50 protein-coding genes and 2 pseudogenes (1 of these 52 running past the window's edge) are annotated in these 57,671 nt (G+C 60.2%); 22 read left to right on the top strand and 30 right to left on the bottom strand.

Features of this window, described 5'->3' with window-relative positions:
* Positions 1-828 precede the first annotated feature (828 nt).
* Positions 829-1,254 (bottom strand): annotated as a pseudogene (locus EOA19_RS36020) (BA14K family protein); the annotation flags it as partial.
* Positions 1,255-2,694: 1,440 nt separating this feature from the next.
* Here EOA19_RS36020 and EOA19_RS23895 point away from each other — a divergent pair.
* The 3 genes from EOA19_RS23895 to EOA19_RS23905 all read left to right on the top strand — a co-directional run bounded on the left by EOA19_RS23895 (position 2,695) and on the right by EOA19_RS23905 (position 5,070).
* A complete protein-coding gene (locus tag EOA19_RS23895) occupies positions 2,695-2,991 on the top strand; it encodes a hypothetical protein (protein WP_128304970.1) in 297 nt (98 codons plus the stop codon).
* Positions 2,957-4,042, top strand: coding sequence for a hemopexin repeat-containing protein (locus tag EOA19_RS23900; RefSeq protein WP_128304971.1), 1,086 nt, complete (start codon positions 2,957-2,959; stop codon positions 4,040-4,042). Before EOA19_RS23895 ends, EOA19_RS23900 begins: the two co-directional genes overlap by 35 nt.
* 728 nt (positions 4,043-4,770) lie before the next feature.
* Positions 4,771-5,070: a hypothetical protein gene (locus EOA19_RS23905; protein ID WP_128304972.1), complete on the top strand. Its 300-nt coding sequence runs from the start codon at positions 4,771-4,773 to the stop codon at positions 5,068-5,070.
* Between the two features lie 95 nt (positions 5,071-5,165).
* Here the strand turns inward: EOA19_RS23905 and EOA19_RS23910 are convergent, their stop codons facing one another.
* Positions 5,166-5,516 carry a response regulator gene (locus EOA19_RS23910; RefSeq protein WP_245273111.1) on the bottom strand — a complete coding sequence of 117 codons (351 nt, stop codon included), beginning with the start codon at positions 5,514-5,516 and terminating at the stop codon, positions 5,166-5,168.
* 491 nt (positions 5,517-6,007) lie between these two features.
* Here EOA19_RS23910 and EOA19_RS23915 point away from each other — a divergent pair, with 491 nt between their 5' ends.
* Positions 6,008-6,754: a Crp/Fnr family transcriptional regulator gene (locus tag EOA19_RS23915; protein WP_023809607.1), complete on the top strand. Its 747-nt coding sequence runs from the start codon at positions 6,008-6,010 to the stop codon at positions 6,752-6,754.
* 460 nt (positions 6,755-7,214) lie between these two features.
* Here the strand turns inward: EOA19_RS23915 and EOA19_RS23925 are convergent, their stop codons facing one another.
* The 3 genes from EOA19_RS23925 to EOA19_RS23935 all read right to left on the bottom strand — a co-directional run bounded on the left by EOA19_RS23925 (position 7,215) and on the right by EOA19_RS23935 (position 8,275).
* Positions 7,215-7,457 carry a DUF982 domain-containing protein gene (locus EOA19_RS23925; RefSeq protein ID WP_128304973.1) on the bottom strand — a complete coding sequence of 81 codons (243 nt, stop codon included), beginning with the start codon at positions 7,455-7,457 and terminating at the stop codon, positions 7,215-7,217.
* The gene (locus EOA19_RS23930; protein ID WP_128304974.1) at positions 7,457-7,687 is read right to left on the bottom strand and encodes a hypothetical protein; all 231 of its coding nucleotides are present in this window, start codon (positions 7,685-7,687) and stop codon (positions 7,457-7,459) included. The genes EOA19_RS23925 and EOA19_RS23930 overlap by 1 nt, the downstream gene beginning before the upstream one ends.
* A 270-nt stretch (positions 7,688-7,957) precedes the next feature.
* Entirely contained in the window at positions 7,958-8,275 is a 318-nt protein-coding gene (locus tag EOA19_RS23935) for a hypothetical protein (protein WP_128304975.1), read from the bottom strand.
* 673 nt (positions 8,276-8,948) lie between these two features.
* On the opposite strand from EOA19_RS23935, the gene EOA19_RS23945 reads away from it, so the two are divergent.
* Positions 8,949-9,404 carry a MucR family transcriptional regulator gene (locus EOA19_RS23945; protein WP_128304977.1) on the top strand — a complete coding sequence of 152 codons (456 nt, stop codon included), beginning with the start codon at positions 8,949-8,951 and terminating at the stop codon, positions 9,402-9,404.
* A 231-nt stretch (positions 9,405-9,635) separates the two neighbouring features.
* Here EOA19_RS23945 and EOA19_RS23950 read toward each other — a convergent pair whose 3' ends face one another.
* The 5 genes from EOA19_RS23950 to EOA19_RS23990 form a co-directional block, all read right to left on the bottom strand.
* Entirely contained in the window at positions 9,636-10,529 is an 894-nt protein-coding gene (locus EOA19_RS23950; RefSeq protein ID WP_128304978.1) for a GGDEF domain-containing protein, read from the bottom strand.
* 176 nt (positions 10,530-10,705) lie between these two features.
* Complete coding sequence (locus EOA19_RS23955) at positions 10,706-11,623, bottom strand: NADP-dependent oxidoreductase (RefSeq protein ID WP_128304979.1); 918 nt, start codon at positions 11,621-11,623, stop codon at positions 10,706-10,708.
* A gap of 505 nt (positions 11,624-12,128) precedes the next feature.
* On the bottom strand, positions 12,129-12,491 hold the full coding sequence (locus EOA19_RS23965) for a nuclear transport factor 2 family protein (protein WP_128304980.1): 363 nt from the start codon (positions 12,489-12,491) through the stop codon (positions 12,129-12,131).
* A 1,243-nt stretch (positions 12,492-13,734) separates the two neighbouring features.
* Positions 13,735-13,944 (bottom strand): hypothetical protein, encoded by a 210-nt coding sequence (locus EOA19_RS23985; protein WP_164893017.1) that lies wholly within the window; start codon positions 13,942-13,944, stop codon positions 13,735-13,737.
* Between the two features lie 538 nt (positions 13,945-14,482).
* The gene (locus tag EOA19_RS23990) at positions 14,483-15,217 is read right to left on the bottom strand and encodes a Crp/Fnr family transcriptional regulator (RefSeq protein WP_128304984.1); all 735 of its coding nucleotides are present in this window, start codon (positions 15,215-15,217) and stop codon (positions 14,483-14,485) included.
* Between the two features lie 1,776 nt (positions 15,218-16,993).
* Here EOA19_RS23990 and EOA19_RS23995 point away from each other — a divergent pair.
* Both EOA19_RS23995 and EOA19_RS24000 read left to right on the top strand, forming a co-directional pair.
* On the top strand, positions 16,994-17,296 hold the full coding sequence (locus EOA19_RS23995) for a hypothetical protein (protein WP_127297248.1): 303 nt from the start codon (positions 16,994-16,996) through the stop codon (positions 17,294-17,296).
* A gap of 61 nt (positions 17,297-17,357) precedes the next feature.
* Positions 17,358-18,368 (top strand): sensor histidine kinase, encoded by a 1,011-nt coding sequence (locus EOA19_RS24000; protein ID WP_127297249.1) that lies wholly within the window; start codon positions 17,358-17,360, stop codon positions 18,366-18,368.
* 180 nt (positions 18,369-18,548) lie between these two features.
* On the opposite strand, the pseudogene EOA19_RS36550 reads toward EOA19_RS24000, so the two are convergent.
* Positions 18,549-18,780, bottom strand: a pseudogene (locus tag EOA19_RS36550) (hypothetical protein); the annotation flags it as partial.
* Between the two features lie 390 nt (positions 18,781-19,170).
* On the opposite strand from EOA19_RS36550, the gene EOA19_RS24015 reads away from it, so the two are divergent.
* From EOA19_RS24015 to EOA19_RS24025, 3 genes are read left to right on the top strand one after another with little or no spacing between them, the layout of a single operon-like run.
* Positions 19,171-19,830, top strand: coding sequence for an amino acid ABC transporter permease (locus tag EOA19_RS24015; RefSeq protein WP_128304985.1), 660 nt, complete (start codon positions 19,171-19,173; stop codon positions 19,828-19,830).
* Positions 19,820-20,479, top strand: a complete 660-nt coding sequence (locus EOA19_RS24020) for an amino acid ABC transporter permease (protein WP_128304986.1) — start codon at positions 19,820-19,822, stop codon at positions 20,477-20,479. Before EOA19_RS24015 ends, EOA19_RS24020 begins: the two co-directional genes overlap by 11 nt.
* Entirely contained in the window at positions 20,479-21,255 is a 777-nt protein-coding gene (locus EOA19_RS24025) for an amino acid ABC transporter ATP-binding protein (protein ID WP_128304987.1), read from the top strand. The genes EOA19_RS24020 and EOA19_RS24025 overlap by 1 nt, the downstream gene beginning before the upstream one ends.
* 74 nt (positions 21,256-21,329) lie before the next feature.
* On the opposite strand, the gene EOA19_RS24030 is transcribed toward EOA19_RS24025, so the two are convergent.
* From EOA19_RS24030 to EOA19_RS24045, 4 genes are all read right to left on the bottom strand, one after another.
* Complete coding sequence (locus EOA19_RS24030) at positions 21,330-22,028, bottom strand: response regulator transcription factor (RefSeq protein ID WP_128304988.1); 699 nt, start codon at positions 22,026-22,028, stop codon at positions 21,330-21,332.
* Positions 22,029-22,146: 118 nt separating this feature from the next.
* Positions 22,147-22,761, bottom strand: coding sequence for an acyl-homoserine-lactone synthase (locus tag EOA19_RS24035; protein ID WP_128304989.1), 615 nt, complete (start codon positions 22,759-22,761; stop codon positions 22,147-22,149).
* Positions 22,762-22,827: 66 nt separating this feature from the next.
* A complete protein-coding gene (locus EOA19_RS24040; RefSeq protein ID WP_128304990.1) occupies positions 22,828-23,556 on the bottom strand; it encodes a LuxR family transcriptional regulator in 729 nt (242 codons plus the stop codon).
* A 168-nt stretch (positions 23,557-23,724) separates the two neighbouring features.
* Positions 23,725-23,991: a helix-turn-helix transcriptional regulator gene (locus EOA19_RS24045; protein ID WP_127297274.1), complete on the bottom strand. Its 267-nt coding sequence runs from the start codon at positions 23,989-23,991 to the stop codon at positions 23,725-23,727.
* A gap of 126 nt (positions 23,992-24,117) precedes the next feature.
* Here EOA19_RS24045 and EOA19_RS24050 point away from each other — a divergent pair, with 126 nt between their 5' ends.
* Positions 24,118-25,437: a threonine synthase gene (locus EOA19_RS24050; protein WP_245486273.1), complete on the top strand. Its 1,320-nt coding sequence runs from the start codon at positions 24,118-24,120 to the stop codon at positions 25,435-25,437.
* On the opposite strand, the gene EOA19_RS24055 is transcribed toward EOA19_RS24050, so the two are convergent.
* From EOA19_RS24055 to EOA19_RS24065, 3 genes are all read right to left on the bottom strand, one after another.
* On the bottom strand, positions 25,432-26,505 hold the full coding sequence (locus EOA19_RS24055; RefSeq protein WP_127297275.1) for a PLP-dependent cysteine synthase family protein: 1,074 nt from the start codon (positions 26,503-26,505) through the stop codon (positions 25,432-25,434). The two genes, EOA19_RS24050 and EOA19_RS24055, sit on opposite strands and share 6 nt — an antisense overlap.
* Positions 26,499-27,437, bottom strand: coding sequence for a kinase (locus EOA19_RS24060; RefSeq protein ID WP_245486274.1), 939 nt, complete (start codon positions 27,435-27,437; stop codon positions 26,499-26,501). The genes EOA19_RS24055 and EOA19_RS24060 overlap by 7 nt, the downstream gene beginning before the upstream one ends.
* Positions 27,438-27,564: 127 nt before the next feature.
* A complete protein-coding gene (locus EOA19_RS24065; protein WP_128304992.1) occupies positions 27,565-29,946 on the bottom strand; it encodes a transketolase in 2,382 nt (793 codons plus the stop codon).
* 126 nt (positions 29,947-30,072) lie between these two features.
* Here EOA19_RS24065 and EOA19_RS24070 point away from each other — a divergent pair, with 126 nt between their 5' ends.
* Positions 30,073-30,540, top strand: a complete 468-nt coding sequence (locus EOA19_RS24070; RefSeq protein ID WP_127297925.1) for an Lrp/AsnC family transcriptional regulator — start codon at positions 30,073-30,075, stop codon at positions 30,538-30,540.
* 252 nt (positions 30,541-30,792) lie between these two features.
* Entirely contained in the window at positions 30,793-31,665 is an 873-nt protein-coding gene (gene ehuB, locus EOA19_RS24075) for an ectoine/hydroxyectoine ABC transporter substrate-binding protein EhuB (RefSeq protein ID WP_128304993.1), read from the top strand.
* A gap of 414 nt (positions 31,666-32,079) precedes the next feature.
* Here the strand turns inward: ehuB and EOA19_RS24085 are convergent, their stop codons facing one another.
* The 4 genes from EOA19_RS24085 to EOA19_RS24100 all read right to left on the bottom strand — a co-directional run bounded on the left by EOA19_RS24085 (position 32,080) and on the right by EOA19_RS24100 (position 37,512).
* The gene (locus tag EOA19_RS24085) at positions 32,080-32,841 is read right to left on the bottom strand and encodes a glutamine amidotransferase (protein ID WP_128304994.1); all 762 of its coding nucleotides are present in this window, start codon (positions 32,839-32,841) and stop codon (positions 32,080-32,082) included.
* Between the two features lie 77 nt (positions 32,842-32,918).
* Complete coding sequence (locus EOA19_RS24090) at positions 32,919-33,920, bottom strand: rhamnose ABC transporter substrate-binding protein (protein WP_128304995.1); 1,002 nt, start codon at positions 33,918-33,920, stop codon at positions 32,919-32,921.
* A gap of 47 nt (positions 33,921-33,967) precedes the next feature.
* On the bottom strand, positions 33,968-34,957 hold the full coding sequence (locus tag EOA19_RS24095) for an ABC transporter permease (RefSeq protein ID WP_128304996.1): 990 nt from the start codon (positions 34,955-34,957) through the stop codon (positions 33,968-33,970).
* A complete protein-coding gene (locus EOA19_RS24100) occupies positions 34,954-37,512 on the bottom strand; it encodes an ATP-binding cassette domain-containing protein (protein ID WP_245486275.1) in 2,559 nt (852 codons plus the stop codon). The genes EOA19_RS24095 and EOA19_RS24100 overlap by 4 nt, the downstream gene beginning before the upstream one ends.
* A 262-nt stretch (positions 37,513-37,774) precedes the next feature.
* Here EOA19_RS24100 and EOA19_RS24105 point away from each other — a divergent pair, with 262 nt between their 5' ends.
* Together EOA19_RS24105 and xth are read left to right on the top strand one after the other, a co-directional pair.
* Positions 37,775-39,007, top strand: a complete 1,233-nt coding sequence (locus EOA19_RS24105; RefSeq protein WP_245486277.1) for an ROK family transcriptional regulator — start codon at positions 37,775-37,777, stop codon at positions 39,005-39,007.
* A 764-nt stretch (positions 39,008-39,771) separates the two neighbouring features.
* Positions 39,772-40,557 (top strand): exodeoxyribonuclease III, encoded by a 786-nt coding sequence (gene xth / locus EOA19_RS24115; RefSeq protein ID WP_128304997.1) that lies wholly within the window; start codon positions 39,772-39,774, stop codon positions 40,555-40,557.
* A gap of 94 nt (positions 40,558-40,651) precedes the next feature.
* Here the strand turns inward: xth and ligD are convergent, their stop codons facing one another.
* Positions 40,652-42,424, bottom strand: a complete 1,773-nt coding sequence (gene ligD, locus EOA19_RS24120) for a DNA ligase D (RefSeq protein ID WP_128304998.1) — start codon at positions 42,422-42,424, stop codon at positions 40,652-40,654.
* Between the two features lie 363 nt (positions 42,425-42,787).
* Here ligD and dapF point away from each other — a divergent pair, with 363 nt between their 5' ends.
* On the top strand, positions 42,788-43,690 hold the full coding sequence (gene dapF / locus EOA19_RS24125; protein WP_128304999.1) for a diaminopimelate epimerase: 903 nt from the start codon (positions 42,788-42,790) through the stop codon (positions 43,688-43,690).
* Positions 43,691-43,715: 25 nt separating this feature from the next.
* On the opposite strand, the gene EOA19_RS24130 is transcribed toward dapF, so the two are convergent.
* The 7 genes from EOA19_RS24130 to EOA19_RS24160 all read right to left on the bottom strand — a co-directional run bounded on the left by EOA19_RS24130 (position 43,716) and on the right by EOA19_RS24160 (position 51,452).
* The gene (locus EOA19_RS24130; protein WP_128305000.1) at positions 43,716-44,867 is read right to left on the bottom strand and encodes an ABC transporter ATP-binding protein; all 1,152 of its coding nucleotides are present in this window, start codon (positions 44,865-44,867) and stop codon (positions 43,716-43,718) included.
* 4 nt (positions 44,868-44,871) lie between these two features.
* Entirely contained in the window at positions 44,872-46,017 is a 1,146-nt protein-coding gene (locus EOA19_RS24135) for an ABC transporter substrate-binding protein (protein ID WP_245486278.1), read from the bottom strand.
* Positions 46,014-46,853 carry an ABC transporter permease gene (locus EOA19_RS24140; protein ID WP_128305001.1) on the bottom strand — a complete coding sequence of 280 codons (840 nt, stop codon included), beginning with the start codon at positions 46,851-46,853 and terminating at the stop codon, positions 46,014-46,016. Before EOA19_RS24140 ends, EOA19_RS24135 begins: the two co-directional genes overlap by 4 nt.
* Positions 46,850-47,728 carry an ABC transporter permease gene (locus tag EOA19_RS24145; protein ID WP_127297664.1) on the bottom strand — a complete coding sequence of 293 codons (879 nt, stop codon included), beginning with the start codon at positions 47,726-47,728 and terminating at the stop codon, positions 46,850-46,852. The genes EOA19_RS24140 and EOA19_RS24145 overlap by 4 nt, the downstream gene beginning before the upstream one ends.
* Positions 47,729-48,353: 625 nt before the next feature.
* Entirely contained in the window at positions 48,354-49,187 is an 834-nt protein-coding gene (locus tag EOA19_RS24150; protein WP_127297663.1) for a DeoR/GlpR family DNA-binding transcription regulator, read from the bottom strand.
* Between the two features lie 51 nt (positions 49,188-49,238).
* Positions 49,239-50,012: an SDR family oxidoreductase gene (locus EOA19_RS24155; RefSeq protein WP_127297662.1), complete on the bottom strand. Its 774-nt coding sequence runs from the start codon at positions 50,010-50,012 to the stop codon at positions 49,239-49,241.
* Between the two features lie 12 nt (positions 50,013-50,024).
* Positions 50,025-51,452, bottom strand: a complete 1,428-nt coding sequence (locus EOA19_RS24160) for an ADP-dependent glucokinase/phosphofructokinase (protein ID WP_245486280.1) — start codon at positions 51,450-51,452, stop codon at positions 50,025-50,027.
* Between the two features lie 239 nt (positions 51,453-51,691).
* Here EOA19_RS24160 and EOA19_RS24165 point away from each other — a divergent pair, with 239 nt between their 5' ends.
* The 6 genes from EOA19_RS24165 to EOA19_RS24190 all read left to right on the top strand — a co-directional run.
* On the top strand, positions 51,692-52,708 hold the full coding sequence (locus EOA19_RS24165) for a hypothetical protein (protein WP_127297661.1): 1,017 nt from the start codon (positions 51,692-51,694) through the stop codon (positions 52,706-52,708).
* 127 nt (positions 52,709-52,835) lie between these two features.
* Positions 52,836-54,122, top strand: a complete 1,287-nt coding sequence (locus EOA19_RS24170; protein ID WP_127297660.1) for an extracellular solute-binding protein — start codon at positions 52,836-52,838, stop codon at positions 54,120-54,122.
* Positions 54,123-54,187: 65 nt separating this feature from the next.
* Positions 54,188-55,129 (top strand): sugar ABC transporter permease, encoded by a 942-nt coding sequence (locus EOA19_RS24175; protein ID WP_127297659.1) that lies wholly within the window; start codon positions 54,188-54,190, stop codon positions 55,127-55,129.
* On the top strand, positions 55,126-55,962 hold the full coding sequence (locus EOA19_RS24180) for a carbohydrate ABC transporter permease (protein WP_245486282.1): 837 nt from the start codon (positions 55,126-55,128) through the stop codon (positions 55,960-55,962). The genes EOA19_RS24175 and EOA19_RS24180 overlap by 4 nt, the downstream gene beginning before the upstream one ends.
* A gap of 4 nt (positions 55,963-55,966) precedes the next feature.
* Entirely contained in the window at positions 55,967-57,070 is a 1,104-nt protein-coding gene (gene ugpC, locus EOA19_RS24185) for a sn-glycerol-3-phosphate ABC transporter ATP-binding protein UgpC (RefSeq protein ID WP_128305002.1), read from the top strand.
* Between the two features lie 33 nt (positions 57,071-57,103).
* Positions 57,104-57,671, top strand: partial view of an SDR family oxidoreductase gene (locus EOA19_RS24190; RefSeq protein ID WP_127297657.1) — the 5' portion only. The gene runs 161 nt beyond the window's last position; 568 of the gene's 729 nt are visible here — the first part of the coding sequence; it begins with the start codon at positions 57,104-57,106; its stop codon lies beyond the right edge, outside the window.

The raw sequence follows: 57,671 nt of genomic DNA on the forward strand, positions 1-57,671 counted from the left end.
CTCTACTTCCGCGGCTTCGGCTGACAAACTGTCGGAATGGGGAATCTTCTGGAGAACGATACCTGGCACCAGTAATCTCGACGAACTCGACACGCACGTCATTTCAGGAGCACCGGAATACGGGGCCGCTCCGTTGATGCCGGCTGATCATTGGATCGATACGGACGAACATTCTGAACCCGTGGCTAATCGGGACATCTGGAAACTAGTAATCTCCCCCGTGCTGGAACGTGTAAGAGCACGAGTGGTCACCAGAGATGTGTCCCCTCTAACGGCCCTTTCTCACCCCATGATCTGTTAAGTATTTGATATGTGACTATTCTGTCCACCTCATCCGATGAAGCCTGAACCACCAAGAACCGTGATGATCCGCGCTCCGCGCTGTTCCCATTTCCGCCTGCGCCAACATCGTTCTTCACTTTCATCCAGTCAGCTTCTCTTTGAACGAATCGCCGCGCGTATCGTTCGTCTTCACCCGGGGATTCGTGCGTTGCCGCTGATTACCGTGCGGATCGGCTGGGAAAACATGAACTGCCGGACGATGAGCGGATCGAAACCGGCATAGAAAATCGCGAACTGCGCGACCGGGTCTGGGCGGCACTCCAGAAACTTCCTGGAACCAGCGACCACCGTCATGCTGCAGCCAAGCAAAAACAATGACTTAGTCGCCGAAATTGCCGAAAGCCGTGTCGCCATCTTCGAAATGGATGGCAACATAAGCCGTTGATTGTAAGGCATGGCAATGAGCGGAGGCTGCGAATAGCAACATGGCGACATGAAAAAGCCCCGCCGAAGCGGGGCTTTGACGACCCGACCTATCTCATCAGTAGGCGAGTTGCACTGCTGGCGTGGTCCATAGTTCGGTTGGAAGGTATTATCCGACGCACGATAGCTGCGGTAGCGGTCATAGCACCATGTTGTATGCGAATCGCCGCGGTGAACGCGGCTCTGGCTGTTTATGATCGCGCCGCTGATCACCGCGCCCGTCGCAAAAGCTGCGAGCGGGAACCAATAATCACCATGCCGACGATAGCCTCGCCGATGCTCACGGTATCCGCGATGGCCGTTCCAATTAGCGCCATCGTTGCGGGAGAAGTTGCCGTTGGATGAGTGATGCCTCCGCCACGGCTTGTAGTCGATCATCTGGGTGTCGGAAGATGTCGACACCATGGGGACGAAAGTCTGAGCTGCATGAGCTGGCCCAGCGGCCGTCACCGCAAATGAAGCCGACAACGCGGCGGCCAGAAACCCGATATCAAATTTTTCATTACACTCCTTAAGGGGTGGTTGAATCCCCAATGGCCTTAAAACGATTTAAAAGACCAATGGTTCCGTCCTGCATCGATCGCGCGTTCGAGGAACTTATCGTGCTCACAATGATTGAGGCTGGTGGCGGCGGAGCATCGGTTGTCCCTCAAACGATGTCGGGCCCGTAACCCAAATTCGCCGCCACACCCAAAAAACCCGCCGAAGCGGGCTTCCGTCGTTGCCGTACGAGGTGGAAGCAGCAATCGGCACTTCGGCCAACATCAAGATGGCGGGCTCGGCTTGCCTGGCTTCAGCTTTCTAAGCCTCGGCCGGTTCCAGCGGTGCATTGCGCCGAAAGTCGTGCAGGCCCGCATGGGCCATTTCGTCATTCGTGGTGACGCTGGACACAGGGGTGTTTCCGAGGGCGATGACACAACCGCGATGGACGCTGCGGCGTCGCTCTTGGTCATATAGCGAGATGGTAGCGGCACGCCGATGTAAACCGCAATGATTTAAAAATGTGCAGACGGACTTTGAGTCCGTTAGTCCTGGTTCGAATCCAGGTCCCCAGCCCAACTGGACGCAACGGAGAACAATGGGGTTCGTGGGTATCCCTGCGAACATCCGCCTTTGAGCCGTCAATCCGGTTGGTAACGAATTCAGTGGCCGCACGGTATTCGCGGTATCCCTCTCCCGCTACCACTTCAAACCCACTATCGTGTTCTGCGGACGCATTATAGCGGCATAGCGGCGGCCAAACGGGACGGTCTTCCAATGTGCCGTGAGGTAGGGAATGCTGCTCCGCCACCGGAGAAATATTAGGTGAACCGTCGTATATGCACACGATCTACGTAGAACCCGAATTCCTTGAATTCGCTACGGGTGACATACACCATCCGAATTCGACTCGCTCATTCCCATTTGTGAGTTCACAGCTTCGCATCCTGACATTCGGCGCCGCCGATTAGGTCAAGGGGCCAGTGGTGTACAGAAGGTGAAAGGCGGTTGCGATTTCCTGGTGCTTGGCGAGTCATGGTCCCGGCCTGCTGGCCTGACGACAACGCCTTGGTGAAACCCACATCTCCAACCCCCGCGCGATTGCAACTGCGTGTTCTCTTACCCTCCGCCTAAGGAAAGTAGCGACGAGGAGCCCGCCGTGAATGGACCCTGGAGCAGTACCGCCCTGCCCTGACGTTCACGGAAAGCAGGATCGACTGGCCATCTGCCATCGCGTGGTTGGCAAGTACAATGCGCGATAGTTTTTTCCGATCTGCTTAACCACGACCGAAAGCAAGCCTGCTCTAGTTCTGACTGTCGGCAAATGACGACTATCGCTATCTTACCGCCTCCTTAGTTTGCACTCACGCGCCAGTGGTTTCGCTGGTGGCCAGATGCCCCGTTTCATCAAAACTTCCCGGTCAACTTGGCCGGAGGGAGATTGCGAGCATGTCGTTTTTCTTTTCGGATGCAACCGGAGCAATCATTGGTGCTTGTAACGCCAGCGGTTGCGAAGTCAGCTTCAAGTGGACCTTCTTACCGGGTGCTTCATGCGACAGAGTGGAACTATGGCGAACATCGGGGGCTAGCACCTTTGGAGACTTCCAGCAGATCTCCGGTGCGAAAGGCAACGTCGGAGAGCTCAAGATCGACCTGTCATACAGCACCATAAACCAATTTATTTTGCTGCCGCGAACAATATCCTCCACGGGTGAGCTACTGGTTCGCCAGACTGCCGTCCGGTGAAATGGTGAATATCGAGGATCGAAGCATCTGGACGCAAATAGTTGTAAACTTACCTGCACCTGCGTCTGAAGGCCCCCCGGCGACAACAAGTAAGCCATCAACTCCGACGATCACCGAGCTCAGAGCCAGTGGCGGATACATTCATGTCGGTTGGGGAAAGGGCCCTGGAACTACGGACGTTGACAGCTTTGTGATTGCGAGAGTTGAGAACGGCCAGCATTTAAATCCGCGGCATGCCAAAGAAGATCAACGTTCGGCGACGTTCCCGGCGAAAGCCGCTACTTACGACATTGGTGTAGCGGCGGTTAACGACGTCACGAAATGGCCAGATCTTTGGAATCAGGAGCCGGTGCTGTCAGAATTTGCGTGGAAGCGCCTCGTCGTTGGAGATGATGATCAAAGCCTTGGAGTTCCCCTCACTGGCCCCTTCGATTCGATCGCAACTCTGCCGAACGGCAAGACCTACGCGACTTTCGGCCACCTTTATGTTCGGTATTCCGACGCTGGCGCAAATAGGATCGACGTCGGATACCCAAAGCCGATTGCCGGCAATTGGGGTGCGCTGCCCCCAGCTTTCTTTGCGGGATTCGACTCCATGGCAACGCTGCCCGATGGAAAGACGTACGTCACAAAGGGTGACCAGTACGTCCGCTATTCGGATCCAGATGCCAGGTTCGTTGATCCTACCTATCCGCGGCGTCTTGCAGGCAACTGGGGCAACCTTCCGCGCGAGTTCGAGAGTGGATTCGACTCGATTTGTACGCTGTCCAACGGAAAAACCTACATTACCCGTGGCGCCCAGTACTTGCGCTATTCAGACCCCAGTGCCAACAAGGTCGATCAAGGCTACCCAAAACCATTAAACGGCAATTGGGGCACCCTCCCCGCGCCGTTTGAAGGTGGTTTCGACGCTATGGTTAAGCTCTCCAATGGCAAAACCTATGTGACCCGCGGTCGAGAATACCTGCGCTATTCAGATCCGAACGTTAACAGCATCGATCCCGGATATCCGCTGCCAATTGCTGGCAACTGGGGCCGAGCGAATCTGTAACAGGAGGCGTACCCCTTGCTCAGGTGCGCGGGGTATTTCTCGAGCCATCCGTGGTCAATTGCTGACACACTCTTACGGTTTCGTCTGACGCAGTAAAGCGGCGCAAGCAACTCGCTCGCTACCAACATGGCGTCACTAGGGAACCCGACATCACGACAGATACCTGGATTCCGGTATTGACCAAAGTTCTCATCTCGAAGGCACGGAGCCGAAAACACTCGTTTCCAAAGCGAAAAGCAGTCATTCAGAATAAGTCCCGCGCGTAGCCGCTCGCGAGCGCGCCGTAAACAGCGCCGTAGCGAGCGTGCGGCGGGTTTGCGCCTCATAGCGATGTTGAGCAGAACCCTGGCCGCATCGAGGAGCGGACATTAGAGCGAACGGACGAGGTAGCACGCCGGCTGGATGCTAGACGATCCGAGATACTGAGAGGTTGTCGGCTCAATCATCGCAGCTTGTAGCAGAGCGCGAAAGGCTACGGTCAGGACAGCCGCCGCGATCTACACCCGGAGGGTTCGTTGCCATTGTTTTCGGGCGCCCACACCATCAGTTACGACCTTCGAAGCGTTCGGGGCTTTGAGACGCCCGCAACGCCGCCGTCGATTTTCTGCATTTCAAACCGGGACAAAACCCGAAATGTACGTCCTTAACCATTCATTGACTCGCGCCCCTTGCAATCTCTAAATCGGTTCTGAGGGAACGTTCTTGCACGTTGCGTTTTGAGGCGCTTGATGTTGAACCGACTCGATCACCCAAACCTTTCCCCCGCTGATTTGCAGACCTGCAAACGGGTCTTCGAGCGGCTTTGTTTCGAGCGAAATTTCGACCATGCGAGCGAAGAAGCAGAGCACATCGCTCCGGCGGTGATCCGTCACTTTCAAGAAGGCCACATGGACGAAGGCGATCTTTGGCTTGCCGTCCGAATGTGCCGCACATTTCGGGAGGCCTTGGCAATGCATCGCAGTGTCGGTGGGCTGGCCTACTATCAGGGCGCCCGACCTGGCTCGGATTTGCGGAACAACCGGGCATAGACTTCGAGTTGGCCATGAAAGCTACGGCCGCACCGATACGCCTGACCGACGCGGCTGCGCGAAGACCCTATGACTAACCAGCTACCACCTCGCAGCTATTCTGAGGCGGGTAGCTGCTTCACGCTCTCTTGATTGAGGAGAGTTGCCAGCCCGATAATGATCTGCGGCATAACAAATGGCTTGGTGATCATCAGGCTGTTGGGCACTCCAAGCGACGGCCAGTCGTCCGCGCCATCGCCGCTCATGTATATCACCGGCATAGTGGGATTGACGGTTCGGAGGTGCCGGGCCACATCCCACCCGGTTCGGCCGTCTCCAAGCCTGATATCTGTGAGCAGCGCCGCAACTCGCTCCGGCTCACGATCAAAAATTGCAATGGCTTCAAGGCCCTTTGAGACGGGAATCACCTCAAACCCGGCCTCCCGGAGGGAGCTTTCGATGTCCAAGAGAATGATGCTTTCATCTCCACAACCAGTACGGAAACCGACGGCATTGAAAGGTATGCCTCCCTGAGTATTCCTCGGCAATTCAACGGCCGCAGGCCCGAAAATGCTCCTTAGACAATAACATATGTTAATGCGGCGAAAGCGGGCTGGGACTCGGAGGGCGCAGCCGAAAGGGAGGAGCCTCACGCAAAACAGTCATTTAGATAGGAACTTATTAACATATGTTATAGTTTAGAGGGTTCTGAGTGGTAGGTCATAGGGGAGCACGAATTTGAGGTCTGACTCGAGCGTCGCCTTGTCCCAAGGCTTATCGGAGAGACAGACATCACAGAGGCGCAAGCCCTGGAGTTGATATCGCTTCTAGGAGCGAATTGGTCCTCCCTGATGCGGGAGGCCAAAGGCATCAAGCACAATCTAAGGTCACCAACCATGCCGCCCTCGAGAACATTAGCGCCCCCAGCAAGTTAGGGCCAACCCCAAACAGGTTCTTGATGGCACAGGCTCCCTCTTCGAACATTTTAATCCGCAAGCTCCAGACCATCTCGGAACTCGCACCGTCAGATATTGCGCTCTTGGGGAACATCTCGATTCAGGAGAAGGAATATCATGCCAACGAAGACATTCTGCGCGAGGGCGACAAACCGACCCTTTCCTTCGTCGTTCTGGACGGCTTGATAGGCTCGACCAAACTAACCGGCGACGGCAAGCGTCAGATTTCCTCCTTTTTTGTTCCGGGCGACATTCCCGACCTGCATGGTTTGCATTTGTCGGTCATGGATTCCACTTTCACACCTTTCATGCCGACGCGGGTGGGCTTCATGCGGCATGACGCTCTTCACGATATTTGCGACCAGCACCCTTCGATAACGAGAGTGTTTTGGCGCTCGACGGTGATCGATGCGGCGATTTATCGAGAGTGGGTCACCAACGTCGGGAGACGCGACGCCTATGCTCGTATGGCTCACCTTCTTTGCGAACTGATAGTCCGCCTGCACTCCGTGGGCCGCATTGAGGATCGTGTGGCCCACCTTCCGATCACGCAGGCTGCACTTGGCGACGCACTTGGCCTTTCCACCGTGCACGTGAACCGGGTGCTTCAGGAACTTAGACGCGACGGTCTGATATCCACCGTTGGCTCGCGTTTTCATGCGACCGACTGGGCAGGGCTCGTCCGCGCTGCAGATTTTGACTCTACCTATCTGCACCAAAGGGCTGCGCAAACAGGTGCCGATTTCTGAGCCTGCTGGCTCGCTCATAATCCGTTCAGCCAAGCCCTTCGCGATCCGCCGGTCACAGCTTGACGAACCCGACCGCAGACATAAAATAGCGACGGCATGACTTCTCAAAGATACGACCTCAGGAAGGAGCCCGACGAAACCTGGACGGTGTTTGACGTGTTCACTGGGCAGCCAGCAGACGCGTGGGGCGCTCCGGCGGAGTATCTTGACGAGGAGTATTCCCGCGATCTCGTCAGCGTTCTGAATCTTGTCGACCTGAAGCGAAGGGCCGCCCCAGGTAACCTCTAAGTACGACTGCCTAGGAGCGCCTGATAGCGTCGAAATTCCGCAAAGTCACCGTTCTGCGGGCGCCACCTGACATGGTGGAGAGGCTGAGCGGGCCGTGCTAAGGGCGAACCCGAAGCCTTAAAGGCGCTGGTCAATTCGCCGCCGCCATAGCTACCAGACCCGCATAACGTTGTTAATCCGGCAGCAGCATCTCCTCTTGGTCGGCCGCAGCCTCGAACAGTAGCCGGAAGTCACCAATCGGCATTTTGCCATCCATCGCAGACAGACATGCCTCCGCCGCCGACCGCCACTTTGGACCACGGTTGGACCACTTCAGTAGTTCCTCGGCGGCAGTGTCGATTCGGCTGATCCCAAGGCGGAACCCCGGTCGGTCGGTTTTGACGTAGACAGGCGGGTTGAACCAACGAAGGGGCATCAGGGTTCGCGCACGTCGAATGCGACGAAAAGCTGCCAAATGGAGGCTGTATTAACGATCATTTCGACTAGTTGGCAGTCGGTTTCCCGAAGGTCACGGCCGCGCTCGCGCACTAATGCAATGGTCGCCTTCACGGAAATTATGTCGCCCGGTTGAGAGCCCAACAGGGCCTCGCGAACCAGCTCCTTGGCCGTTAGCTGCGCAGGCCGAACAGGTGCTTGAATGTCCATCCCATCCTCCCAGAGAGACAGAACCTCAATGGCCCATTCTGTGGTGCACTTTCCGAAAAAGGCAAGGGCCGGAACGTACAAAGCAGGTTCTGAAGGGCGCCAATCACTTAGATCTGCGCCTTGCCCTTGAGGGCATTGCTGGGCGCTCTTGATCGTGCCAGCACAGGCGCGGAGGGTCGGCCATTTCGTTTCTCCTACCGGTTTGTTCGGCCCGGTGAGAGCCTGCGGCACTAGTCGGATCGACCGTCGTGCCGGTGATCTGCCAAACATTTACCCCGGATGGAGAATGATGCTCCCATTCTGAGATTTCGGGCGCAGAAGTGCGCCGCCAAACTGCGCCCACAAGCGTTCGCACTCTCTTGCCCTTAGACTCGGGGTGCCCGGTTCCCCATAGAAGATCATGGCTCCGCGAACATCGTATCCAAGCACCGAAGCGTTGGCCACGAACTGAATGGCCATACCCAAGGTGACGGGACCGATTTTTGCCTCAGCTTTAGTGGTGAGGTCGACCACACCAAACACTTCCGCATTGACGCCTCTGCCAGCCAAAACGGCCGTCGAGATCGCACTATTCACGGCAAGAAGCATTTCGGTTAGTCGCCCGCTGAAACGGCTCTACAAACTCTCAAAAATAAGGTTTGTTCCCGATCACCCGACCTATCGCAGGTGACGGGGTTCGGCTGCAACAATCAAACGGATCAGGCGGCATCTCTCATTTCTGCGTCGTTGACGGGAAGCTCCTGGGACGACAGGTCACTCTGTCGAGCCCAATTCCGCTCAGCATCGAGCAGTTCATTCTCTCCAGTCAAGCCGTTCATAAACAGTCTGAGTACGTGTGCAGCTATGCGCTCTCCGTCCTGCGAAGCGACACGTACACCGCGCTCTTTGCAGACCGTCTGACAAACGTGGGCAAGCACCACAATATCGCTCGGCTCCAAAAGCCGACCTGGATATAACATACCATCCTCCGCGGGAAAGCTACTGTGAGCTTCTGATTACGCAAGGTGACCGGCAGCCACAATTAACTATGATAGTCGTGTACTCGACTCTGCAGAAAATTTGAGCGGCCCACCAAACGCATCGGGCATAGCGCCACTACGGCACGGAAGTACGGGGCTACTTAGGTCACGCGAGGTGCCCATTGGCCTTACAAAATGGACAAGTTTCTTCGCGTGAGATCCATTCATTATCCGCGGGCCGTTGCACTTTGTGCACCTCCTTAATAGAGACAGAGGCACATCAGATGGGAAAGCCTTGAACCATGCAGAATGACGCTGAAGCTCAGCAGGTCCAGTTATTGCAGCTCACTGCCGACATAGTGGCGGCGTATGTTCAGAAGAACGCGATCCCGGCGGCCGGTCTCCCCGAGTTGATCGCCAGTGTGAATTCTGCCTTGTCGGGATTGAGTCAGCCGGTGGAAGCGCTGCCGCCCGCGCTCGTTCCGGCAGTTAATCCAAAGAAGTCGGTGTTTCGCGATTACATCGTCAGCCTTGAGGACGGACGCAAGTTCAAGTCTATGAAGCGCCACCTTGGTTTGCTGGGAATGACACCCGACGAGTACAGAGCCAAATGGGGCCTCGCACGAGACTATCCGATAGTGGCGCCGAGCTACGCGGCTCAACGGTCGGAGCTCGCTAAGTCTTCCGGCCTTGGCCGCAAGGCAGTTGCGAAAACGCCACCGAAGAAAGCGACAACAAGGCGAAAGGCCAAGGCGTAACGCGGTCTGTATACACTCTTCTTGCGCTAGACAATGACAGGATCAATGTCTTGCATCAGCGCGCAAAGGTCTAGCTTAACATTATTGTGCTTTGAACGTGCCGTATATTAGCCAATCTCAATGTGGGCACTTGGCCGAAGCGATTAAAATTGTACGGAACCATTGCGCAAACCACCCCCGTTGCGGACGGGGAAGTCTCTACGCTCCTCGGCCTGCAGACGTTCAATTAGTTTAAGCCGCCAAATGGATGCGGTTGCGCCCCGCGATCTTCGCGGAATACAAAGCCGTGTCGGCGCGCGACAGCACATCAGCGACGGCGTCGCCAGATATGGCCAACGCAATACCCGCAGAAAAAGTGTACCCGAAATCCGCTTTTTGCCTAAGCGGCTTCGATTTGCGAATGGCCGCGAGCATCCTTTCTACAATCAGTTCTGCCTCTGACGTTGAGGTGGCGGGTAAGACCAACACGAATTCCTCTCCGCCCACGCGACCGAAACAGTCAGACCGTCGCACCTGACGTTGAATCCGCACCGCGAAGTCGCGCAGAATGATGTCACCCGAGTGATGCCCGAACCTGTCGTTAATGTATTTAAAGTTGTCGAGGTCGAGCAGGCAGACGCAGCCCAGAACGTCCAGTCTCTGGAGCATTTCTTCCATACGCGCGTTCACAAAACGGCGATTGGCAACGCCGGTCAGGTCGTCGGTGTAGGATGCTTTTATAGCCCTGTCGCGGTCTTGTCGGACTGACCGCCCATGGGACCGCAACCTGGTGATATCGTTGGCGATGCAAAGCATCCAGCCGTCGTTTTGGATCGTTTCCGTCATCCATAGCCAACGCCCGTCAGCAAGGTCCGTCTCGAACTCTCTAAAGCCTGTCTTGCCGCGCCGCGATTGCGTCGAAATCAGCCATGTTTCGAAATCGGGATCGCGAACAACTGTCCCTATACTCGCTCTGAAGTTGCGGCGCATCAGATCTGACCAAAGCGGCGTCTCACCCTCGTCGAGGAAAAACGCTGAACGAAATGCTCCATTTGCGTAACGGAGGCGGTCGAAGCCGTCATAGGCTGCCATCAACACCGGTGTGTTGTCGTAGAGATGGAAAAGCTTCTCAGAAATCTCGTCCATACAGGTTCTTACCGGATGGGGCTTAAGAGTAAATTACCGCTTTGAAATCAGAGACGCTGCTGCCATGCGCGCTTATGGGCGGGGCATGACTTCTGGTGAACGGCGCTTTGCGCCTCACCGTTTCAGCTGCCTAAACGCGACCACAACAGAGAGAACCCGTCGTCGCCCCCAGGTTCTCACGTACGAACGCGGACAACCGTCTTTCCCGCGCGTCGCTCGGTGGAGTTGAAGGTAGCGACGGCATCATCCAAGCTCGAAACCTTGCCGATGTTCGTCCGCAGTCGTCCATCCCGGATCCGCTGCACTATCTCAGAAAGCTGAGCCCGATCAGCCTCGACGACGAAATCAACTGTCAGGCCATCAGCAGGTCGATTGTCCGTTGGTCCGACGACCGTCACAAGGGTACCTCTGGGCCGGACGAGCGTTGCAGACCGCTTCTGGAGATCGCCGCCAATGACATCAAACACCAGATCGACGCCGCCTACATCTTCAAGGGTGTCATTTGCGAGGTCGACAAATTCATTTGCACCGAAGTTGAGCGCCTTCTGGCGGTCGGCGGCGCGCCCGGTGCCGATGACATAGGCTCCAGCCTCCCTTGCAAGCTGCGCCACCATCGAACCGACGGCTCCGGCCGCGCCGTGCGCGAGGACGCTCTGCCCCGCCTGAAGACGGCCATGCTGGAACAGCCCCTGCCAAGCGGTCAGGCCGGAGATCGGCAGGCTCGCGCCCACCGTGAAGTCGACGTCGCCGGGCAGGGGCGCGAGGTTACGGGCCTCCATGGCAACATACTCAGCAAGGGTGCCGTCGCGATGCCAGTCCGCGAGGCCGAACACCCGGTGGCCAATAGAAAGCCCTGTGGTGCCGTAGCCGAGCTTAGTGACCACACCGGCCAGCTCGTGGCCGAGAATTGAAGAGGTCCGGTCACGGAAGGCCCGGTCGGCCCACGTCGAGGGCCAATCCAGTTCGGTGTTGACGAATCCTGCCGCATGAACCTGTACGACGACGTCGTTTATTGCCGGCTGCGGCTCGGACCGCTCCACCAACTTCATCCCGGACATTCCTGCAGCCTGGTCCGTCGCTACGATTGCTTTCATGGGGATTGTGTCCTCAGTGTTGAGGTAAACTGCGGGTGCGGAGGGTCTTTAGATTCTCGCGCAATTGGCCGTCGGTTCATCGTTGGCGACCGCGAGCGAAAGCTAAGCAATTTTGTCGGATTGTTCCAGCACCAGTAATCTTGCATCCGCGAACACCCCATCCTCTTCAACCCAATACATGTCGATCATGGGAACAAAAGCAGATCAAACGTGTTGTGTCGTTCCCGAGAGCGTAATGCAAGCCTTCATCCCAAGCCAGAAGCGAAAGCATCAGCAAGTATCCTGACGAATGGACAACGGGTAACGAGCCAATGACTCGTCGCAAGGTTCCTAACCTGAAGACTTGTGAGCAGGCGAGCGACGATAAAAGCTAAGCTGAAGATTCAACCAAAGCCGAGGCCTCGAAGCGAATTAACGGCTAAGGGCTAAGCTCAAGCTTAAAAGGCGCTAGAGGACCGAAGCAGGCTACAGGTCGCCAGCTCTTTGGGCTGCGCTCGGGACGGTTCTAATTGTGAAGGTGGTAGAGCTTGCTGATTATCTTCCATTCTCCTGCGATCTTGAGCAGTGCAAGATAGTCGGTGAACTTGGTGCTCCCAAATTCGTCCTCAACCTTCACAGTGGCTGCATCGTCCGTGATGTCGAGCGATACGACTGTCCAGTTGGGGCTGTGGCTCGGCGGCAAGCCGGCACCCAGCACCTCCCCGACGTAAGCGTCAACACTCAACCACTCGACCGCGCCCTCGAAGTTACCGACGATTGATGCATGTGGGTGAAAGGCTGCCCGCAGTCCTTCTTCGGCAGCCGTGGACATGGCCAAAACGTAGCCTTGAACGGCAGCGGTAATTAGAATTTCATCGGTCTGTGACATCGAGGCTTCTCCACGCCGTGCGTTTGTAGGGATCAGAGCATGAAGCCATTGATCGTTGCTGACAACAGGACCAGCGGTCTTTTTGCCACCATTGGCCGCAAGTAGGGCGGCCCCACTGAAACCCCGATTTTTGCACATCAAGGGAACCTGGCTTTGAAAATGAAGTTTGGTTGTTAGCTTGGCTTAGTCCCCCCGGCCAAGTGGTCTCGAGGCAGGGCCCGTCATTGCTGATCAGTGACGGGCCTTCGCGTTGACGCTGCTAGGCCAACCCTCTGCCAATGACGCTACGCGAAAGCCTTGCTAGGTCCGACTAAAGCCCGATGCCGAGGCGCAAAGGTCTGACCCCTGAAACAACACAGCCTTTTCGACATTGGGAACGTGGCCGTCGATCATCGTCCCTTCATCGCCGGTTCGTTGATTACCCGCCACGGCTCGCTTGGCGTGGCGGGTAATCATTCACGGAGAGCGCATGCAGCTTGGTGAGATCATTGCGAACGCATTTGCAGCGGGGTTGGTCGCCGTCCTGATAGCAGTCGCGTTCCTGATCTTCGGAAAGCCGCTCTGGCCTGAACGAAACGTCCGGATGGTAATCATCCCGCCCGTCCATCGAATGACGACCACCGCCATTCACAATACGAGACCCGACCTGCCAACCAAATTTGATTTGAGCATTGTGCGGCCGAGACCGTTTGCTGGATAAGCGACATGAGCGCTAGGTCGACGACATCATTGCCGGTCTAGAACGCGTACGCTCGCCGTAAAAGCTGCATTGCTGAGCTTGGCGTATCTGTCGAACAATGCCAATTTCTTCGGATACGTGAGGTAAGTGAGGTGCTGGCAGCCGAAGCAACGATGTTGAGCGGCAGACTCAAACCAGCGCCCAGGCTTTACAAAGCCCAATGCACATTCCGAGCATCGGAATTCCATCTCGACCGATTGCAGGCTTTCAGACAGAGGCATCTTGTCCTTTCCTACCGTCGCTTGAACTCGGAAAGTCCCAGCCGTATCCGCTGGCCTTCCGCATAGGACAGGGCGAACGATTCCAAGTCGAATGAGCGGGTAAGTTCTTCGTCGTCGGCTACTATGCGGACGAACCACTCTCCGCAGGCCTCTCCGACCTCAACGCGAGCGGGCGCCCTGTTCGTGTTGGCGCTTTCCATCGCAGCCTCCCTAGAAAGCAATGGTAAACAAAATGATTAAAGCCGATGGGATTGGGGCCGCAAGGAGGCCGACCCCAGGGTACCTAGCCATTCAAGGCACCTGGTTCGACGAGGAATGATGCAGCGATCAGGTCGTCGCCAGCAATCTGGCCGCCACCGTCTTCCATAATGGCTGCAACCTTTTGGAAGGTCTTTATTTCGGCCTCGGTTATGCGTGCTGCCCGTACTCTCGCCTGGAGATCAGCCAGGCGCGCCACGAGGGTTTGCGACGTCTCGACTTCAAGGTTCATCATCTTGTTTGTCCGGTTGAGAGTGGGCGATTGACGTGCACGTTCTGTGCCGGCCACGAAAACACAACTCCGCGCCAAACGTTCCTTTGGGGGACTTCGGTCTCAATAGCGACGGACCAAAGTCCTTCCTCAAAACGCAATGGTCCTGCAGCCAGATTTAGCCGGAACAACCCGTACGAAACGATTGTTCTTTCAGTCGTGAAATCGGCACAGCTACGTCCCTTCCTGTGCTGGAAGGACCCGCAAGCCGCTACGATGGCTAGCGGGTGCTTATTCTCAGGTTTGCGCCAGCGTGATGAATGACAATCAGCCGCCGCCGAACAGGTTGGTGCACGAGCCACCGGCACAATGGCAGAATAGCGCTGGGGTGCTTCTTGCCGCCGCTGCCCTGACCTCATCCTTATGCGCCCTGCTACTGGCATCCTGGATGTTTGTATGAGCGGGGCTTCAAATCTCTTGCGAAGGGGTTGGCAGACAATCCGCCCTCCTTGTCGCCCGCTGGGGATCAGAGGTTCAAGGTCGGATAGATCGGCATGGCTGTCTACAGCAGTGGTTTACGTCCGGCATGGATGGTCTTAACGAGCCGAACGTATTCGGCCTCTGGCTTGCCGTAGGTGCCATTTGAGCAGGCCGCAAGGCCGCTGCGGTCCCTAATACGGACTTCGCCCCGCCGAGAATAGATGAGCCCGCGTCCTTCCAGCATTTGAAGCCCAACGGTAACTCCCGGGCGTCTTGCTCCGAGCATGACGGCTAGAAACTCGTGGGTGATCGCAAGGCGTTCGCCGTGGACCCGATCGTCACACATCAGAAGCCAACGCGCCAAACGCTCTTCAAGGTTTGATTTTGCGTTGATGAGGGCCGTATAGCTGGTCTGAATGTGGAAGTAGTGGACATAGCGTAACAGGAACAGGCGCAATGTTGGGCTGTTCGCAAGAGCCTGCTGGAAGGGCTCGGTTCCGATCCGGAAAGCGCTACCGGGCGACTGAACGTAACATTCATGCGGGGCATAGTCAGCGCCCATCACCAGCGCGGCACCGGTCATTCCCTCGAAACCGACAAGCCCAACCTCGGCTTCCTTACCTGAAGCAGTCGCGACAACAGAAGCGATGCCGTCCTCCAGGAAGTAAACCGTCTCGATCTCCGAATCGGCTTTCTCTAAGGTCATTTTCAGCTTGAGGTCACACAGTTCAAGGTTTGGCTGCAAAAGCCCCAGGTCACCAGGGCTAAGCCGACGCAACAATTCGTTTTTAAAGGAATCGTCCTGTGGATTGATCATAGCTCAATCCCGCTTGGGGCAAGAGCTTTCCAATCTCCCTGCCGTCCGCGCCCGTAAACACGTGCAGACGATTTGGAGAACTTACGCCCTCTGGCGCGCGATTGACAGTGAAATGCGAACTGATGCACGGCGTCCCCTCAGCCGCGGAATTACAAAACAGGGGTGTACAAAGTTAAAGGGTTGGAATCGTACAGAACTCTGCTTCGTACGAAACCAACAATTTGTGATCGCGGCCAACGAGCCGGCATGATGTGCACCCGGGAAGGAAGTCGAGTTCATCCGGTAGACACCCTGGGGGCCGCCCCGTACTGCCTCCCACGGCGGAGTAGAAACGATTGGCAAAAAATGGCGACGCTGTGCACCATAACGGGTCAAGAAATGGCCGGAACATTTTGCTGCTGTGGGCCTAGTCGCTGGCAGGTAGACCGCCGCCCCATTCGGCTCTCGCACCACCCCATAGCTGTCAGAGCTATTTAGATGCCAAACTTGGCTGAGGCCAAGAGCACAGCAATTTACCCTACAGATCCATGCGGGCGCCATGTCGTCGCCCGGGGAAGCACTCACCGGACCAAGCGTCATTTGCCATTCCCATCGAGTGAGCTCAAGGGTTGCCCAGCGCGAGATTGTTCTCGCAGCTCGTAAGATATCTCGTTAAATAAGCTGAATCTAATATTGACTAACTATGTCACTCAAACGGCCTCAAAGACTTCGGTGACAGTCATGCGCTGACCGGCTCACTGGGGTTGCGGGTCAAGTGGTGAGTTGCTTGGCACTTACAAGCTGATGTAGATCATCGTTGAACGTCGGCTTTTTGAAGTTGTATAGCGTGAAGCTGCTATTCAGCTTCCGGCCACATGACAGCCATCAAGCAGCGGACAGGCGCACGCCACCCGCCTCGTAGCTCGCACTTCAGGGTATATCCCCCAGGCGACGTAACTTATCCGGCGCGGTCCAGCGTAACATTTGGGTCCGCCATCGCCCGTTGCGGCATGATGGGGCCGAAGCCTAACCTCGATGTGACAATGACGATAAGCTGGCTCCAGTAGCTATGCTCCACCCGGATTACGCAATTCCTCAAGCTTGGCATCGGAAATGTTACAGACGGCGAAAGCCGGTTGGCGGCCAAGCCCCAGCAGCAACGCCACCGGCCCCGCCATCCAAACCAATCTTATTGGAATTCCCTCGGCGGCTATCCTTCGAACTCGTGCCTCAAGCACGCGCCAGTCAGGAGGAAATCTACCGCGCGGAACTAGCCCACCTCAACACTCCATACGGACTTTGGTTCCAGCTTACGACGGCTGCTGACCGGAAAATTGCTGCTGAACTTGTCACGAGATGCAGGCGAGATCGTTAACGAGTTCCATGGCGGCCTATGTACAGCGTGGGGGATAGAGGACGCCGAGATGCGAACTGATGCAGACGTTGAGGGTCGGCGAAAGAATACGGATGGCGGCGGCCGGTGTCGCTAAAGCGACTGACACCCTGCTTGGTCGTGCATGGAATTGCCATCGCGATGCGTCGCCCTGTGCATTTCATATCACCGATCGCCGTCCCAGCACGTGCGTCGGGGACACGTGCGCGTTCCAGAGGGCTGGGTAATTGTGGAGAACTATGGTACTCGGGGTTGCCCTTCTAACGTGGAGGGTCCGAAACCATCCCCGCGATCCAGCCTCAGCGACCATTGCGGTGCCGCAACAGCACGCCCTATCTCTCGCTCTTAAACGTCGCGCTTCACGCCCCGCGTCCAGGGCGTGCCTGCAGCGAAGAAGGTACCCCATGGACGAAATACACACCAATGCGCGCGAACAGTTTTTCGCGGCTATACGTATCCTTGCATCGTCGCCTGACAGCATTCAAACCCGATTGATTGATGCTACACCAAGGATTCTTCAGGTCACGATCGACGAATTCGAAGGCGCGCATGAACTCAAAATCAGATTTGCCCGAATTCTTGATCTTTTGGCGGTCGATCAGGACGATCTCGAAACGGCCGCCGTGCAAACAGCTGCCCACATGACGGATTTTGAGGCAACCAAACTTGCCGATCTGATCTGCGACTTTTTCTCAGACTTGGAATAACTGGATCTGAGATCCCTTTTTGGCCATTCGTCAAAACCTCCTTGCGATCTTGCGAGCGTCCATGAAAACCACAGCGGAACATCTGAAACCACTCCTATGGGAGCCCAGGAACCTGATCCGTGCCATCGAGGCCGCAGGCGTCACCCTATGGTCGTGGAACGTGGACAGCGATGCGTTGGCCATGGATGATCGGGCCTATGACCTGTGGGGCATATCACGTGCCACGGACGTCAAATTTGAAGACCTATCCGCGCACATCCATCCTGCCGACCGCGACCGTGTGCGAGCCGCTTTCAACGCGACGCGGGCAATTGTAGGCCCCTACGAGATCGATTTCCGGATCATGATCGGAGACGAGCTAAAATGGATCTCGGCCCGGGGGCAAGGCGACGATGAAGGGATGGTCCAGCGGCTGATGTTCGGCATTTTCATTGATGTCACGGGGAGAAAACAGGCGGAGGAAGGTCGGGAGCTTCTGGCCGGCGAAATGAGCCACCGTGTCAAGAACCTGCTGACCATCGCCTCCGGCCTTACCGCTATCACCTCCCGTTCGACGACCACGACCAACGACATGGCACGCGAGTTGACACAGAGGCTGACTGCCTTGGGCCGCGCCCACGATCTGGTCAGGCCTGTGCCGGGTCAAACCGAGGCCGCTTCGGCGCTGCTAGGCGATCTTTTGACAGTACTTCTGGCGCCGTATGATGATCTGGGCGCTTTCAGCGGTCGCATTCGGGTTGCAGTGCCCAGGATGAGCGTTGGTGAATCTTCAACAACAATCCTCGCACTTATTATCCATGAACTTGCAACCAATTCCCTCAAATACGGCGCTCTGTCGACCGAGACTGGGACGCTGGATGTTTCGTGTTCGGCGCAAAGTGATGCTGTCTCGATCGTCTGGACAGAGAGCGGCGGGCCTCCCGTCGAGGCGCCGACCGCTGCTCCAGGATATGGAAGCAAATTGGTAGAACGCAGCGTAACTGGTCATCTGCGCGGCTCGATTCTCTACGACTGGGCAAAGGATGGTCTTGTTGTCACGCTGAAAGTCCAGCCTGATCGCCTTGCGCAATAGTCTTTCAGTGACCTCGGTGGCCTAAACCGTTCATTAAGGTTGGCCGCCTTCCGTCATCGCCATCAGAGCGACAGGAGGCCTCGCAGGCAGGTTGCTACCGCTGCGTGGTCATATGGCTTGCCGAAGAACGCGCTCCCTTCCGGGAGATCCGCTGCCGCCAAGACGCGATGCCCCCGATGTCGCTACGATCTTGATGGGCGGCCATCGATCGCCAACAGCGGCCGATAGTTTCAGGCTATCCATACTGCCCGGCATGTCGATGTCGGTGAACATCGTTACGGCCATCCGAGTTCAGCATTATCTCAACGATCGCGGGATAGTCGAGAAACCGGGCGATGGCGGGTCGGAGCGCGGTGCGCAGCATGCGCAAGCTGCGCGCCCGTCCCTCGGTATCGTTGGGCGATATAGCCATCCTGTCCCCGTTTGCGCCGGGAACGCGTCAAACAACGCCCGATCGCGGACGATCAAAAGAGCCCTGAAGCGGTCCGATCCAACGGGTTTCAGCCGTCATCCTAGCGGGGCGTGCAATTACCGGCCAATGGCGGTGGCGACGGCAGCCGCGCTACAATGTAAACTTTGGCAATATGGTGTACATGTATATTGACAAACGACTCCGACCGGGTCTATGAGAGAACCACCGATGGCCTGCCCCTACGGGCGATCGTTCTTTCCACGACGCGGAGGATGTCATGAGATCCGATCCGGAGAGCGCGATTTCTCGGCGTAAAACCGCCCTCCTCTGGCACGCCGAAACGATATTGACATCGTCGCCGCCCGCCTCGACGAAGAGTGGTGGCACCCCATGCGCATGATCGAGATCTGGCTGGGCATTCTGCAAGGGCTGGGTATCACCGCAGAGGTTACGGCCTATGGCCTGGTCTTTGCAGTCCCCTTCGCGCTCGTCTTCGGCGTCGCGCAGTTTCTGACCACCGGCATGACGCGCATTCTGGTTACCGCCGTGATCGAATTCTGGCGCAGCTCAGCGGTCGTCGTCCTGCTCTTCTTCTTTTATTACGTTCTGCCGGTGATGGGGGTCACTCTGTCGGCGCTCACCGTCAGTGCATTGGTGCTCGGCCTCAACACTGGCGGCTATGCCAGCCAGGCGGTTCGCGCCGGGTTGCAGTCTCTGCCCGCTGGCCAACGCGAGGCGGGCATGGCGCTCGGCCTCTCGCGCCCGGCGATCCTGCTCCTGATCGAGCTGCCGCAGGCGCTGGTCACGATGAGCCCGACCTTCGTCAACAACCTAATCCAGCTCGTCAAGGCGACTTCCCTGGTCTCGTTGGTCACGCTGACGGACATGACCTTCCGCGCCAAGGAAATCGCGCAGACCGACTACGACCCCGTCGCGATCTATTCGGCGCTGCTGCTGGCCTTCTTCATCGTCTGTTATCCGATCGCACTTGCCGGCCGCTGGCTCGAGGCGCGGGTCAATCCTGAAAGAGGAACGCCGCGTGGGATTTAACTTCGATTTCGCGCTATCGACCGTCCCGACGATCGTCGGGGCGATTGGAACAACCCTGCTCGCAACGGCGTTAAGTTGCTTCGGCGCTTCGGCGCTTGGCTTCGCTTTCGAAATGATCCGCCGCGGAGGCGGTGCGACTGGCCTCGCCGTCCGCTTCCTGATCGACTTCATCCGCTCGACGCCGGTTCTAGCCTGGCTCTATTTCCTGTATTTCGTCATGCCCTTCTATGGGATCCGGCTTGGCGCCATGACGGTCGGCATACTGGCGCTGAGCCTGTACTACAGCGGCTATCTGGCGGAGGTGTTCAAAGCGGGCATCGACGCGATCCCGAAAGGCCAGCAGGAAGCGGCGAGAGCCTTGTCGCTTACCCGCCGCGACACGGTCGTTTTCGTCATCGCGCCGCAGATGTTGCGCAACGTCGCCGCTCCGTTGGGCAACTATCTTGTTTCGATCCTCAAGGCGACGCCCTATCTCGCAATCCTGGCGGTACCCGAAATGCTCGGACGCGCCTTCGATATTGCTTCCGAGACTTATCGATATGCAGAGCCGCTCACCGTCGCTGGCATTCTGTTTCTCGCCTTGGCGCTGCTACTTGCTTATGGCGTGAAGCGCGTCGAGCAGCGCCTGCTTGCAGCTGGACGCCGCTGATGCTTGCTCAAGCCCCCCATCCAGTCCGGGCCGTTCAATCCATCCCTCATGTCCGGATCGACGGCCTCAACAAGTGGTTCGGCGCCCTGCACGTTTTGAAAAGCATCGATCTTTCGGTCCATGCGGGCGCACGCATCGTCGTTTGCGGACCCTCCGGCTCCGGCAAGTCGACCTTGGTCCGCTGCATCAACGGTCTCGAGCCTTTCCAAAAGGGAACGATTCAGTTCGACGCGGCAACGCTGGACAAAGATGGCCGCGATACCACGAAGGCGCGCCGGCAGACAGGCATGGTGTTTCAGAGCTTCAACCTGTTCCCGCACCTCACCGTGCTCGCCAACTGCACGCTGGCGCTGCGCCGCGTTCTCCTGAAACCGGCACGGGAAGCCGAAGAGATCGCCATGCAGCATCTGACAGCGGTGCACATTCCCGAAAAGGCGCAGGCCTACCCGGCCCAGCTCTCGGGCGGTCAACAACAAAGGGTGGCGATCGCGCGCGCGCTTTGCCTCAATCCCCGCATCATGCTGTTCGACGAACCCACCTCGGCGCTCGACCCGGAGATGATCAAGGAAGTCCTGGACGTCATGATCGCGCTGGCGGGAAGCGGCACGACCATGGTCTGCGTGACCCATGAAATGGGTTTCGCACGCGAAGTCGCGGATGAGATCGTTTTCATGGACGAAGGCCGCATCGTCGAGCATGCCTCGTCTAAAGACTTTTTCTCAACAGCTGCTCACCCACGCGCCCGACTGTTCCTGGATACCATCCTGAGCCATTGAGAGCAGATGCGTGTGGACCCTGCGTGCCGGCAATCGGCGCGCAAGCGCGCCACATGCTGGGATCGCTGAGCAGGTTACCACTCCGGCGCGAACGCGTAACCGGCCGAGCGGACGGTCCGGATCACATCGCTTCCCACGGATGCCCGAAGCCTTTTGCGCAGTCTGGCTATATGGACGTCGACGCCCCGCACGTCGGTTGCGGCGGCATGTTCAGGCCACGCGGTCGCGACCAGTTCCTCGCGGCTGAAGACCTTGCCGGGCTGCGCCAAAAGGCTGCGCAAAAGCTTGAACTCGATCGGTGGCATCACGATTTCTTTTTGCCTGAAGAATGTCCGGTGAGTCTGCCGCTCCAGCCGGAAATCGCCGTGCACCAACTCACCTGAGTCCGTTTCGCGCGACAGCTTGGCAAGGCCCGCTTTGCCATGCAGCCAGGCCAGAAGCTGTTCGGGGGCGAAGGGCCGAGAAAATATCTCGTCGACGCCAGCCTTGATCAAGTCGAGATGCAGCTTGCCCGAACGCGGGGCAACCAGGCTCACGACCGGAGTCCCTTTGGTTGCGGCGCTGGACTTCAACCAGGTGCACTGTTTGACCACTGCACGGTCGCCTGGATGGCAGTCCATGATCACGGCAAGCGGGGCTGAAGCCTCGATGGCGCGTGCGATTTCCCGGTCTCCCGTGATGAGCCGTATTTCGAAGCCAGCTACCGAAAGTATGTGCCCGAAAACCAGGAAAAAATCCGGGTCCTTTGAGGAGATCAGGACCAGCGGCTTCATGAGTCCATCAATCGGGTTCGACACATCATAAGGCTGACTACCGCGCAAATGGGCGCGATGACAATATACCCTGATGATCGACGCCTCGCGGGCTGTCCGCAAGTGCCTGGCTTCGAGCCTAGATCTTGTCCGCAAGTATGACGCCGCTGATGCCGTAAGCGCGGCGTGTCTGTTCAACAGCCTCGGGCGTGACGTCGATCAGCAGCGCGATGATGTCGCCGTCGGGATGTTCGAGAACGTCGCCAAGCTTGGTGAGCGTCCAGCCAAGCGCGCGCAGCCGTTTTGGCCAGAATGTCTCGCACACCACGCTGATCTGTCGAATCCCCAGACTTTGCGCGGTCTCAAGCAGGCCGCAGAGAACAAAGCCGGCGACCGGCGACGAGGCGCCCTGCGTGCGAAGCGATGGAACGACGAAGAAACGCGTCCACTCGAAGATTTCAGCCGCGCGCGGAGGCCTGCCGTCGGCGAGACCCGGGAACACTTCGCTCATGAGATGCGGCTCCAGCGTCGGCACGAGACGAGAGCCGCCTACGATCTTGCCGTTGGTGTCAAGCGCCAGAACATAAAGCGTATGCTCGTTGTCGAAGGCGTCGATCTCGATATTGATGGGCCGTGCGACGGCGCGCCAACGCCGCTGCTTGACGTAAATCTCGTACCGAATGCGAAAGTAGCGCTCCAGAACTTTCCTGTAGTGCTTCCTGTTGTCCCAATCGACCAGATGTATACGAACCATTACGCCTCCAGGCGGAGGGTCGTAGGAAAACGGACTTGCCGTACGTATGACGGTATTCAGGTATTGCTAAATCTGGATTTCCTGCCGTCGCAGCGCCTTGACGATGGCGTGCGCGACATTGATCGCGTCGAGCTTTGCTCGAATGTTGCGCTGATGGCTTTCAACCGTGTTCCGGGTAACACCGAGGATACAAGCGATGTCATCGGTGGATTTGCCTTGCGCGCTCCACTCCAGGAGTTCGCGCTCGCGTGCCGTCAAGGGCGTGGGCTCATCGCCATCGCTCGGTGTTCCCAACCCTGAGAGGCTGCGAAAGGTATGCACGCAAAGCGTCTCGATAAGGGGCATGGCGCTTGGCGGAACGTCCATCCGGTCACTCGCCATCGTGACGACGCCTGGCCCGGCCAATGGGACATGAATTGGGACGCAGATGCCTTCTTTCATCCCGAACTCGGCCGCCTCGTCCATGACCAGCTTCGCGCGTGGAACCAGCCTTGCGGCCGGCAGCTCGGCCCATGGGAAAGGCTCAGGCGAGTGCCGACACTGGGCGACACAAGGATCGTGCAAAAAATAGTCCTCGGTGACGTAGCGACGATGCCATTCAGGAGACCAGCCATCAGCAAGAATTTCACGCTGCCAGTCCGTACCGTGCGGCACAGGCAGTCCGGTGATCAGAAAATTGCGCAAGCCATAGCGCTCCATGGCTAAGCGGAACTCCTGAAGGATTGCCTCGGCCGAGCGCGCAGTATCGATCCTCGTGATCGCCGCAAAAAGATCGACAACAGTTTCGTTCTCCATTGGAAGACCTCAACCACAGTCAGGCCCTACCCCGCGGAACAACCTATGGCTGTCTAGACACCGCCTTCAATGGGGCACGCATAGAATGTACACTAAAGGAGTCAACCCCGCGTCACAAAGACGAGATAAGTGCAAATCCTGCCAGTACTACATCGAGGAAGTTTGGCTTCAATCGTTCGACTTTGAAGCCGCGGGCTTCGCCACTCGAATAGCGCGCTTACTTGCCGGGCTTGCCGAAACCAACTCTTGCGGCTCGACATCCAACGCCTTGGCCAAAATTTCGACTGTATCCAGCGTGGCGTTGCGACGCCCGGCCTCGACGCTGCTGATATAGGCGCGCGTGCGGCCCGAAACGAAAGACAACTGCTCCTGAGAGAGTTTTCGCTCTCTCCGAAGCCGCTGCACGTTCAGGCCAAAAACGCCGCGAAGTTTCATCAAACAACGGATGCTATGGCGCGCACTATGGTACGACACACTATAGTGCACATTCCGCATTGACAGCCGTGCTTCGGGCTGTTGAAACAACAAGAGAATTCATCGTTTCCTGGATAAGGAATAGCCATGGTGAGCCGGCCGTTTCGCGACCTCGCGCACGACATGTCCGACGCGCATCGCTCAGGCGACGCAAGTCGGGTCCTGGAGTTCCTCTGCATCCGGTGCGGCGCTTCCTACCCTGCCGATGTGACAATCGACTCCATTGGATGCGCGCGCTGCCACGACACCGCGCCGGCAAATCTTCGTCCGGTCTATGCCGCCCCGCACCTCCATCCCCTTCACGGCGGCACCAGTTCGCGCTCGCTGTGGCGTTTTGCGCATATGCTGCCTTGCACAGAAGCGGAGGCCGTGAGCCTCGGCGAGGGGCTGACACCTTTGCTTGCCGCGCCCCGCATCGGGGCGTTTCTCGGCGTGCCGGACCTCGCAATCAAAGACGAAGGCCGAAACCCGACGTGGTCGCACAAGGACCGCTTCTCGACGATCGCGGTCAGCGTGGCGCGCGCGCGCGGCGCGAAGATCGTCGCGACCGCCTCATCGGGAAACGCCGGCGCTTCGCTGGCGGCCTACGCTGCCCGAGCCGGGCTCAAATGCGTCGTCACCACTTTCGCGGGATCAGCCGGCGCGATGCTGGCGCAGATCCGAAAATATGGGGCGACGGTCCTGCCCTTGGTCAGCAAAATGGACCGATGGTCGCTGCTTGAACAGGCGGCTGCCCGCTACGACTGGTTCATCGCCTCACCCTATCACGGTCCGGTCGTCGGCAGCCATCCACTCGGCATCGAGGGCTACAAGACGATCGCCTATGAGATCGTCGAGCAATCAGATGGCACGGCGCCAGACTGGTGCGTCCTGCCGGTCTGCTACGGCGATGCCCTGTCCGGTGTGTGGGCTGGCTTTTGCGAGCTGTTCGCGCAAGGCTCGATCACGCGCCTGCCTCGTCTCGTCGCGGCGGAGGTGCATGGGTCCCTGGCGGCCGCTCTGGCCAGCGGCGCCGATGCGTTGAGTGAACGCAAAATGCTCTTCGACAGCCTTGCCGTATCGATCGGCACGCCGCGCAGCACCTTTCAGGCCCTGAAGGCTCTGCGCGAATCCGGCGGGCACGCCGTCCCCGTCAGCAATCACGGCCTGATCGCGATGCAGGAACGCCTTGCTCGGGAGGAAGGAATCTTTGCCGAATTGGCGTCAGTCACGCCGCTGATGGCGATATCGACGTTGAAGAACCAAGGTGTCATCGCAGCCACAGACCGTGTCGTGGCCGTCGTGACAGCCAGCGGTCTCAAGGACCTCGATCGGTCCGCCGGTTCGAACGAACACGATCAGATCTTCCAGACGACGGACGATGCATGGCGCTGGCTCGACAAAAACGGGCTGGATCTCGCTTCATAGATTTTCCGGGGCGCCAACAGCCGGCGGCACTTCGCTTGCTGCCTGCGTTTTCAGCACATCGTCAAGGCTGCGACGCAGCCAAAGAAAGCGCGTCCATTGCGTTTCTGCGGCCGGTGCGATGGTGGTCAGAGTCCTCGGCTCGGACAGTTCCTTGCAGGGCCAGCCAGGCAGAGCCGCAAGCCAGTCATCATTGTAGACAGTCTCGGCATGGCGATGGCCTTCGTCAGGCATGATGACCGCCACTTGCGCATCCGGAAGGGTCGCTGAAACCCATTGCGCCACCAACGCGGCGGCGCCGCTGGTCGGCCCCATGAAGAGGCCGTGCTCGCGCAGCAAACGATGCGCGGTCCTATAGGCCGGATAGGCGCCAACCCAATGGATCTCGTCGACAAGCTCATGCCTGACATTTTTAGGAAGTACGCTGTTGCCCAGGCCCCGCAGCATGCGTTTGCCGACGGGCTGTCCGAACAGGATGCTGCGATGGGTATCGACGGCAAACACCGTCAGATGCGGAAAGACCGTTCGCAAAAAGGACGCGGTGCCGCATAGCGAGCCGCCCGTACCGACGCAGCCGACCAGGCAGTCAATCCTGCCCATTGCCCGGATGACAAGTTCGGCCAGCCGCGCGTAGGCAAGCCAGTTGCCCGGACTGTCGTATTGGCGGGTCCAGAAGCCGTCCGGCTCGTTGGCCAGGATTTCCTGGAGGCGCTCCAGCCGGCCAGGCTGATTGCCGTCGCCGCGCGGATCGTCAAGGGCGATGACTGTGGCGCCGATGCGCTCCAGGCGGGCTTTGTATTTGGCGTCGATCAGCGTTGAAGCGGTGACGAGCGTAAGGCGATAGTCTCGCGCCGCCGCCAGCAGCGCGACCGCCATGCCGAACGTGCCCGACGTCGTCTCGACAATGTGGGCGCCTGCCTTCAGTTCGCCATCCGACGCTGCGCGATCCAGAATGTAGCGGGCCGGCATCAGCTTCATCAGCGGAAACGCCGCGGCCACGAGATTTGGCGCCAGGCGCGCAAGGCGCGGGGTTTCAAGGTCCCTGAAATAGTCCACGTCGAAGGTCACCATGTCCAGCCCTCCGCATTGACCAGATGGATTTCGATATCCTTGAAGCCGGCACCTCTTATCTGCTGCGCGACCAGGGCCGCGCGTCGTTTCAGATTCGATGCGAAAAGATCGAAAATCAGGCCGAACAACGAACCGCTATGGGCGACTTGCACCCCGCACGCCCCGGCTCGCCGGGCGATTTCGGCGATCTCGCCGAAGCGCTGTTTCGGCAAGTGCCGTTGACTGATCAGGGCACTGGCCGAGGCGGCGCGTCCGAGAAGATAGGGATCCTGGAGGCGAACCGCCCGCGCCACCATTGCCCTAAGCACTCCGAATTCCTGGATTTCGGCACTGTCGTAGCGTGCGGGCGGCAGCTGCAATGTATCGACCGGAACCCCGCCATCTGGCTTGCACCCGACCAGAAGCAGCGGCGGCAGGGAGCCTCCGAAATTTTCGATCACCGTGCCTTCGCGTTGCGCGAAGAGCACTGCGTGTTCGTCGAACGCGATCGCATCGCTGGCGCGCTCGGCAGCCACGGCCAGACGCCCGATGCTTGACGGCCGCAGCTGGACGTCAACGGCTGCGGCGACAGCACGAATGGAAGCGACAACGTCAGCCGTCGATGAGCCGTAGCCGTGCCCCACGGGAATTGCGCTTTGAAGTGTCAGCTCGCCGCCGCCGGTGACGTTCAAGAAATCGAGCGTGAGCCGCGCAGCTGCCGACGCCTTGACCTTGTGATCGGGGTTGACAACGACCGCATCGTTGTCGCTCCTGGCAAAGCTCACCTCCGATCTCAAGCCGGCAATCGGCAGCGTCACGAGCCCGCGATGAAGGCGCCCGCCATCGTCCTTGAAGACGCCCTGGATGAGTTCGCCGTGATGCCCGATCGCCGCCGCCGTCCCCACCGACGACTTCATCGTTTCACGGCTCATATGCTCGCCGGCCCCAGCCATTTTCATCTCCCCACGCTTTCCAGCCACGCGGGAAGATGGCGCCGACGATTGGCAGCCGCCCTTAAGGAATTCCGGTATTGACAGCCCCTATCGAACGAGCCGGCCGCGAGGCGATGCTGGCGGATCGTCAGGCGGCGGAGCCAAGGTGCCTCAGCGGCCGGCCGGCCGACACCGACTGCACCGCGGCCATGATACCTTGCGCATCGATCCCGTAATGCCGATAGAGATCCGCGACCGTACCGGTCTGGCCGAAATGCTCGACGCCGAGCGCGCGCGTGCGATGGCCATGAACCGACCCCAGCCAGGCGAGCGTTGCGGGATGCCCGTCCAGCACCGTCACGATGGCACATGAGGCCGGGAGATCGGCCAACAGGCGCTCGACATGACTGGTGGCGCGCGGATGGCCATATTGCCGCGCCCGCGCCGCGGCCGACCAGCCGGCGTTCAGCCGGTCGGCCGAGGTCACGGCAAGAAGCCCGACATCGCGCCGGTCACCGGCCATCAGCCCCAATGCCTGGACCGCCTCCGGCGCGACAGCTCCCGAATAGGCGATGACCACAGCGGCATTCGGCCCGGGTTTGCGCAACCAGTAGGCGCCATCGACGATGTCGCGCGCCGGGGTGTCCCCGGTCTGGCGTGTCGGCTGCTCGATCAGCCGCGTCGAGAGCCTGAGGTAGACCGAACCTCCCGTCTGATCGCGCAGCCAGGTATGGTCATCGGGCTCGGTCTCGCCGGAGCGCTGCATGTAGTCGAATGCCCAACGCAGGATGACGGCCAGCTCGTCGACATAGGCCGGCTCGAATGTCGCCAGGCCGTCCTGCGCCATGCCGATCAGCGGCGTGGCGATCGACTGATGCGCTCCGCCCTCGGGCGCCAGCGTGACGCCAGAAGGCGTCGCCGCCAGGATAAAGCGAGCGTCCTGATAGCAAGCATAGTTGAGCGCATCGAGGCCACGCTCGATAAACGGGTCGTAGAGCGTTCCAACCGGAAGCAGGCGCTCGCCATGAAGCGAATGCGACAAACCCAGCGCCGACAGCATCGTGAAGAGGTTCATCTCCGAGATGCCGAGTTCGAAATGCTGTCCCGACGGCGAAAACGTCCAGTTGAAGGTAGAGGGAATGCGTTCTTCACGAAAAATGTCCGCCTGGTCGCGGCGCGCAAACAGACCCCGCCTGTTTACCCAGGCGCCAAGATTGGTCGAGACGGTGACGTCCGGAGACGTGGTGACGACACGCTTTGCAAAATCGCTGTCTGACTTGGCGATGTCGTGCATCAAAAGGCCAAAGCCCTGCTGTGTCGACATGGACGCCTGGGCGCTGAAAGCAATCCGCGCCGGCACGGTTATGGCTGGGGCTTGATGGCGGCGGGTAGCTGCCTGCGCGAATGGCGACGACGCCAGATAGGACCGGATCGCGGCCTCATCATATGCAAGGCCCTCGAACATGTCCCATTCACGCCCCGCGCGGACACCCATGCCTTGCCGCAGCGCGTCGACTTGCGCCGGCGTCATCAATCCAGCGTGATTGTCCTTATGGCCGGCCAGCGGCAGGCCGAAACCTTTGATGGTATAGGCGATGAAGCAGGTCGGACGATCATGACCGCGCGCGTTCTCGAAGGCATCGATGATGCTCGCCAGATCATGGCCGCCGAGATTCGCCATCAAGGCGGCAAGGTCTTCGTCGCTGCGCTTCTCGATCAGGCGGGTGACCGGTCCCTGATCACCGAGGTCGTCCAGAAGGCGCCTGCGCCATGCGGCGCCGCCCTGGAAGGTCAACGCGGAATAGAGCTGATTGGGGCATGCGTCGATCCAGGACCGCAGCTTTTCGCCGCCCTCTTCCGCGAAGGCCGCCTGTTGCAATGTCCCATGTTTGAGGATCACCACATCCCAGCCGAAGTTGCGAAAGATGGACTCGAACCGCTGCCACAGGCCTTCGCGCACCACCGCATCAAGGCTCTGCCTGTTGTAGTCGACGACCCACCAGGTGTTGCGCAGGCCGTGTTTCCAGCCTTCGAGAAGGGCCTCGAAGATATTGCCTTCGTCCATTTCAGCGTCGCCGAGAAGGGCGACCATCCGACCTTCCGGCTGGTCCGCGTTCCAGCCTTTTGCCCTGACATAATCTTGGACCAGGGAGGAGAACAGGGTTTGCGCCACGCCCAGTCCAACCGACCCGGTCGAGAAATCGACATCGTCGATATCCTTGGTTCGAGACGGGTAGGACTGCGCGCCGCGATAACCGCGGAAATTCTGCAGCTGCTCGAGCGTCTGCTTGCCGAACAGATATTGGATGGCGTGAAAAACCGGGCTGGCATGCGGCTTGACGGCAATACGGTCTTCGGGCCTGAGGATCTGGAAGTAGAGCGCCGTCATCAAGGTCGAGGCCGACGCCGACGACGCTTGATGGCCGCCGACCTTGAGGCCGTCCTGCGACCCGCGAACATGATTGGCATGATGGATCATCCAGACAGCCAGCCAAAGAACCTTGCGTTCAAGCTCCGAAAGGATCGTCATCGTCGGCTCCCGTGATATCGCGGCTTAACGATAGCGGCCACGGTCTCTCAAAAGTGGCTATTCTTACCCGAGCAGATCGATGATATTGGCTGATCCAGCCAATAACGATGTCCAGACGAGGGAAACGTGCCAAATCCGACGCTCGATGCAATCGATATGAAAATCATCGCCGCGCTTCAGAAGAACGCAAAAGCGACGACGAACGACCTCGCTGAAGCCGTCGGTCTTTCCCCTTCACCTTGCGCCCGGCGCGTCAGGCTCCTGGAGAGCGCCGGCGTCATCAAAGGTTACACCGTGGTCCTCGACCAGAAGAAGCTCGGCTTACCGATCAGCGCTTTCGCATCGATCAAGCTTGAACGGCAACGCGAGGGCGATCTCGACCGCTTCTCCCAGGCGGTGCTGCGCTGGCCGGAGGTGGTCGACTGCTATCTGATGACCGGCCAGCGGGATTACCTGATGCGCATCGTGGTGCGCGACCTCGAGGCCTATGAGCGGTTCATCAAGGACAAGCTGACGCGGCTGGACAACATCGCCTCGATCGAAAGCAGCTTCGCGCTGGGCCAGGTCAAGCGCTCGGAAGTCTTGCCCGTCTAATCGACCGGTTGTCAAGAACCATCGCGGCGGCAACTGAGTGAGGTTGAGGCATCTGCGTCAACCCAATGCAACTCACAAACAAACGTATTCCCCTCGTCGCCACGAGCGAGAGCCTCTCCTTGCTGCGTTCGCAATATTTTGTATATATTTTGTATATCTATATTGACGAATTGCCGCTTTCAAACGTAGCGTCGCGCGGCTGAGGCGGAACGCCTGCGCGCAATAACTCAATCTCACGGGAGGACTGAACCGATGAAATTTCGAGCCCGATCGGCCGCCATTGGCCTGGCCTGCATCGCCTATGCCGCGCTTGTTGGATCTCTATTGCCGGCCGCGGCGGAGACCACAAAAGAACGCGTCTTGAAGGAAGGACGCATCGTCATCGGCATCCATAACCGGTCGCCATGGGGCTACAAGAAGGAGGGAACCGGCGAGTTGCTCGGGTGGCACCCGGATCTCCTCAGAGCTGCCTTCGCCGATCTCGGCGTCAAGCAGGTCGACTTCGAGGTCACCGAGTTCGGCGCCTTGATCCCGGGCCTGATGGCCGGGCGTTTCGATGCCGTCGCATCTGGGCTGTCGATAACGCCGGAGCGATGCCAGCAGGTCGCATTCGGCGCTCCCGACCTGAGGTCGGACGACGCGGCTATCGTGCTCGCCGGGAACCCCAAGGCGCTCCATAGCTATGCGGATCTTGCCAAGAAAGCCGACGCGATCATGGGGGGCGGCCGCGGCAGCAATGTCATCAAGAACGCCATCACCGAGGGCGTTCCGGAGGACCGCATCCTGCAGTTCCCGGACATCGAGACCAACATCGCGGCACTGCGCGCCGGCCGCATCGACGCCGCGGTGTTCTCGTCCCCGACGGTGATCGGGCTGCTTGCCGGCAACAAGAGCCCCGATCTGGAGCGCGCCAGCCCGTTCACGACGGACGAAAAGTCGATCAGCTACATCGCGGTCGCGTTCAGGAAGGACGATGGCGATCTGCGCGACCTCTACAATCAGGGTCTGGCGAAGGTCATGTCGAAAGGCACGATCGCCACCATCATGGCGAAGTACGGATTTGGTCCCACGGAAAAAGTGCCGCCAGGATTGACGACGTCGCAATTGTGCGGAGCCGCCAACTGACCGGCGTCAGCAACAGAAGCCCTCTGGCATCAACTGAGCGGATGGCGCCGCGCAAGCCCGCGCGGCGCCTCTGTCCGGCTACATGCCCTTCGGATCATTGTCGTTCCGCATCGCTGGACGGCGCAACGTCTTCGGGGATTCCTGCCGCAAGGTTGGTCCCTTGGCCAGGCGCCTGCCAATTACCAGATGGAGAACAGCTTCGTGCTCGGTGCCGAGGCTGACATCGCCTACAGCAATGCGACTGGACTGACCTCTCGGCACGGGGCGCGATGGCTCAGCGCTTTGCTCAAGAGCGAACTCAAGTGGTCGGGTTTGGCGCGGCTGCGGGCGGGCTATGCGTTCGACCGGACCTTGCCCTACATCACCGCGGGCGTGGCCGCGGCCAAATATGAAGTAAAATCCGGTATCCGGCTTTTATTTGTGGCCGGCGAGCCATCGGATCATGTTCGCCATCAGCCTACCGTAGAGTGGCCACCGGAGAAAATCCTGCGAGAGCCAATGCGGACCGATGTCGGTTGCCCAGGCGACTGTCCGGCCGCTTCCATGGTTGCGAATGGCAAGCAGCGGCCAGTCCGCGCCGCGATGGTGGCAGGCTGCAAGAAGCTGGGACGAGCCATCGCTCCTGAAATCCAGCTTGTTCATGCCGAGGATCGGCGGCAATGGGCCCTCGACACCGGCAAAGATCGGATGTGACGGCCGCAGGATGGATGCCTGCAGGCCCTGCGGCACCTCCATGCCGTCGCAAAACGGCAGGCAGCGCACAGGCAACACATCCTCGACCGGAGTGTCGTAGAACCGCGCTGTCCCGAACATGCCCTGAAATCCCATATAGCCGCCGGCCAGCATCAGCCCGCCGCCAGCTTCGACATAGGCTTTCAGCACCTCGAGGCGGTTGACGCCAACGCGGCCGGCGCGGGCCTCCGGCGTGACCAGCAAGGTCAGCGCGCCGACATCGGAGATCACCACCGCCTGGTACTCAGCGAGCGCATCGAGGTCGAAGGGAAACTCGGCGGCACAGCGATCGCCGCCGATCTGCGTGACCGCAATGCCTTCCTCGGCAAGCGCGGCATTGAAGGCTGTCGCACCGTTGACCCACGCAGCGCTTGTCAGCACGTCGCCGCCGGCAGCGACCGAAGTCGTCGCCGCGAAGGTCTCGCCTGCCAACAAGAGTTTCATCGTCGCCTCGTAGTTTCCGACTGAAGATTGAAAGGCGGCCGCCGGCTCGAACCGGCGCCCGCAAAGCCTTGGGAGGCTTAGAACTTGAACTCGGCCAGGTTTTCAGGCGTTACGATCTTTGCCGGGCCAAGGATCAGTTCCCCGCCCGCCCCAATCGTGTATTCGCCGAGCCGGCCTGCCGTGAACTTCTCACCTTCCTTGCCGGTGATCTTGCACTGCGCCAGCGCCTGGGCCGTCTGATAGGTAAGATAGCCGAGATCGGTGACATTCCACCAGATATCCTGCGCGGCGCCGTCCTTGATGTATTTCGAGATCAAAGTGGCCGGAGCCAGGCCGGTCAGCTTGACCTTGCCGATCATGCCGGCTTCCTCGAGTGCACGCGCGGCCGCCGGAAGGCCAATGCCTGCCGGCACGATGATCACCTTGAGATCCGGAAACGCCTGCACCAGCGCCAACGCCTGTTGCTGGTTGACCTGTTCGCTTTCCTCGCCATAGGCGACCTGCACCAGCTTCATCTTGGCGTATTTCGGCTCTGCCGCCATTTTCGCCTTCATGAAGTCGATCCAGGCGTTCTGGTTGGTCGCCGTCGGCGTCGACGACAGGATCGCGAATTCGCCTTCGCCGCCGCTGAGGTTGAATGCGCTTTCCAGCATCATTTCGGCCAGACTGTCGCCCTTCACCTGGTTCACGAATACCGCGCGGGCATCGGCCGCCACGTCGGAATCATACGAGATCACCCGCACGCCCTGCTGAACGGCGCGCTTCAGTGCAGGCGCAACGGCATTGGCGTCGTTGCCGGCAATCGCGATGACCCCGACCTTCTGCGACACGAGGCTGTTGATGAATTCGATCTGTGCCTCGGCGGTCGCCTGTGACGGGGCGACCTGGGTGGCGGTACCGCCAATCTCCTTCGCCGCTTCTTCGGCGCCGCCGAAAGCCACCTTGAAGTAGGGATCGGTATCGAGCTTGGGCAAGAAGCCGACGGTTACCGGTTCCTTGGCGCATTCCTGGCTGTAAGCCAGCGAGGTCGGCGCAAGCAGAACCGCGGATGCGAGCAGGGCTAATCTAAACGCTTTCATTGTGACTCCTCCGTTTAAAATTCGGGCTTGAAGAAAGGGGCCCGAGATCACCCCTTGGTTTCGCGCAGGACGCGCGATCTTGACAGCCGCTCCTCCAGGGAGCGCCAGTAATTGGAGACCAGCAGCGAGCCGATCAGAAGCAGGCCGATGATCATGCCTTGCGCGTCGCCGCCGATCTGGTTGAGCGCCAGCACGTTACGGATGATGGCGATCAACAGCAGCGCCAGCATGACGCCGGTGAGCCGTCCCTTGCCGCCAAACACGCTGACGCCGCCGAGCAGCACGATGGTGATGACGTCGAGCTCCATGCCCAGCGCATTGTTGGCGCGGGCATTGGAAAGCCGCGCGGTGTAGACGATGCCGGCAATCGCTGCGACGACGCCAGACACGACGAACAGCTTCAGCACCATCTTGCGTGTGTCGATGCCGGAATAGCGCGCAACTTCCGGGCTGCCGCCAAGGGCGTAGATACGCTTGCCGGTCGGCGTTCTCTGCAGCACGACCGCGAAGATCGGCGCCAGCACCAGGAAGGGCACGATGGTCCACGGTATCTGCGTGCCCGGCAGATTGTTGATGCCGAAATCGACGACCGCCGGCGGCAATATGTTGACCGAGCCGGTGCCGAGCAGGATGTAGCCAATGCCGCGATAGAGCGCCATGGTGCCGAGTGTCACCACCAGCGACTGCAGCCCCAGCCCTGAAACCAGATAGCCGTTGAAGGCGCCAAGCAGGCCGCCGAAGACGAGCGTCAGCGGAATGGCCGCCAAAGTCGGCACACCGGCCTGGACGAGCAGGCCAAACAACACGGATGTCAGCGCCAGCACCGAGGCGATCGACAGGTCGATCTCGCGGGTGATGATGAGCAGCGTCATTGGCAGAATCAGCAACGCCTTTTCCGAGGCGCTCGCCGCCAGTTGCGACAGGTTGAAGGCGGAGACGAAGTTCGGCACGAAGACCGCCGCGTAGAGAAAGATGGCGAGGCAAGCGGTCGCCAGCAGCAGGTCCCAGAAGTCGATCGAGCGCAGGAATTTTCTCATCTCGCCCTCGCCTGTCTTGCCTGCTCGGCGCGCCGCACGATGAAGGTGTCGATGCCGATGGCGACCAGGATCACCAGGCCATAGACGCCTTGCAGCCACAGCGGGTCGACGCGCACCAGCGTCAGCCCGTTCTTGATCACCAACAGTGTGAGCGCGCCAAGGATGATGCCGAGCAGCGTGCCCGAACCGCCACGGATGGCGACGCCGCCGACCACTGCCGAGGCGATCACGGTGAGTTCGAAGCCGAGCGCGACACGGGCGTCGATGGTGGCGTAGCGCGAAGCCCAGAGCGCCCCGCACAGGCCGCCGAGCAGGCCAGCCATGCCGAAGGCGAGCAGGATGCGCCGGTCGACCGGAATGCCGATCAGCCGTGCGCCGTCCGGGTTGGAGCCGGTGGCAAACAGCTCGCGTCCGGTGGCCGTGCGATAGAGCAGCACATAACCTACGCACAGGATGAGAACAGCGATGACGACGATCAACGGCACGCCGGCGATCTTCAGGCCGGTCATGTCGAGCCAGGCTTGCGTGACTTCATCGGCGCTGACCTGGTCGCCGGCCGCCCAGATCGAGTTGAAACCGCGAAAGATCGACATCGAGGCCAGCGTGACGACGATGGCTGGGATCTTTCCCTTGGTGACGACCAATCCGTTGAGCAGCCCGGCAAAGCCGCCGACCGCGCAGGCTGTTACCAGCCCGATGGCGATGTCGAGGCCGGGATAGGCCTGGACCATGCTGGCGGCCATATAGGCGGAAAGGCCGATCACAGCTGCGATCGACAGATCGATGTTGCGGGTGATCAGCACCAGCATCTGCGCCAGTGCGGCAACGATGAGCAAGGCCGCGTCCATCGACACAGCGGTGAGGTTTGCCGCGCTGATCATGCGCGGGTTGATGATCGTGACCGGAATGGCGACGGCCAGCATCGCCGCGAGCAGGCCGAACTCCCGCCGCTTCAGAAAGTCGAAAGGTCCTTTTGCCTTTTCCTCCTGGGCGGCTCGTTCGATCTGCGCTGCCTGGCCGGCGCGTTCATCGGTCCTGGTCGCCGCTTCCAGTACCTTTTCCTGGGTGGCTTCGCCGCGCGAAAACTCGGCCGTCTGGCGGCCTTCGCGCAGCACGACGATGCGGTCGCACATGCCGATCAGCTCGGGCATCTCTGACGAGATCAAAACGATCGCCATGCCCTGCGCGGCAAGGTCGGCGATCATGGCATGCACTTCCGCCTTGGTGCCGACATCGATGCCTTGCGTCGGCTCGTCGAGGATGAGGACACGCGGTTCGGTGCGCAGCCATTTGGCCAGCACCACCTTCTGCTGGTTGCCGCCCGACAACTCCTTGACTGGCTGCCCGTAACCGGAAAAGCGCAGCTTCATGCGCTTCAACCAGTCCGCCACCAGATCAGTGGCGCGGGCGGTGCCGTAGAGACCGCGGGACGCGGCCTTGTCGAGGATCGGCAGCACCGCATTGTCGAGGATGGAGAAATCCATCACCAGGCTCTGGCCCATGCGGTCTTCCGAGACATAGGCGATGCGCGCATCCATGGCGTCCAGCGCCGAGGCGAACTGCACCGGCTTGCCATCGATCAGGATTTCTCCCGCGTCCGGCCGGTCGATGCCGAAGAGCACGCGCGCGATCTCGGTCCGCCCGCTGCCGACCAGGCCGCCAAGGCCCAGCACTTCGCAGGCGTGCAGCTTGAGGTCGATGCCGGTAAAGCCGCCTGCCCGCGAAAGCCCCTTCGCCTCCAGCACCAGCGCGCCTGAGGCATGGCGCCGTTCGGGATAAAGGTCGGTGACTTCACGCCCGACCATCATGCTGATGGCGGCAGCGCGGCCAAGCTCGGCTTTCGGCTTGACGCCGATGAGGCGGCCGTCGCGCAGCACCGCGATGCGATCGGCGATGCGAAATATCTCGTCCATGCGGTGGCCGACGAACATCATGGCCACGCCGCGCAGCCTGAGATCGGCAACGACGCTGAACAGCCGCTCGACCTCACGCTGCGACAATGCGGCGGTCGGTTCGTCCATGATCAGCACGCGCGCATCCAGCGACAGCGCGCGGGCGATCTCGACCAGTTGCTGTTCAGAGGTGCGTAGCGTTCCCAGCCGCGTTGCCGCCGGCACGCCGAGGCCGACGGTGGCCAGCACCTTGCGCGCGCCGGCCAGCATGGCGGCGTTGTCGATGCCACCGAAGCGGTCGCGCGGCATGTGGCCGAGATAGATGTTCTCCGCCACCGACAGATCGGGAAACAGGCCGGGATGCTGGTGCATGACCGCAATGCCGGCGGCCTGTGCGTCATGCGGCGAGTGGAAAGTTGCTGGCTTGCCATCGACCTCGACATGACCGCTGGTGGGGGAATGTACGCCGGCCAATAGCTTCACGCAGGTGCTCTTGCCGGCGCCGTTTTCGCCAAGCAGCGCCAGCACCTCGCCGGCCCGCAGCTCGAAGGACGCATCCTTCAAGGCAATCGTGCCGCCGAAGGCCTTTGTCGCCTGAGCCAGGGCAACGGGGACAGCCACCCCCCTCTTCACCGCGGCATCGGCTTCGCCATATGCGCCCAAGTGCAGCACCTCTCCTCCCTCACCTTGGCTATTTTTTCAATTTGCTATATTAAATAGGGTTGGATCGCAACCGGAAAATTGACTTCCACGATCCGGGCGCGCACTGTCTGGCCACGCATGGGCGCGGCTGGAACGTCTCGGCCGCAGCAACTTCAACGCTGCGGGCGGCGAGCGCGGGTTCCGCAAGTTAAATGGGGAGACGCCGGTTTTGTCCGGAAAAGGCAGCAACTCAGTCAAAGTTCGGCACTACAACGAGCGTTTCGTGCTTGATACCATTCGGCGTCTCAAGGAGGCATCGAAGTCCGACCTGGCACGCGCGGCGAATCTAACGCCAGCGGCGGTCGCCGCCATTGTCGACGGCCTGGAGTCGTCCGGATTCGTAAAGCAAGTAGGAAAAAGGTTTGGGCAGCGCGGTTCACCGTCCACCCTCTACCGACTTACCCCCGAGCGGATCTATAGCGTCGGCATCAAGATCGGCCGGCGCGCGCTGGAAGCCGTGCTCGTTGATTTCGCTGGCGAGGTTCGAGCCCGCGAGTCGCACGAATACCGCTTCCCGGATCCCGATCTGGTGCTCAAGGCCGGAAATATGTCGCTGGCAACTTTCGACAAGGTGGTCACCGGACTTCGCGATGCCAGCATTGTCGGCGTCGGCATCGCTTCGCCCTATTTCCTCGGCGGCTGGAGTGAGGAACTCGGCTTCCCCGACGATCTCGGCAGCCGCTGGGAGGCGATCGACCTGACGACATTGTTTACCACCAGGGTGAAAACACCGGTTTTCGTCGAAAACGACGCGTCATCGGCGGCGCTGGCCGAACTCATCCAGGGCGCCGGCGCGCGGTTCCGCGATTTCATGCATATCTCGATCGACACTTTCGTTGGCGGTGGGCTGGTGCAAGGCGGCAAGGTCCATACCGGGCCGCACGGCAACAGCGCCGCACTCGGGCCTTTGCCGGTTTCGCCCTCAAGCCTCGATTCGGTCGCGGCCAAGCCGGCGCGCTACCAGAGCCTGCTGCATCGCGCCTCGATCTATGTGCTGGTCAATCATTTGAGGACACGCGGCGTGGTGATCAACCGGGTGCGGGAGCTCGATCCGCTGCCGCCGGAAGCGCGCGCGCCTTTGTTCGAGTGGATCGACGATTGCGCGAGCGCCCTGGTCGAGGCCATCATCGCCATCACCTCCATCATCGACATTGAGGCGATCGTTCTCGACAGCATCCTACCGCGGCCGATCCATCTCGAGCTGCTGGCAAGGGTGCAGACACGGTTCAACCAGATCAGCGCCATCGGCATCGTCGCGCCGGAAATCGTCTCCGGACAATTCGGCCCCGAGGCTTCACCGATCGGCGCGGCCATGTTGCCATTCTCGGCACTGCTGGCCCCCGACAGCGGTGTGCTGATGATCGGCAAGGACAAAACGAAGCTTCTAGGCAGCTTATCAGCGTTAGCTGACTCCGGCGCGTCGGGCGTTCCGGTGCCATCGGATGCGGTCGTGTGAGAATGCACGATGCCATACAGATCATCATCCCGGACGAGCGCGGGTAGCTTCTGGTTTGCCCTCTCAACTTCGTCCCTGCCTTCGCGCAATTCGGGCTCGATAAACTGCAGGTCTAGAGCTTGATAGATTTTCTTCTGTCGCTGACGCTTCGCGCAATCGGATTAGCCCGCTAGTTCTGTGGTGAGGAGATGGGTGAAGGGGCACGCGATGGAAGGCGGGATTTGCGATTGAATTCGACGCCGGGTCCATAGGACGCCTGTCAGGGCTCAATAGCGGAACAGCCGCTTTACCCATATGGCCTCCCAATCAAGGGCGACCAGGCTGCGCCCGATCCTGACATTGAATCAGTCGATAGACAACGACGATGGCCGCATTGCTCCCTGCCCGAGAGCTCGCTCCCGCTCGGCCGGACTCCCCTACCGCTGTCGTCATTGAACTTTCCCCACGTTCGGCGGTTAAGAAGAGCCAGGATGAGCGATGTCGAAATCAGATGAGACAGGGCTCGACGGCGTGCGGTCGACAAGGGCTCGTTCCCGTCCCATGAAAGGACAGGACGCAGAGGCGAAGCACGTCATCGAGACACATCATCTTTCACCAGCTCAGGCGCGGGAATGGTGCGGCGGTATGGGAACGACTGGCAGAAAATTGGCGAGGCCGCACAGTCCTACAAAGGCGAGTGAGAAGTTCCTGTGCAGGGTAGTGAGGGATCAACTGCTGAGCCATTCACCTTGATACCGCGTGAAGAGTTTTGGAGAGAGCTCCTGATGACCCGCATCGCAACATTCAACGTCAACGGTGTGAACGGTCGCCTGCCTGTGCTCATCAAGTGGCTGGATCGGACCGACTATGACGTCGTGTGCCTTCAGGAATTGAAGACCTCGGATGAGAAATTCCCCGCCGAAGCCATCAGGAACGCCGGTTACGGCGCAATCTGGCACGGGCAAAAATCCTACAACGGCGTAGCCATACTCGCTCGTGGAAAAGAGCCGTTGGAGCGCCGTCGTGGGCTTCCGGGCGATCCTGACGACACGCACAGCCGATATATTGAGGCTGAGGTGGATGGGATCGTCGTCGGCTGCCTCTACCTGCCCAACGGCAATCCCGCTCCTGGCCCGAAATTCGAGTATAAGCTGCGCTGGTTCGACCGCCTGATCAGCTACGGCCAGCTACTGCTCAGGGAAGGTGTCCCAAGCATTCTCTGCGGCGACTACAATGTCGTGCCCACCCCGATCGATGCCGTGGTCCCGCGACGTTGGTTAGGCGATGCAGTCTACTTTCCGGAGAGCCGGCAAGCCTATGCCGAAATGCTTGATGGCGGCTGGATCGATGGCGTCCGCCGCACCCACCCGGAAAAAGGCGTCTACACCTATTGGAACTTCGCCTACCAGGGCGGCTATGATCGAAGTTCCGGCCTGCGGATGGATCATCTTCTGGTCAGCCCATCACTTTCGAACAGGTTGCGCGACGCCGGCGTCGACGCTGACGTGCGAGGCTGGGAAAAGCCGAGTGATCATGCGCCAGCCTGGATTGAACTCGACCCAGTCCGGTAAGGACACGACGTGATCCGTCCGTTCGGATAGCTACGTCTCTTCTCCAATTGCTATCGAAATACCCGGCGAGAATCTTCATTTCCCGCGTTTGCGCTCACGCAGCTTTTCTGACCGCTGCCCTGAACCGACGGTCGATCGTGAAGGCATCTGGACGGATGGCTGCCTCAACCTGGCTCCAGGTCACCGGATGGGCGATTGGAAAACCGCGGCGCGCCCGTGGCGAGAAGGCGCCCACCGCAGTGCTGCCCCGACCATTGCGGAGGTAATCAATGAAGATGCGGCCTGTTCGAGCCGACGGCGAGGCCGAAAGTAGATAGCGGTCCGGATGCGCTTCAGCGAGCCGATTGGCGAAGGACCTGGCCAAGAGGCGGCCGCTGTCGTGCGTGATCTTGCTCTCCAGCGGGACCATCAGGTGAATGCCTTTGCCGCCAGTAACCTTCGGCCAGCTCTCCAGCCCTTCCGCTTCCAGGATGTCGCGGAGCGCCAGTGCGGCCTCGATGACTTGCTCCCACTCGACGCCCTCGCCGGGGTCAAGGTCCAGAACAATACGGTCGGCATGTTCGATATCGTCGACGGTGGCGTTCCAGGGATGCAACTCTACCGCATCCATCTCGACCAGTCCCAGCAAACCGGCAAGGTCGTCCACCCACACGCGCACACCTTCGCCACCCTCGCGCTTCTGCAGCCGCAATTGATGCACTGCCGCCGGGATCTGCGGCAGTGCGCCTTTGTGATAGAAGGTCGCGCCATGAGCATGGCGGACCAGCTTCAGCGGTCTGTGGCCGAGATGAACCAGGGCATGATCCGCAACCCTCTCCCAGTAACGCGCAAGCTCGTCCTTGGAGGGCGAGACAGCGTCAGGCAGCAATTGCAGGATGTTTTCACTGGGAACGCCATGTTTCCGGGTTGGCCCGCGTCGCTTCGATGGGGCTGGAGGCTTGGCCGGGATCGGCACGAGATCTTCGCGCAAACCCTTGAACACTGCCTCGCGCAGCACGCCGCGATCAGTGACGCCGCTGAATTGCACCTCGGCCAGAACGTCCGGTCTCACCCAAGTTGCCTTGGGTTTCACAATGGGCTCTGATAATGGCGACTTGCTGATGATCAGCGGATCAAGCCGCTCCCGAACGAGTTTCGCAGCGCTCAAGGTGTACCCACTGCGAGCCTTCCCGGCATAGAGCAGTCGGTTGCCCTCGCGGCGCCCGATATAAAGCGATGCAATGCGGTGCGGGTGAGCACCAAGTTTCTCTACGAAAGCCACGATAGGGAAGGTGTCGCTCTTGATGCACTTTACCTTCAACCAACTGGTCTGAACCCCCGAGCCGTAGGTCGCATCGACGCGCTTGGATACGATCCCCTCCAACCCCATCCGGCAGGCATGTTGAAACACATCCTTGCCGCTTACCTCCAGATGTTCGGCATAGTTTAGTGTCGGCGCGGTGTTCTCCAGTAGCCTCTCCAGGGCTGCCTTGCGCTTCACCAATGGCTGTTGCCGAAGATCGCGCCCATTAAGGTGCAGCAGGTCGAAGGCATAGAAGATGAGCCTCGCCGAATCTGGATTGCCCAACTCCCTTTCCAGGGCTTGGTAATCCGGAAGGCCGGTGTCGCCGAGAACGACAGCCTCCCCATCAATGATTGCGGTCTTCACCGGCAAGCCCGCAGCTGCTTCAACTATCCGGCGGTATCGATGCGACCAGTCGTAGCCACGGCGCGTGAACGCCCGCGCTTTGCTGCGCTCAATGATGAGCTCGGTGCGGTAGCCATCGTACTTGATCTCGTGGATCCATTCGCTGCCTTCGGGCGCCGTCGCGACCAGAGTCGGCGACTGAAACTCAACGAAAGAGAGTCCATCTGCGGCCTTACTCATGCACCCTCCGAACGGCGATTCAAGACGCAGTGAAGCGATAGGTTCCAGAAATCTTAGCGAAATGGCATGTTCGTCTGCGTGCACCGGGTCTGGACCAGCCGGCCGCGAGGGAGATCAACGACGCTGCGGTGTAGCGCCCGCCGCAACGGCTGCTTCGGGGCCGGTTAGGCAGCCTCGGGGCTGGGATTTTCAGAAGCGGAATTTTAACCTGACCTGGAGATCGCCGTGATACAGACGTTCAGTGGGATGAGTTCTGGCGTAAGCCGGAAAGATGCAAAGCAGGTGTGAGCTTGGAATGGCCGCATCAGCGACACCAGGTCGGCACAATTTTCATAACGGCGCGGCCAGTGTAGATTGGCATTCATGGACGATATTCTCAACAGCAAACGTCTTCACGTGCGCCATGCGCTCGAAGCAATTGATTCAGCCGAACGGCCATTTGTCAAAATGCATGGGCTGCGCAATCATTTCGTGATCTTCGACAGGCGGATCGACCGGCGCGCCTTCCGACGGGCGGACATCGTCAGGATCTGCGACCCGCGGATCGGTGTCGGCGGCGACCAGGTGCTGACCATCGAACCGCCATCATTAGCTGGGGCTGCTGCCGCCATGCGCATCTTCAACATTGACGGCCGTGAGGTTTCAGCCTGCGGCAACGCTACTCGGTGCGTCGCCCATTTGCTGATGGAGGAGACCGGCGCAAACACGCTCGCCTTCGAAACGAAAGGCGGCCTGCTGAAATGCCGCCGGACCGGCGCCATGGAGGTCAGTGTCGCGCTCGGTCCGATCGGCTGGAACTGGCGCGATTTTCCACTTTCGCACGAAGTCGACGTGGCCGACCTGCCGGTCGAAAGCGGCTCGCTTCGTCATGGCATGGGCTTGTGGATCGGCAATCCGCATGCCGTCTTCTTCGTCGACAGCCTCGCCGATATCAACCTGGCGCGAGACGCGGCACCCATCCACGATAGTCCGCTGTTCCCCGAGGGCGTGAACGTGAGCGTGGCGGAACTCGTGGATGCCTCAACGATCCGTCTCGCCGTATGGGAGCGACCCGGCATCGCCACGCAGGCGTGCGGAACCGGCGCGTGCGTCGCAGCCTTCGCCGCGCGCCGCAAGGGTCTCACGACAAGCGAGCGCTTCACCGTGCATCTGCCGGCCGGCCCGCTGTCTGTCGAAATCCACGACACCATGGCCGTCATGTCCGGTCCGGTCGCCTATTGCTGCTGGGGCGTAGTTGCCGCCGAGACGGTATACGACTTCGACTGACACCGCCGCGCCGCCGGGGAGCGCCTCAGGCGATACGCAGCCCGTTGGCATCCAAGAGAACGCAGCCGGGGGGATCGAAGCCGACCTCGATAGCCTCGCCCTCGCGCACGAGCTTGCCGCCGCCCGGCGTGCTGGCGCGCACAATAGTCTTGCCGCCGATGTCGATCTCGTAGATCGCGCTGCCGCCGAGATAGGAGGTGGAGACGACGCGGCCGGACAGCCGGTTTCCGGCGGCTGCCGAACCGACCGATAGCTTCTGCGGCCGCACTACCACAGTGACGGCAGCCCCTTGCGAAAGCGGCTTCGGTGAAACAACCTCCACCGATTGACCAGCTGTAAGCGTGACCGTCGCCTTGCCGCCGTCGGCGGCGCTGACAGTCCCCGCCAGCATGTTCGCCTTGCCGAGAAAATCGGCGACGAAAGCGGTGGCCGGGGTCTCGTAGACCTCCTGCGGCGTGCCGATCTGCTCCATCGACCCGGCGTTCATGACGACGATCCGGTCGGACATCGACAGCGCTTCTTCCTGGTCGTGGGTGACGAAGATAGCGGTGATGCCCGTCGCCTGCTGGATCTTCTTGATCTCGACCCGCATCTCTTCGCGCATGTTGGCATCGAGCGCCGAAAGCGGTTCGTCGAGCAGCAGCACCTCGGGCTCGAAGACGATGGCGCGCGCCAGCGCGATGCGCTGCTGCTGCCCGCCTGAGAGTTGCGACGGCAATTTCTTCTCGCTGCCCGGCAGCCGCACCATATCGAGCGCCTGGCCGACCTTGCGGGTGATCTCGGCCTTCGGCACATTGCGATACTTCAAGCCGAAGGCGACATTGTCGAAGACATTCTTGTGCGGGAAAAGTGCGTAGCTTTGGAATACGAGACCAATGTTGCGCTTATAGATCGGAATGTCATCGACTCGCCGTCCACCGATCAAAATTTGGCCGCTCGAAATGTCGACCAGCCCAGCGATGGAGCGCAGGATGGTCGTCTTGCCACAACCCGATGGACCGAGCAGGGTAACAAAGCTGCCCTTGCGGATCGCCAGCGAGAAATTACGCACCGCGATGAACTTCCCATAGGCAATGTCGATATCGCGGAATTCAACCGCGGGGGTGTCCAGCCCCGCCGCTGCAGGGGACAACACCCCGGCCGAGCCCGGCCGGGGTGCTTGCTGAGTGGTTGCCATTCCGTCAGGCGCCCTTCGATATCCGGTCCCACTGCTTGGACCAGGCGTCCTCGTTGTCCGCCCAATATTTCGGATCGGCGAAGGTCAGCGCCTTCATCGAGCCGGTCGGATCGAAGGCCGGCAGTTTCTCGATCTTCTCGGTGAGCTTGACCTTGGTCGGGTCGAGCGACGGCGGATAGCTCTGGCCTTCGGCCACTGCGATAGACGTTGCCGGATCGAGCATGAAGTTGATCAGTTCCTCGCATTCGGCCATCGGCGAGCCTTTCAGGATCAGCATGTCCTCCATCCAGGCGTAGGAGCCGGCCGGGTCGAGATAGCCGATCGGACGGCCTTGATCCTGCAAGGAAGCGACGCGGCCCGACCAGGCGTCGGTCACCACGATCTCACCCTTGGAAAGCAGGTCCATCAGTTCGGCGCCCGAACTCCAGAACTTCTTGGCAAGGTCTCGCGTCTCACGCACCTTGGCCCAGACGGCGTCCATGTCCTCGATCTTGTTGGGATCCTGGCCGGTGGCGAGCGCGGCGTACCAGACCCGCGTGGTCATGTCGGCATAGCCGCCGATCCTGCCGGCGTACTTCTTGTCCAGGAGCAGCCCTGCCCCTTTTTCCTTCGCTTCCTCCGGCGAAATGACGGTGGTGTTGTAGGCCAGGCCGGTGGTGCCATAATCGTAGGGAACGGCCGACAGCTTCGGCGTCAGCTTGCGGAACGGCTCGATCATCGGCTGCAGCACATTCGTCATGTTGGGAATGTTGGCCTCGTTGATTTCCGAGGTCATCCCGGCGTTCACGTATTTGATATAGTAGTTGACGCCAGACGAATGGACGACTTGAAAGTCGCCCGGCTTCGACGTCTTGACCTTGGTGATGATCTCGTTCTCGTCGCCGAACGTGCCCTGCACCACCTTGATGCCGGTCTTGGCGGTGTAGGGCTGGAAGGCGTACTTTTCGATCGCGTCCTGCACCGTGCCGCCCCAGCCGTCGAAGCGGACCTCCGTTGCGGCTGCGAGCGCGCGGCCCATCCACGGCATCGACAGACCTGCGGTTGTCGCGGCCGCAGCCGTCAGAGTCAGGAAGGTACGGCGGCTCAGGTCGCCATTATTGTAGCGTTCCTGCAGCCTTTCCAGCCGTCTGGTGTTGGACAGTTTCATCATGCGTTCTCCCTTGGTTCGTTGCGTTTTTTCAATCGAGTAAGGCTTTGCAGGATCAGGCCTCCGATCAGCGGTATGCCGACCGTCAAAAGGATCATGACAGTGCCCAGAGCATTGATTTCCGGGCTGATCGATATTTTGAGCATCGACAGAATCTGCGTCGGCATCGTCTCGACGCCGGCCGGCCGCCAGAACAGACTGGCCGAGGTGTTGTCGAAGGAAATGGTGAAGGCAAGAAGCGCGCCCGCAATCACCGCGGGAATGAGCAGCGGCAGCGTGATCTCACGGAAGGAGGCAAGACGTGAAGCGCCAAGTGAAAGCGCCGCCTCTTCATAGACGCGTCGTACGCCGACCATGCGCGCCTGGACGATCAGAACCACATAGGGCACGGCCAACAGGATGTGGCCCAGCACCAGGATGAGCAGCGTACGCGGCTCGTCGACCGCCTTGATGAGCACCAGCAGGCCGACGCCGAGAATCGTCTCAGGCACCAGCGCCGGCAAGATCACCAGCGTGCTCAGCATTTGCTTGCCGCGAAAATCGAAGCGGACGAGCGCGAAGGCCGTCACCAGCCCGATGGCGGTGGTGACGACGGCGGTGACGAGCGCGATCCACAAAGAGGTGCGGAAGGCGGCAAGCACCTGCTCGTTGCCCATCAGCTTGACATACCATTGCAGGCTGAAGCCAGTCATCGGGAAGCCGCCGAACATCGAGGAATTGAACGACAGGATCACCGTGGCGACGATCGGCGCGAACATGAAAACATAGACCAGAACGGTTATGAAGCCGGTCAGCCGCCAGGCCCATCTGCCTTCCCTGTCGCCGGTTCGTGCCGTCATCCACCCAACCCTTTGACGATCTGGGACATGCCCATGTAGCGGGTGTAAAGGGCGGCGAAGAAGCCGAGCACGACGAAGAGCACAATGGAAAGGGTGGCGCCCATCGGCCAGTTCAATTGGCCCATGATAGTGTCGTAGATCAGGTTGCCGAACAGCGCGTCACGGCCGGAGCCGAGGAGTTGCGGCGTCACGTAGGAGCCGGCCGCCAGCACGAAGCAGAGGAGCAGGCCGGCGGCGAGGCCGGGCAACGACAGTGGCAGCGTGACCTCGCGGAAAGCCTGCGCGCTGGTGCAGCCCATGGAACGGGCCGCCGAGATCAGTGTGCGGTCGATGCTTTCGAGGCTGACATAGACGTTGAGGATCATGTACGGCAGCAGGAAGTGCAGCAGACCCATGATGACCGCGCCTTCGGTGTAGAGCATCGGCAGCGGTTCATGGATCAAGCCGAGCTTGAGCAGCGCGACGTTGATGACGCCCTGTTCGCCCAGGATGTTGATCCAGGAAAAGGTGCGGATGGTGAAGCTGATCCAGAACGGCACGATCAGCAAAAGCAGCAGCAGCCATTTGTGCTTGAAGGTCGTCGCCCAGATAAAGTAGGCGGGAAAATAGCCGAGCACGCCGCAGATGAGCGCGGTCATCGCGCCGACCCTCAGCGTCTTGAACAGGAAGCCGTGATAGTAGCTGTCGGTCAGGAACTCGTGCCAGTTCGCCAGCGTCAGCGTGCTCTGCTCGACGCCGGCCGTGACGAAGGTGAAGAAGGTGTAGATCATCATCACGGCGATCGGCAGCACCAGGAAAAAGATCAGCAGCATCAGGACCGGCGCGACCAGCATCCATGCCAGCCGTGGGTCATACAATGTCCATCCCTTGGTCATTCGCGCCCGAATTTTGGCGCCGTCTCTGCGGCGCTTGTTGTTCCCTGGGCCCAAGATTGGGTCACCGGGGCGAAGATGTCCACACCCAGCCGACAGATTCCATCCTACAAGGATGATGCACGTGTAGACGCCAATGCCGAAAAGATATCGTTGGCGTGGCCAAACTGTCATCAATTATTTGCCACCAGCAGCAGCTTGAATTCTATAGGCCGCCAAACCAACCAAGGATATCGGAATGGACTGAGCATGCACAGAAGGATGTCCGCTTTAGTTACGTGCGGGGCTCGCTGAGCGACCGATATGAGGGCGCGAAGCCGCCATTCTTTTCAGGATTGAGAGTAGGCGTCGGCTTGGAGACAACCAAGTAAGTGGACAATGTGACTGGCGGCACTCGTCAGAGGTGACGCCGGCCGGACGCGCAGCAATTGGCGATAGCCGCGCTCGATCATCCTAAGCCCGTCGCACTCGCTGGCCTTGAGAGTATCCGCGACCTTCAGGGATGGTGCCTACGGCATGGCTAGGGATCGCGGGCAACCGGGTGAATCGACCGGCGACGCGACAGCCAACGCTCACTTTGCCGGCTTCGGGCGCATCCAAATTGACCTAGCGTGTTGGCGTCGGGTCATCACAATTGGGGCCGCCGTGAAGCCGGCGAAGTGCTGACGCTAACCACCGTCACTTTTCGATCGGCGGAGTGCAACGACGAGAGTGCATCCTGGGAGATACCCTCGTCGGTGATCACCTCGTCGATCTCGGAAATATCCGAAAGCGTGCAGAAACCAGGTGCGGTGAACTTCGAACTGTCGACGAGCAGGATCGTCTTGCGGGCGGACGAAATCATGGCGCGCTTGAGCGACGCCACCTCCAGCGAGGTTTCCGTCAACAGCGTGCCTGTCACGGCCGAAGCACCTGTCATGCAGAGATCGGCATGGAGCGTCTTGATGAAGCTCTCGCCCGGCTCGCCAGCGAGGTGCCGGTAGCCGGGACGGACGGTGCCGCCGGGCAGGATGATGCGCCAGGATTTGATGTCGGCCGCGAAATCGGCAATCTGGAGACTGTTCGTCACCACGGTCAGCGGCAAATCCCGCTCGGCGGCGGCGCGCACTACCTCCATGACAGTCGAGGAACTGTCGAAGATGACACTATCGCGAGCGCTCAGCCGCTGCGCGGCCTCACGGCCGATCGCAACCTTTTCTGCATGCTGCAGCTCCGCATTGACGGTCATCTCGCGTTCGAAGGTGGCGCGCATGGGCTGCAGCAGGTGCGCCCCGCCATGGGTGCGCTCGAGATACCCCTTCTCCACCAGATGTTCGAGATCGCGCCTGACCGTCGATTGCGATCCGCCGATCGTGTCGGCGAGCTCCTGGATGCTGGCCGCGCCGCTTACGCGCAGGTGCTCCAGGATCAGCGCCTGCCGTTTGGCAGGAACGATATCGACGCGTTTGGTCAGAGACTCCATGCTTCACCCCGCTTGATGGCCGACCGATTCTCAGGCCAAACCAGTCAATCCCTACCAAATGGTATAACCGCAATCCACAACCACGACCGCACCGGTCATGGCGCTCGCCGCATCCGAGGCGAGGAAAAGGATGGGGGCGGCAATCTCGTCGGGGCGCGCAACGCGCTTCATTGGCGTCATCTCCATCCATACCGGCATCAGCCCGTCGTCAGTGAAGCCGCCACGCGACATGACGGTATCGACATAGGTCGGCGCGACGCAGTTTACCCTGACGCCGCGTTCGGCCCATTCTCCCGCAAGCGACCGTGTCATGTGGTGGACCGCTGCCTTCGCCGAATTGTAGTGCACCTGACGTTGCGGCTTGTTCGAGATCAGTCCGGACATGGAACCGAGCGTGACGATCGAGCCACGGCCACGCTGGAGCATGGGCCTTGCGAACTCCCGGCAGGACCAATAGGCGCCGTTCAGGTCGACGTCGACCACCTTCAGCCAGACCTCGTCGCTCATCTCCTCCCCGCCGGTGTCGGGCCAGGCGATCCCGGCATTGGCGATCAGGATATCGACCGCGCCGTGGCGCTCGTTGGCGGATCGCGCGGCTGCGGCAACTGCCTTGGAATCGGTCACGTCGAGTTGCACCGCCTCGACGTCGTGGCCGTTGCGCTTCAGCTCGGCACGCCCTGTCTGCAGCACCTGCGGATCCATATCCGATATGATGACCCGCGCGCCGGCCTCGGCAAGCGCTTCGGCTGTCGATAGGCCAATGCCACGGCCACCGCCGGTGATAAAGGCAGTCTTGCCATCAAGGCGGAACCGTTCGAGAAACATGAGGATTGTCCTTCAGGCGTGTTGGAGGCTGGCATCAGCATGGCGGTTGCGTCCGAGGATGAGCAGGCAGCCGGCCGTGAAGCTGTCGCCCAGGCCGAGCGTCGTCGCGGGCTTCTCCACATAGGGCGATGCGCAGGCAACGAAGGTCCAGCGCCCCTTGCGGACGGGCGTCTCGAAGGGAAGCGGATGGAACTCGGCCGTCGGCGCGATCGCGATGGTTCGTGCCGGTTCTCCAGTCGCCGCCCTGGCACTGGCGATTGCGCAGCCTGCCATCAGCGCACGTTCCTCTTCCATCGGATCGTTCAGGGTCACAGCGGCGGCCCAGGTATCGGCATGCACGCAGACTCGCTCGAGGTCGAAACGCTGGCCGAGGGCCACGAGCGCCTCCATGGGATGATGGGCAGACGAGTTCATGGCAAGCAGTTCGGAATGGCTCATTCCAAGTGAGGTGATCGAGCCGCTTGTGTGGGAAAGGAGCTCCTCGATTGCCTGCTGCGTCGCATAGCCCGCCAGTTCGAAATGGATCGTCCGGAGCCCGGCTGCCTTCCAGTCGCGGCTGAGCGCGAAGACGTGGCGGCTGGCGGCGCCGACATTCTCCACCGCTTCGTCGTTCAATCCGGAAAGCAGCCCGGCGGCGGCCGACGCCGCCAACCGGCGCGACATGGCCTCGAAATCCTTGTCGCGCTGAATGCCGCGGTCGCAAAAGCGGATGATGACCCGTGAGGAACGAGGCGGCACGACGGCGCCAATCGCGCGGCCGGCCGTGAATTCGAAGATGAAGATTTCGGGGATGTGCCGGCCAGCGGTCGACACCGCATCCGACGTCTTGAGCCTGCCCCTTTCCGCCAGCAGAACGCCTGCCGGTATCTGCCGCAGCATTGCCGCGTGGCGATCCTCGAGGGCGACCACGGAGCGGACGCCAAGTTGCCCGAGCACCCAGGCCGCCTGAGGCCCGGTTCCGCCCAAGGCATAGCGCGGCCGTAGCCGCTCGCGCAGCCATGCCGGGCCTTCCGGCCAGTCGAACCGTACCTCGCCGCCCACACCGCGGGCCGCACGGGATAGAAGGAGGTTGGCAAGTTGCGCCGCGGGCGTATCGGCGGGCGCGTCCAGAAGCGGCTGGATGTCGTGCATCTCGACCAGCGCGTCGACGCACGCGCTGATGCCGCACAAGAAAAGGCCCGCCGACGAAAGGGCGTCCGCGCCGAGCGGACCGGTCCGTGGATCGATCAGGGCGGAATAGCGTTCTGCGCACGACGTGGCGAAACCATCACTCAAGGCCGCGATCCTCCTCACCCGACGCTGCCAATTGCTATCATTATCTTCCAAATCGTCAATGCGATTTTTGCCGTCCGCGCCTGAATTGGGCAGATGAGCCGTCACGAGCCTTGCCTTTGCGCAGCGCAGCAAGAAATTTTTCTGCAAGTGATCAAATTGCTTCAAATATCACGTGTATCAAATTTTTCTGTTTGTAAACAAATGGATACTGCAACAACGCCTCTCGGCATCAAAGCGAATCCGCAGCGAACGCTGAAAAGCGAGCCTGCTTCAGCACGAACTTAGAAAGATTTAGACAGCTATTGACAGATTATGAGAAATATCCGCATATGAAGCCTAGCCTGGAGCGGCGAAGCAAGAGCGCCGACAGCAAGGCCTTACAACATCTCTACCGAGGAACACCTATGCTTACGAGACTCGACAGGAAGCTGGCGAACATCCGCGCAGGCCGCTACAAACCGACTGATTTCGTCATTGCTGATGCCAAGGACAGCGATGTCGGCGCCGGCGTGACCGCTACGGGCTTCGACTATTCGGTCAAGCCGCCGCGCCGCCGCAGCCGCCAGGAATTCATCGCCCAGATCGAGGAGATCATCAAACAGGACATCGTCGACCTGATGCTGGTGTCGCAATCCAACCTTGATCTTCTCGACGAGCGCGGCGCCTTCTTCGGCAGCGAGATGAAGCCCGCGATCCGCGGCAATCTGGAAACGATGTGCTGGGGCGCCGTGCGCCACGGCACCTATACGCAGCAGCCGTCAGTGCCCTTCCGTGATACCAATCTCTTGCGCGCAATTGCCAGCTATCCGAAGCGCGGTACCGACCTTGCCCTCTATTCGGTTTCCTTCAGCAACGATGTCGAACTCGACATCCGCACGCTGAATGAATTTGCCGCCTTCCGCGCCGAGGCGGCCCGGACCAATTTCAAATACTTCTACGAGGTCTTCAATCCGAGCGTTGACATCGGGCTCGACCGCGAGCAGATCGGCGAATTCGTCAACGACCACATCATCAAGTCGCTGGCGAGCGTGCCGCAGGCCGAACGTCCGCTTTTCCTGAAGACGCCCTACAACGGCCCGAAAGCGCTTGAGGAGCTCGCCAGTTTCGACTCCGAGCTGATCGTCGGCGTGCTCGGCGGCGGTGCCGGCACCACGCGCGACACGTTCGAGCTCGTGGCCCAGTCGGAGCGCTATGGCGCTCGTCTGGCGCTCTTCGGCCGCAAGATCAACCTCGCCGAGGCGCCGCTTCACCTCATCGTCTTAATGCGGGCGGTTGCTGACGGCACGGTGGGCCCGGAAGAGGCGGTGCGCGCCTACCATGGAGACTTGCAGAAGCTTGGGCTGACGCCGACCCGCTCGCTCGCGGACGATCGGGTGATCACGGAAGACGTGCTGACGGTCGCGGCCGCCAAGGCTGCCTGACACCGGAACTGGTGAGCGGTGGAGAAATATCCATCGCTCAGTTTAGAACGTGACCCGATGGGTCACTGCGCCCGCGAGTGAGGAGGCTCGCGACGCGCACCACGTGGGAGAAAAAGGGAGGAATAAAATGAGGAAACTGCTGTTTCTTGCGACGACGATCGTCGGCGCCGCTCTTGCTGCTGCTTCGGCGAATGCCGAACAGAAAGAGGTTACAGTCTGGTCCTGGTTCATCCAGAGCACGATGGACAAGTCGATCGCTGCCTTCGAAAAGGTCCATCCGGACGTCAAAGTCAAGTACACCTACTACAACTACTCGCCCGAATACATCACCGCCCTGAAGGCGGCGGCGGCCTCCGGGAGCCTGCCTGACGTGATCGGGCTGCAGCCGGGTTCGCTCACCCAGCAGTATCGCGAAAATCTCGAAGCCGTGAACGAACGCGCCGCCAAGCAGTGGGGCGACAAGTGGGCGGAGAAGGTCTTCCCCGTCAACCGCAAGCAGATGTTGATGGGCAATCCGAAGGGCGATGAGAATTATTACATCATCCCGCAGGAATCGCAGGTACTGTGCATCTGGTACAACCGCAAGATCTTTGAGAAGCTCAATCTTTCGCCCCCGAAGACCTATGCCGATCTGAAGGCGGCAGCCAAGACGCTGACGGACAACGGCTATATCCCGATGTTCCAGGGCGCGGCCGACGGCTGGCAGAATGAGAACGTCTTCCTCATGCTCGCCAACCAGTTCTCGCCGGGCATCGTCGACAAGGCCCAAGCCGGCGAAACGCTCTGGACGGCGCCGGAACTCGTCGCGGCCATGAAGGCCTGGAAGGGTCTCTTCGACGACGGCATCTTCCAGCAGGGGGCGCTCGGGGCGCACGCCTATCCGACCGGCGCTCAGCTCTTTGCACAAGGCAAGGTCGGCATGATGGCGCTCGGTTCCTGGTGGATGCAGGAAAGCAAGTTCCCGCCGCCGCTTTCGGAGTATGTGCAGAACATGGACGGCTTCGATTTCTTCTATATGCCCCCCGTCAAGGATGGCAATTCCGCCAGCCCGCCTGTCGGCGGTATCGACATCGGCTACGGCCTGACCAAGAACGGTGGCAAAAACCCCGAAGCCTGGACCTTCCTTGCCGAACTCACCAACGGCGTCGGCCTGCAGGAGGCGTTGAACGACCTCAACGACCTTCCCGCCTTCGAGGGCAATTCCCCGAAGGGCGACATTACCGATCATGTGAAGGAGATTTCGGCCCGCTTCATGGCTGATCTGCCCAAGGCGGAAAACCAGCGCTTTGCCTCGCCGGCGGTCGCAGAAGCGCTCGACAATGCCCTTGCCGGTGTCGCGGCCGGCAGCATCGAGCCGGAAGCAGCACTCGCCACCGTTCAGGCGGCGACCGAGAAAGCTCTCGCGGCGAAGTAGCCCACGACCAACTGCCGGGCGCGGAGACGCGCCCGGTCCTTTTTCAGTATAAGATGGCGAGCATCATGAGCGCAGAGGCCATGCGAGCCGGGGCCGCCGTCGCGCCGGTGAAACGGCGATCGGGATCCAGAGCTTCGACGCTCTATCTATTCGCCTTGCCGGCAACGCTGCTGTTTGTCGTCTTCGTCGCCTATCCAATTCTGTGGGTTGCCGAGCAAAGCTTCTACTCCAGCAGGACGGATGGCGGAGCGGTGTTTGCCGGGCTTGCCAACTACACGAGCGTTCTCAGCGATCCGACCTTCTGGACGGTGGTGCGCAACATGTTTCTGTGGGGCGTCATCACCATACCGGTGCAGATGCTGATCGGCGGGCTGCTCGCCTATTTCATCGAGCGGCATACGCATGCGCTGCGCGGCTTCTTCCGCACCATGTTCTTCCTGCCCGTGGTGACTTCGGTTTCGGTCATCAGCCTGGTGTGGGTACAGATCTACGCGCCCTATTACGGCATCGCCCAGGAATATCTGAAGCATGTAGGCATCGTCATGATGACATCGCCGATCGGCGACCCGAAGACCGCGATCTACGCACTGATCATCGTCAACATCTGGCAATGGACCGGCTTTTCGATGCTGATGTACATCGCCGGCATCGCCAACCTGCCCAGCGAAGTGCTTGATGCCGCCCGCATCGACGGTGCCAAGGGCTGGCGGCTTGCCGTGCATATTATTGTGCCGATGCTGGCGCCGGCGACGAAATCGCTGCTGCTTCTGGGTGTCATCGGCACGCTGCAGACCTTCCCGATCGTGCATCTGATGACCGGCGGCGGTCCGAACCGGGCAAGCGAGGTGTTCGGCACCTTCATCTTCAAGCAAAGCTTCGTGCTGGGCGACACCGGAAGCGGCGCGGCGCTTTCGGTCATCGTATTGGTCATCGCGCTCGCGCTGTCGCTGATCCAGATCGCGGTGCTCGGCGCCCGTCTGTCGCCAGCGGGGAAGGAGGGGCCATGATGGCGCCGCTCGCCCGCAGCCGCATCCGTGGCGTGGTCATCCACGCCGTCCTCTTCATCGTGCTCGGCTTCTGGATGGTCCCGCAGATCTACATGCTGTCGATCGGGCTGCGCACCCCGGCGCAGGCCTTCGACGCCGAACTGTTCACCTGGCCGGTGACCTTCGACAATTTCGTCACCGTGATCCGCGACAATCCGCTGGGTGGCATTTTTCTCAACAGCCTGATCATCACCGTCGCGACGGTGATGATCGTGGTGGCGGTCTCGTCGCTGTTTGCCTTCGCCTGCGCCATCCTGCGGTTGAAGGGCTCGATGCTGCTCTACACCATCCTTTTGACGACGCTGATGGTGCCGCTCGCCTCGATGGTGCTGCCGCTCGCCATCCTGCTCCAGAACTTCGGCTGGGTGAACACCTATATCGGCCTCATCCTGCCCTATGCGGCGCTCGGCGTGCCGTTCGCCATGGTCATCCTCAAGGCCTTCATGGAAGACGCGCCGCGCGAGCTATTCGAGGCGGCGCGCGTTGACGGCTGCAACGCCTGGCAGACCTACTGGCACGTCGCCCTTCCATTGGTGCGGCCGGCACTGGTCTTCGTCACCATCTGGCAGTTCATCGTCACCTGGAACGAATTCTTCCTTGCCCTCATCGTGCTGACCAGGAGCGAGATGAAGACGCTCACCATCGTGCCGATGCAGTATTCCGGCCTCTACATGGCCAACCCCGGTGCGCTCTTCGCCATCCTGACGCTGATCGCGCTTCCCCTCATCCTCCTCTATGTGCTGGTGCAGCGCGCCTTCGTGCGCGGCCTGCTGGCCGGCGCGGTGAAAGGCTAGGCCTATGGCGACGCTTTTGATCGACAAGGTCACCAAGGCCTTCGGCCACACCACGGTCATCCCGGAATTGTCGCTGACCATCGAGGACGGCGAGTTCTGCGTGCTGGTCGGACCGTCGGGCTGCGGCAAGTCCACACTGCTTCGGATCATCGCCGGGCTCGAACCTATCAGCTCCGGCCGCATCCTGGTCGATGGCGTCGACATGAGTGGTGCCGAGCCACCGGAACGAGGCGTGGCCATGGTGTTCCAGTCCTATGCGCTTTATCCGCATATGGATGTCGACCGCAACATCGGCTTCGGCTTGAAGATTGCTCGAACGCCCGCCGCCGAGATCGTCGAACGTGTCAGCCGTGCTGCCGAAAAACTGCGGCTGGGCTCATACCTGAAGCGCAAGCCGCGAGAGCTTTCCGGCGGGCAGCGCCAGCGCGTCGCGATCGGCCGCGCCATGACCCGCAAGCCGAAACTCTTTCTACTTGACGAGCCGCTCTCCAATCTCGACGCCGCGCTACGTGTCGGCATGCGCCTGGAGATCGCGCGGCTGAAGGCCGAGCTGGCGTCGACCATGGTCTATGTCACGCACGACCAGGTAGAAGCCATGACGCTTGCCGACCGTATCGTGGTGATGAACGGCGGGCGCATCGAGCAGGTCGGCACACCGCTCGATCTCTATCACCGACCCGCCAATTCGTTCGTTGCCGGCTTCATCGGTTCGCCGGCGATGAATTTCCTGAAGGGCTGTGTCGAAAAGGTTGAAGGCAACCAGGCGACGGTCAGCCTGGACATCGGGCTTTCACTCACCATGCCGGTTTCGAAGGCACTGCGGGCGGGCGTCGAAGTGACTGTCGGGATTCGGCCTGAACACATCGTGCTGTCCACCGAGGGGCAGGCCGATGCGTTCGTCGTGAAGGCGAGCGTGGTCGAACTGTTGGGCAGCGACACCTTCATTCATGTGCGCGAAGGCGAGGAGAACCTGGTCATCCGCGATAGCGGCGGCCGCATGGCGCGCACGGGGGATCGCATCGCGATCTCCTTGCCGCCCCGCGCCTGCCACCTCTTCAACAAGGCCGGTCAACGAATTTTCGATGTGGCGGCCACCGAGCCCGCCTGACACCAACTCGAAGAACATCACGAAGAGGGAACCATGACGGATTTTCAGGGACGAAATATTCTGGTGACGGGCGGCAGCGGCGGCATTGGCGGCACCACTGTGCGGCATCTGGTGCGGGCCAACGCCAATGTGATCGCAGCCGGGCGCTCGCAAGAGGCGCTCGACGCCATCGCCAGCGAGACGGGCTGCCGCACCGTAACTTTCGACCTCGCCTCCGAGGACGAGGTCCGCGACGCGCTCGAAGGGCTCGACCTCTGGGGCGTCGTCAATTGCGGCGGTTTCGGCGGCGAGATCGCGACGCCGATGGACACCGACATCGCCATCTTCGACAAGGTGATCACCATCAATGCGCGCGGCGCGCTGCTGGTCACCAAATACGCGACGCGGCAGATGGTGGCAATCGGCAAGGGCGGCGCGATCGTCAACGTCTCCAGCCAGGCGGCGCTGGTCGCGCTCGACGGGCACATTTCCTACGGCTCCTCCAAGGCGGCACTCGAAAACATCACGCGCTGTTCGGCCCTGGAGCTGGGCAAATACAACATCCGCGTCAACAGCGTGAACCCGACCGTGGTGATGACGCCGATCTCATCGGGCCACTGGA

This window comes from Mesorhizobium sp. M7A.F.Ca.US.010.02.1.1 (assembly GCF_004023085.1).
In the GTDB taxonomy this organism is placed as follows: Bacteria; Pseudomonadota; Alphaproteobacteria; order Rhizobiales; family Rhizobiaceae; genus Mesorhizobium.

Bases quoted from the DNA above. Each gene is read 5' to 3' on its own strand.
- EOA19_RS23895 (WP_128304970.1), top strand. From the start codon at position 2,695: ATGTCGTTTTTCTTTTCGGATGCAACCGGAGCAATCATTGGTGCTTGT.
- EOA19_RS23905 (WP_128304972.1), top strand. From the start codon at position 4,771: ATGTTGAACCGACTCGATCACCCAAACCTTTCCCCCGCTGATTTGCAG.
- EOA19_RS23915 (WP_023809607.1), top strand. From the start codon at position 6,008: ATGGCACAGGCTCCCTCTTCGAACATTTTAATCCGCAAGCTCCAGACC.
- EOA19_RS23925 (WP_128304973.1), bottom strand. From the start codon at position 7,457: ATGCCCCTTCGTTGGTTCAACCCGCCTGTCTACGTCAAAACCGACCGA.
- EOA19_RS23930 (WP_128304974.1), bottom strand. From the start codon at position 7,687: ATGGACATTCAAGCACCTGTTCGGCCTGCGCAGCTAACGGCCAAGGAG.
- EOA19_RS23935 (WP_128304975.1), bottom strand. From the start codon at position 8,275: ATGCTTCTTGCCGTGAATAGTGCGATCTCGACGGCCGTTTTGGCTGGC.
- EOA19_RS23945 (WP_128304977.1), top strand. From the start codon at position 8,949: ATGCAGAATGACGCTGAAGCTCAGCAGGTCCAGTTATTGCAGCTCACT.
- EOA19_RS23950 (WP_128304978.1), bottom strand. From the start codon at position 10,529: ATGGACGAGATTTCTGAGAAGCTTTTCCATCTCTACGACAACACACCG.
- EOA19_RS23955 (WP_128304979.1), bottom strand. From the start codon at position 11,623: ATGAAAGCAATCGTAGCGACGGACCAGGCTGCAGGAATGTCCGGGATG.
- EOA19_RS23965 (WP_128304980.1), bottom strand. From the start codon at position 12,491: ATGTCACAGACCGATGAAATTCTAATTACCGCTGCCGTTCAAGGCTAC.
- EOA19_RS23985 (WP_164893017.1), bottom strand. From the start codon at position 13,944: ATGATGAACCTTGAAGTCGAGACGTCGCAAACCCTCGTGGCGCGCCTG.
- EOA19_RS23990 (WP_128304984.1), bottom strand. From the start codon at position 15,217: ATGATCAATCCACAGGACGATTCCTTTAAAAACGAATTGTTGCGTCGG.
- EOA19_RS23995 (WP_127297248.1), top strand. From the start codon at position 16,994: ATGGACGAAATACACACCAATGCGCGCGAACAGTTTTTCGCGGCTATA.
- EOA19_RS24000 (WP_127297249.1), top strand. From the start codon at position 17,358: ATGAAAACCACAGCGGAACATCTGAAACCACTCCTATGGGAGCCCAGG.
- EOA19_RS24015 (WP_128304985.1), top strand. From the start codon at position 19,171: ATGCGCATGATCGAGATCTGGCTGGGCATTCTGCAAGGGCTGGGTATC.
- EOA19_RS24025 (WP_128304987.1), top strand. From the start codon at position 20,479: ATGCTTGCTCAAGCCCCCCATCCAGTCCGGGCCGTTCAATCCATCCCT.
- EOA19_RS24030 (WP_128304988.1), bottom strand. From the start codon at position 22,028: ATGAAGCCGCTGGTCCTGATCTCCTCAAAGGACCCGGATTTTTTCCTG.
- EOA19_RS24035 (WP_128304989.1), bottom strand. From the start codon at position 22,761: ATGGTTCGTATACATCTGGTCGATTGGGACAACAGGAAGCACTACAGG.
- EOA19_RS24040 (WP_128304990.1), bottom strand. From the start codon at position 23,556: ATGGAGAACGAAACTGTTGTCGATCTTTTTGCGGCGATCACGAGGATC.
- EOA19_RS24045 (WP_127297274.1), bottom strand. From the start codon at position 23,991: ATGAAACTTCGCGGCGTTTTTGGCCTGAACGTGCAGCGGCTTCGGAGA.
- EOA19_RS24050 (WP_245486273.1), top strand. From the start codon at position 24,118: ATGGTGAGCCGGCCGTTTCGCGACCTCGCGCACGACATGTCCGACGCG.
- EOA19_RS24055 (WP_127297275.1), bottom strand. From the start codon at position 26,505: ATGGTGACCTTCGACGTGGACTATTTCAGGGACCTTGAAACCCCGCGC.
- EOA19_RS24060 (WP_245486274.1), bottom strand. From the start codon at position 27,437: ATGGCTGGGGCCGGCGAGCATATGAGCCGTGAAACGATGAAGTCGTCG.
- EOA19_RS24065 (WP_128304992.1), bottom strand. From the start codon at position 29,946: ATGACGATCCTTTCGGAGCTTGAACGCAAGGTTCTTTGGCTGGCTGTC.
- ehuB (WP_128304993.1), top strand. From the start codon at position 30,793: ATGAAATTTCGAGCCCGATCGGCCGCCATTGGCCTGGCCTGCATCGCC.
- EOA19_RS24085 (WP_128304994.1), bottom strand. From the start codon at position 32,841: ATGAAACTCTTGTTGGCAGGCGAGACCTTCGCGGCGACGACTTCGGTC.
- EOA19_RS24090 (WP_128304995.1), bottom strand. From the start codon at position 33,920: ATGAAAGCGTTTAGATTAGCCCTGCTCGCATCCGCGGTTCTGCTTGCG.
- EOA19_RS24095 (WP_128304996.1), bottom strand. From the start codon at position 34,957: ATGAGAAAATTCCTGCGCTCGATCGACTTCTGGGACCTGCTGCTGGCG.
- xth (WP_128304997.1), top strand. From the start codon at position 39,772: ATGACCCGCATCGCAACATTCAACGTCAACGGTGTGAACGGTCGCCTG.
- ligD (WP_128304998.1), bottom strand. From the start codon at position 42,424: ATGAGTAAGGCCGCAGATGGACTCTCTTTCGTTGAGTTTCAGTCGCCG.
- dapF (WP_128304999.1), top strand. From the start codon at position 42,788: ATGGACGATATTCTCAACAGCAAACGTCTTCACGTGCGCCATGCGCTC.
- EOA19_RS24130 (WP_128305000.1), bottom strand. From the start codon at position 44,867: ATGGCAACCACTCAGCAAGCACCCCGGCCGGGCTCGGCCGGGGTGTTG.
- EOA19_RS24135 (WP_245486278.1), bottom strand. From the start codon at position 46,017: ATGATGAAACTGTCCAACACCAGACGGCTGGAAAGGCTGCAGGAACGC.
- EOA19_RS24140 (WP_128305001.1), bottom strand. From the start codon at position 46,853: ATGACGGCACGAACCGGCGACAGGGAAGGCAGATGGGCCTGGCGGCTG.
- EOA19_RS24145 (WP_127297664.1), bottom strand. From the start codon at position 47,728: ATGACCAAGGGATGGACATTGTATGACCCACGGCTGGCATGGATGCTG.
- EOA19_RS24150 (WP_127297663.1), bottom strand. From the start codon at position 49,187: ATGGAGTCTCTGACCAAACGCGTCGATATCGTTCCTGCCAAACGGCAG.
- EOA19_RS24155 (WP_127297662.1), bottom strand. From the start codon at position 50,012: ATGTTTCTCGAACGGTTCCGCCTTGATGGCAAGACTGCCTTTATCACC.
- EOA19_RS24165 (WP_127297661.1), top strand. From the start codon at position 51,692: ATGCTTACGAGACTCGACAGGAAGCTGGCGAACATCCGCGCAGGCCGC.
- EOA19_RS24170 (WP_127297660.1), top strand. From the start codon at position 52,836: ATGAGGAAACTGCTGTTTCTTGCGACGACGATCGTCGGCGCCGCTCTT.
- EOA19_RS24175 (WP_127297659.1), top strand. From the start codon at position 54,188: ATGAGCGCAGAGGCCATGCGAGCCGGGGCCGCCGTCGCGCCGGTGAAA.
- EOA19_RS24180 (WP_245486282.1), top strand. From the start codon at position 55,126: ATGATGGCGCCGCTCGCCCGCAGCCGCATCCGTGGCGTGGTCATCCAC.
- ugpC (WP_128305002.1), top strand. From the start codon at position 55,967: ATGGCGACGCTTTTGATCGACAAGGTCACCAAGGCCTTCGGCCACACC.